This window comes from Alphaproteobacteria bacterium, assembly GCA_016722515.1.
In the GTDB taxonomy this organism is placed as follows: domain Bacteria; phylum Pseudomonadota; class Alphaproteobacteria; order Rickettsiales; family JADKJE01; genus JADKJE01.
Map to the genome: position 1 here is coordinate 346,028 of JADKJE010000003.1, position 57,089 is coordinate 403,116.

Consider the following 57,089-nt stretch of genomic DNA (forward strand, 5'->3'; position numbering starts at 1 on the left):
GTTGATTCACTTGAAGATGGATCATGCTTTAAAGAGTTATACCAGAAGGTAATAGTCATGCGTAAAGCTTGGCTTGAAAAAATGAACTCAACACCGGCAACACAATGAAATCAATATCCTTATTTGAAATAATGGGCATTGCTTTTGTTATAGCAGTTATGATAATTGTAGTGATATTATTTGTCTTATTTTTTGCTATTGCGACGATTATTGAAATAATATCATATATACTTTCTCCACTAACAAAATGTGGCAGTTGTCGCCGTAAAGAGGCATACGTTATGTGTAAAGTTTGTTCTTATGAAAACTGTCATTTTCTTGATCGAAAAGACCAAGCAGCCTATTATATAAGTTAGGGGGCGTGGGTTACAGTCATTTTGGAGACTGTATGCCTAATACTGATATTACATATACACAAGATTCAACTGAAAAGATGAATATTAAAAAGGGTGGACGCTTTGATTTTACCAATGCGGCGGGGATTGTCCAAGTTATTCAAGACAAAACTACCCTTCCCTTACCGAATATTGATCAATCCATAGGGCAAATAACTTATTCTTTTACCATTGAAGCAGACGGGCAAATTACTGGCTCTGGTGCAAACGCAATATCACGTGGATGGTGGTATGGATTGTTAGTGGATGTGCTTAAAAGTGGGAATGGGTCTGCTCATGCATTCACGGCCAATATCCAAATTGATCAATGCACAAACTATAATGAAGGTGGTGCATTTCAGGGACGTGTCACAAACATTGGCAGCCAGAATGCCTACGCATCTTTTTCAGAAGGTATTGTTGATGATGGCGGGTTTATTACGCGATTAACTGGCTTTGCATCCAGGATTATTAAACGTGCAGCATCATCCTTGGCATACAACTTCTTTGCAAGCGCGGAAGGTACGCAGGTGATTGATGCAGTCCTTGCAGTGCAGAATCCAAGTGGGTTAGGCTGGCGGCGCGGGATTGACTTTTCAAAGGGACAATTCAGTGATGCGGCTATTGTCCTTAAGCAAGGTCAAAAGATCAATTGGGTTAATGCCAATGGGCAAGTCATAAAAACACTTTCTTATTGACCAACACATACAATATGTGGTATGTCTTTGGCTCGCTTTATGAGTGTGGATTGAAACAAAAATCACCGGCTTAAAGAGGGTATGAGCAAGGTAGCTCCTTGCAGAAATCCGGACTTAGCATAGACTACAGCATACCACTGTTTAAGTTTAGAAAAGGTTTAGGCTAAAGGAAATCGCTATCCCTTTAGCCGCTCTCTTTAAGCCGGTTAATATAGCTTGCCAAATAATGAAATTAATAAATTGTCCTCACTGCTCAAAAAGGATAAACAGGTGGTTGAAATCTTAAATGAAAAAAGCATGAAGCTTTCAGAAAAGTATGCTAATCAACAAGTTGAAATACCAATACAACCGGTTAATGAATGTATAGAAACAATTCGGTATTGTTATTTGGTTTTCTGTAGAAAGTGTGGTTGGGCAAAGCACATAATTCCAGCTAGAACGGAAGCATCTATTGGAGTGGCGATAATGAAGAAAGAAAGATGTGGCAATGGTTGTAGGGGGAAATTATATATACAGAATGCCAATGAAAAGAACACCTATGATCCAATTATGAAGGAAAAATAACTTCCAAGTTGACCATTTTGCCGATATCAACAAAATGGTCAAAATTGATGACAAAAACATTAGGCACAACTGAAAATTTCACAGATAACATAACCTCCCTTCTCCGGCAACCATCGTTGGGTATTGCTCATAATCTTTGAATCATCTTCAATAATGCCCATATCAACCAGGAAATCACTAATGCACTTTTCATAGTTGGCGCAATCACGTTTTCTATTAGCCTCCGGCGGGGCATATGAATAGACAACGTTCACATGGCCTTTGATATTAGCCCGTTTCTGCGTCCATAAGGAATCACTGGCCGCTTTATACCATTTTTTATTTACTTCCGTCTTCACGCGCCCAACCTTGGCATTATTGAACGCTGAATTTACGGATGGAGGCATGGGTATTTTTAATGTTACATCCGGCTTTCGCTCATACCAACCAAAGACATTTTCACGCACACACTTACCACACATTATTTTGATTTTCGTTCCCACGCGGCAATCAACGCTTCCTGGCGGTGCTTGCACTGGTTATATTCCCCAATCGTATACCCAATGTATTCCAATAAATCATTGGGATATGCCGGTTCCTGGATATAATCCAGGTTAGGGCATGGTGTACAGTATTCCGGTGGACAACTACTTGGTTGAGTCGTTAAATTCGTTGAGCGCACGCACCCCATCAACAGGTGCGGCACAATCAGTACCAATAGCCATTTTCTTTGCATCGTTAAGCCTCTTTTGAAGTTTCCTGTTTTGTTCCTGGTATACCTGCAAGTGTTGCTGGTATATTTCATTTGCCTTTAAATCCATTTCCCTATCTTTGGCATTCTTATCCATTATGGCTTTGATCTGTGCATTCACCTGGTCAACCTGTTCGGCCTTATCAGATTTACCACGATGATACCATCCGGCAGAATATGACAGTGCCAGAACAAGCATCACCCCACCTGTTATCATTACCCACTTCTGCGTCAAGAATTCCCACAAACGCGCAAAGCCCTTAGCAATCATTATCAGCATCAACATGTTTACGCCCTCTCTTATTGGTAGAAATAAATTTTGATGCCATGGCCGTTAAACCACCCGCACCCCCATATGCAGCAAGCTTGGTGTCTGTCGTACCACCATTTTTGTATGCGTCCCACACGAATACGGCAGTTGTCACCAGGCTGGTAATAAAAAACCATATTTTGCTTGTTGATAACGTCCCATCCCCACTGTCAGTGAATAGATCACGGACGTGCCACCGCTGGCTTGATATTTCCTTTTTCATCTAACCCCACAACTAAACGATAATTAAACACAGGACATGTCTTGTTTGATACTTCACAGTGGCCATGGAAGGTCACCGGCAACTTGCGTTGTTTATAGGCGGTGTCAATTGCCATACACATTGCCTTCAAAGATTTGAACTGTTCGTCTGAAAACTGATTAAGGCCACCAACACAGATAGCAATGCTTCCGGCATTATATCCTTCCTGGGCGGCTGGCGTTAATTCAAGGTCGCGGCCAATCCAAATTTCACCACGTTTATTGATAAAATAATGATACCCGATCTTATGGAACCCCCTTTCAAGATGCCATTGGGTTATGGTTGCAATATTGTCATGTTCTGGCCTGTCACTGGCAGAACAATGAATAAACACTTTAATCACCCCGCGTTTAGGTGGCCTGAAATCTATTGGTTGCACTCTCATCATTAAAACCCCTTTGCGTAATTCAACATCATAATAATGAAGGTCAAGAACGTGCTACATGCCACAACCTTAATTCCACCAATTATCCGGTTGTTGGAAAGGGTCAATTCAGCAACAGCCGTGGAAACCTTCTGTGAGTTTTCACGCACACAATCAAGGATAGCCGTGTGCTGCGTAAGCAATTGAGCATGATTATCCCTGGTTTCACGCAGCATATGGATTTCATGTGTCTGTGAATCAATTCTCTGACATAGAACGGCTGTTAATTCCTTGGTTTTAGCCACTTGCTGCCAAATTTTACTTAATTCTTCCTCTACCATTCTACGCCCCTAATAAAGCAACCAGTTCTTCAAATGTGTTCATTTGTTCAACCATGGCTTCTATATCAACTGCATCAATTGCTTTGTATGCATTTGATGCAGTTTTCCCATCTCTTCATCTTCAAGTCCTATTGCGACAAGCAAGTCGGAGCGACATTGTTTAAGGTCGTGCGCTTTTTTCTCATTTAACATTGCTTTGGTGATTGTCTTTGCTTTATAAATGTCAATCTCAATCGCCTGGGCTGCCTCATTCCACACCCATGCATCACGGAATCTGTGATCATCCGGCAATACTGGATCATAACCAATAAGCACCCAGTCTTTGCCTATTGCGCCCATGTCTATCAATTCATTGCGGTGATATTCTGCCGTATATAAGGGAGTTTCAATTTCAAATACCTTACTTTGAAGTGGTTTTTGCCACAGAACAATGCTCTTCTCTTTATCTACATGGAACCCAACCAGCATATGATTTTCTGGCACTTGTGGGTTTTCTCCTTCTTTCATATCCTTAGCTACCGCTGCAATATCAAACGCAGGATCAACTTCACCATCAATAAGAGGGGTTTGCATTTGAATACTTAAAACAGAAAGAGGAGATTGAAATATAAATCGTGATATTGGTAAAGCTATATCAATCTTTGCTATTATATAATCTTCCGTAATTTGTTGATTTTCATAGAATTTATCCACAAAATCTTGTTGATTGAATTTTGGATGAATTTGTCCATCAACAAAGAAAATAAAATCCAAGCTCCCGTCAGGCTTCTTGTGAACGATATTAACCATGTTTTACTCCTTTTAAATTACCACACATAAACAATAACTTGACCATTTGCACCCGCACCAGAATTTCCAGTTTCAGAGCCGCCGCCCCCGCCGCCTGGGATAGTTCCAGCCGTTGCATTATTTGCATCAAAGCCACCTGCACCACCATTTCCACCGGCATTACTAACCCCACCAGCAGCACCACCAGTTGCTTCCGCACCGCCACCGCCACCGCCGCCTCCATTCATAGCTTTTCCACCGACACCAACAGTATTTTGCCCTAAAGTGTCACCACCACCACCACCACCACCGGCATTAATACCACCATCACCACCGGCAGTTGGCGGGTTGCCTCCATTACCTCCACCAGTACTACCCCCTGAAACAGCCGCGCCGCCTGTAGCAGAAGTAGAACTTGTGCCGACAAGAAAAGCACTCCCACCAGCTCCACCACCGCCACCGGATGCATTAGTACCGCCGCCACCACCACCATAGGCCGTTAACCAACTTCCAAAAGTTGTATTTCCGCCCGCATCGCCATTAGTTGATGCGCCGGTTTTAGCTGCACCACCAGTTCCAACTGTTACCGTTTCAGTTGATCCCAAACTACTTAATAATATGAATCTCTCATTATAACCACCACCACCACCACCGCCTCCAGGCTGTGATGTAGTGCCCCTACCACCACTTCCTCCGGCTCCCCATACTTGAATAAGTGCAAAAGTTCCGAAAGCTGGCTTTGTCCATGTGCCACTAGATGTAAATGCTTGTCTATCCACAAAAGATGCAACTGCACCGCTTTTGCGTAATGTTCCCGTGAAATTGATATCACCTGTTACATCAAGATGATAGCCAGGCGAAGTATTATTTATACCCACATATCCACTGCTATTGACCGTTATTTTAACAGCATTATTAACATAAATTTCATGTTTGCTGGAATCGGCAAGTGGGCCTATTGTTACCCATGCGCTATTTGCACTATTACGGATTTTTAGAAGGCCAAGCGTTGTGTCATACCACAACATGTAAGCATAAGTGGTTGATGGTGCTGTTAAGCCACTATTGTGAGTCACCACAGCCGTTAACACAGTATTTAAGTCACTTCTAAACGATGCCCCCTGTTGATTGGCAATATCATAATCATGCTGTGACATATTTTAGGCTCCCAAAATAGATAATGCAAGATTGGTAATTGATGAATTTAATGAACTAGTTCCATTCTGTAATACAATTTCTATGTAGCTAGTTGTTAAGCTGTTTATTAATACAATTGGAGCTTTAGAGCTAACATATGATATCATTGCTGATGGACAATATTTATTGTCATTCATTGCATTGGTAAAATATATTCTATAAGTATTTGAGCTTGGATTTGTAACAGAAGAAACATTAAAACTATCGTTTATAACTAATCCACCAAATGCGAAACCGTCTGAAAAATTAACCCACGCCTTTGGCACATTCTTGGCAACAGGGTATTTGCCGCTGGCAAATGTCAGTGTTCCATCACTGTTCTTTAATCGGCAAGTTTCAACTGCTCCCGTTCCAAGGACTATATCCACGCCATTTGATGTATAAATAAAGGCTGTGCCATTAATCGCAGCCTGATAATCGGATCCACTATCATTTGAGCCAAGTTTTAAATAGGTTCCAGTATTGCCTATGGCAAGCATATTTAATGCTGTAGAACTTTTCGTTATCGTGGCTATCGCATTGGTAACAGGACTTGTGGTGTTCAACAGAAACTCACCTGCATTTGAAACACGCATCCGTTCTGTTCCATCAACGGTAACAGTCATAACCCCATTGCTTCCGCTATCGCTTACTTCAACGCTGGTGTTGCCCTCTGTTATACTGTCAGGGGCAGCGGTAAATGCTGTGCCATTTTGGCGTAAAGTTCCCGTAAAGTTTATGTCACCATTTACATCAAGGTGATAGCTTGGCGTGGTATCGTTGATACCCATATAACCACTGCTATTAACGGTTACCTTAACGGCATTACTTACGTATATTTCATGTTTGCTTGAATCGGCAAGTGGGCCTATTGTCACCCATGCGTTATTCGCACCGTTACGGATTTTTAACAAGCCAAGTGTTGTGTCATACCACAACATATAAGCAACTGTAGTAGTTGGAGCGGTAGTACCACTATTATTGGATACAGCGGCTGCCAATGCATCGTTCAGATCACTTCTAAACGGCGCACCAGCCTGGTTAGATAAAACATAATCATGTTGAGCCAAGACACCATCCCCCTAGTGCTTGTACCCATACCCCTTGGCTATATAATCGAAACTCCTACTTACCAGTGTACCCGCACTGTTTTTAAACGCAATATCAAAACCTGTCTCATCGGCACTTGTTATATCAAAATAATCACCTGTAGCCATATTTCGCGTTAATATTGCAATGGCTGGGCTTTCCCAGAATGCATTCGTGTAATTAACCGAATATGTCCCTGCACCAGAGGTAATGTTATTACCACTCTCAACGCGATCAGGCATATCTATGGTGACACTTAATTCTTTCACAACAATATTGTGTGTTACATCGCCGGATGTTAGTGATAATTGGAATTGAAAGGCACGTGCAACGTACTGTCCTGTAAAGAATGGTCGCCAACTACTCCATGTTGGTGTACCGCCTGGATCATCTTCTGTCGTTCTAACATATAATAGAGCATTCACATCATCGATATCATCACCATCAAATGAACCCCAATCATCAATGCTATCAAGCCGACTATCGATTAAATCACCCGCATTATAAGCTTCTGCCAGGATGTGAGCGGTTAATTGGCATGTGTATGTGTCCCCAAGGTCTGTTGTTTCAGGGAAAGTATACGTAGCACTGGCCGCTATCCCTCCGTTGCTTTCCACATAGTCCCAATCATCAACAAAGCCCATTTCATCAATGGTCAACTCTGAATCGATAACAAGCCCCCCTAAATCCGCTTGCACTGCGCAATTGGTTTTAGTACCGGTGAAACCTGGATGTTCTGTGATTGTCTCAACGACATTCATAACCAATAATTGAGCAATCGTTGTTGTCACACTGCTAGCTGTAACACTCACATTACCGCTACTATCAACAAATTTAGCCAGGTAAGTACCAGGTACGTGTGGTAAACTCACATTGGTAGTTATCCCTGGCAGGGCTGGCCCAATATCAATGGCATTTGTCCATGTAGCATCAACGTCAATATCAGGTGTATGTCTGATTCTCACATACCCACCAATCAACACATCCAGATCAACTGATTGTGCCCAAGTTAAATGAGCCGTTCCATTATCTATTGAAACCAATGAGAAATTTTCTACATTCCCTGGCGGGGCAAGCTTACCGTAAATGGTTTCAACTTCGGTTGCTGCTATTGACCTTTTTTCAATTATCGATAATGCAAAGACCTTGAAGGTATATTCACCTGGTTGCGCATCAAAAATATCAATGGTGGTACTGGTTGTGCGTGGCAATATTACATAGTTTCCATTATCACGCTTATACCATACTTCATATGCCGTAGCCCTGCTTACAGAATTCCATGAGGCAGTAACCACCACCACAACACCATTCTGTGAATCATAAAGATATTCCGTTATTTCCAAGCCTGTTGGTGTATCCGGTGCATTCGTTAAGGTACTGATATTAGGCGCGACTAATGCAATGTCCTGCTCGATTAAATCAAACTTGCCTTCATTGTGGGCAACTGCGGTTATCTCATAAAGCCCGTCACCAGTTTCAACCATGGCAAGTACACGGAAGGTTTGAACCTCGATGTTAGGACTTGATAAAACCCATATAGCATTATTGGCTGGCTCGCTGGTGAAATCTTCGGTTACTGTGATGACTCTATCCGTGATATCACTTACAGTACGGGTATCCATTGTGCCATCTTCCAACATCACATATAGAGTGTATGTATCCCCACCGGCCAGGGCAACATCATCATCCGCGGTTATGGTGGTGGCAGTACTTGCCATAACACGCCCACCAAGCCTTTCACCTGATCTATCCCTATCCTGCACCTTAATGATTTGACCTGGTCGTACAAGTGCGGCCTCAATACCACAGGAAAATGATACGGTTTCAGTTTCAAGCCTTTCTGTGTATAGTAACCATTTACCTACACGGTGAGCCTGGCCCTGGCTGTTACATCCAATTGCAATAATGGATGTCTCAACAATCCCATAACGGGCAATTCCTTCTGGGTCTTCCACATAGGTTGGTACAAGTTTTGAAAAGTTATTTGGGTCGTTATACGACACAATCGCAACGGTGTGCCTGGTCTTGCGGCTGCTCCCTGAATAGGTAAACATGCCCTCTTTAACGTTGGTCACATTGAAGATTTTAACTGCATCTTGCGGTGAATCTTGTACAGCCGTTAATACACCAGCAGACCAATACAGCAATCCCCTAAAGATGGATGCCATGTCTTGAAGGATTTTATAGGCCTCTTCTTGCGTTTGGATGTAAAGGTTACATGTAAAGCGCGGTTCAGTCCCCCCAAAACCATCATCAACCATTTCATCACAATAGCGGCCAATGGTGTAAAGTGTCCATTTATCAATCTGTGCATCATTGATAAAATTTCCAAGACCATAACGGGTATTTGTTAACAGGTCAAAGAAGCACCAGGCTGGATTATTTGAATAGGCAATGTCAAATTCACCGTCCCATTCGCCGGTATATTCCCTTGTCTCTGGATCATAATTGGATGGAATTTGAATGCGCATCATTTTAACGTGATAGCTGCGTTGTGGTACTTGATTAAACTGTTGAGAATCAATCACAGTGGCAACGATTGCGCTATTGGGATACCGCAATTTAGCGTCAATAATTTCGGTGTATGTATCCCAATATGTTTTATTATTTAAAACAACCTCTTCACTGTCATCCGTGATACGGCGTACCCGTACATCCCAAGGTGCATCGCCACCAAGGGGAATGAGGTAAGAACGTTGATATTTAGTTGTTGTCTTACCGCTTATGGTATCCGTGAGCATTTCGACATAGCCGCCACCATCGGCTTGCACATCTATGGCAATATCCACGGTCGTTCCATTTATATCACCATTGGAACTATCCTGGATCGTTAATTGCGGCACACTGATAGTGACTCGAACATTGTTAACATCTACATTGCTAATTGATCGTACCACTGGTGAAGCTTGCGTCACCTCAACAAAGACACTCTCTTCACTCTCAACACCTGGAAAGCCTGGTATATAACTTTGTCCCTGTGTCCCATCCCTGGTTGCAACTGTCACACCAGTAAAGTTGAATGTACCATCATCATTTTGCAGGGGTGTTTCATTAAGGTAGATTGACTTCATACCGTTAACAAGACCCTCAATTTCACCTTCACAAAGTAAGTCTATTACCCGCGCAAAGGCGCGTGAACGCAAAGAGTCAGGAGCTTCTACAGGCGTATGTGAGCTTCCGCCACCGCCTTTTCCGCCACCACCCCCGTATCCAATAATGCGTTTTGATTTATCTATCATGCAAAATCACTCATTGCTGTATAATCATCCGCCGTAATACCGGCACTAACCACCGCGCTACCAATAAATAGTTCGCCATACCCAAGTGGTACAGGATGGCCTTGTGCTGTGGTATTAACGGGGCCATTGAAATAATAGGATGGTTTGTTTTCTGGTGCTTCGGAAGGGCTACCAGCCTTGGGTTGTGGTGCTAGCAATGAGGTAACACCACCTAGCAACAGTGAGGTTCCAAAGCTGAATAACACACTCCCAATGGTTGGAGACCAGGAACCAAGCGTAAACAAAGCCGTTGTTCCTAAGCCTGGCACAAATATGGCTGTGGCAATCAATGCAGCTCCAAGCACTATTCCAAGGAACCCGCTTTTTGCTCCCCCAATCACCGGCACAATATCAATACGGCCACGCTCCCCTACGGGGTGATGCATCGTTTCGGGATTAGGTATGATCATTTCATCATTAATCAATACCTTATACCCAACTTGCTGTTGTTCTGATTCGATTAAATGCCGTTCGAATCTTGGGAAATTGGCGCACAATGCCTTTACCGCTTCCCCCGCACTGCGTACAATATAATGATGCACTTCCCCAAATTCACGGGCAAGGTCACCGTGTAACCGTATTGTCCTTTTCATCGATTCCCCCGAATCTTAAAATGTCAGTTGTATGTTTTTTATAGTAGCCGCCGTAAACTTCGCGTGTAGATAGGCGGTTGAATAAATGGTGTAATATCTGGTCATTGCCCAAATAGATTGCCCCGTGATTAGGCACATTTGATTTAACCTGCATGAGGATCACATCACCTACCTGTAGCCGTTCTGATTCCATTTTATAGAATCCGGCCAGGCCAAAGTTTTGGCGGTATAAATCTTCTCCTTTTTTCCACCATTCATCCTGGCGTTCAAAATCGGGTAATTCAATTCCCCTTTCCTGGATATACCAATCGCGGATTATGCTGTAACAATCCAGTACGCCATGTGTCCATTCACGCCCTACAAGCGGCGCACGGTATCCGGTTGGTTCAAGCGTATACCATGCTTGGTTTGGATACCCAACGATATACCAAGGAAGTTTTGTTTTCTCACATGCAACCATATCTGCTTGACTTGGTTTTGGGCTGGCGTTGGGATGTGAATGCACAACAGCTTTAATGTTACCCATGCAACTTGCCATTAGGTAATCTTTCGGATCGAGAATGAATTGATGGTCATTATCAGCATTATTCCGGCACGCATAATATTTAAACACACCGGCATTTTCGACAATTAGGCCGCAACATTCACTTGGGTATACATTCTTTGCGTGTTCAATTATTTTGGCTTTCAATTCTTCATTTAACATTATTATCCCTCAATTAACCCCGCGCCTGGGAAACCGCCAAATGGCAATTCACTGGTTGCCCCAAACCTCAATTTACATGAGTTAAGACGCTTACCACACACATCAAGACTTGAATCTGTTGTTGATGAATCATCCACTTTAAAATAATCAGTACCCACATACCCACATTCCCCACCTCGATAAAGGAACGGACAAAGTCCTTGAATAATCTGGCGGCGCGGCAATTTTATACCCGTCACATCAAATGCACTGGTTAATTCGAATTCGCAGACCAGCTTGTTTTCAGTTACCTTCCGATCAATGTAAAAAATGTCGTCTGGAAATTCTGCCGTATCGTCTGCATCTGGATTTACTCCGCCATCAAAATTTACAGCGTCAAGGTATCTTGCCAACGTACGTTTCCTGGTTACCTTACCTCCCACCATGTCATCATGAGCCAATATTAAGGCGGTGATGGTTCCCATGGCGTTAGCTAGGCTGATCTTTGGGCGCGGCAATTGTCCATTGGTACTATAGTCAAAGCCGCTTGCAGTACAAGGCCAAGCTGAATAAGTTTCACCTTGCCACACAAGGGCTTCACTCAATCCATTTGATCCGGCATGAAATCGGTAAATCGTTCCGCCAAGCTCGGTTAAATCCACCTCAAACATTTCCATTACGGCGGACGGCGCAAGCTTTTGAATTTCACTGGTGATTAATGTGCTGGTCATGCTTCAAACACCTGCTCAAAGGTTGCTGAAATACTGATTAGGTTGCCTATGACATAACTTTTTGACCAGTTACGGCATACAAACTTACCAGCACTGCCACCTGGTGGTGTCCAGTCAAAACTTTCAATACTGCCCCGCGCCGCTAGGAAGTCATCAATGGCATTTCCATCCGTTTCACTCCAATTAGTAAAATTCAAATCCCATATTTCAGGGTTGGTATTGATACCATCCGATTGTCGCTGTTCGTATCCATCCCCAAACCTAACGGATTTTGTACGAGGTTCACGGCGTGCTGTTGCACCATAATCCGGTGCATAAGTAAACGTTGGCATTTATTCCCCCTTATGCCTGTGAAGTTGAACGATTCAACAATCCCCCTGGTAACATTTCTTTCAGGATCATTGATTTAACAAGGGCTGCCAGAGATTTTCCCAATTCCGCGCCATCCTTATTGTTTCCTCGTGTTGATTCCTGACCTTGGCCGGTATTATTAATCGTTAGATTAACCATCACATCACCTGTTTGGCCTTGGCCTTTTAAGGTAACGGGTATGGTGCGGCCATCCGGTAATGGTACATAGGCTTCTGGCGTGCTTCCTTCACCAAAGATTGCCATTTGCGGATTGTTTGCTACGCCGCCACGCGAATATGCACGCAACGGGATTGAGCCGGCGGATGTCATCACACCACCATTAGCATGTAGCCATGGCATGGCTGAACCAAGGTCATGCTGTGGGCTAAATATGCTACTAAATGCACTTCTAAAACCGCCAATAGCACTCACAAGAGATTGTTGCACTTGTATCCTGATTAAATCCGCAATGATACTTCGCGCCATATCCTTGAAGTTCAGCTTTCCAGTCATGGCAAAGTTAACAAGCGCATCTTCCATGCCCTTAAAGGCGGTGGTGAACAAATTCTTTGCTCCCAACGCAGCATTCTTAGCACTTTCCATATAATCATTAAAGGCTTGGGCTGCTCCGGCTTGAAAAGTGCGTTGCTGTTCGTAATTCAACTGCATTAAGGCCAGACGTTGATTTTTAATCTGTTCTGTGGCCGCCTTCAATTCTGCCGCCCCTTCCTTAGTCATATCTTTACTTTTCGTTTGATACTCCAAGTCTATACGACGTGCTTCTTTGAGTTTATCCACTTCGATGGTCGACATTCCAATATAGGTAATTTCATCCTGCATTAACTGGATGGATTGATTTTCTTTCATCAAATAGTCGTCAAGGTCTTTACTTTCTTTGGCACGCGCCCTTTTGGTCAATGCCGCTGTAAGTGCGCTAGATAATTCATTGTATGCCTTCGTGCCTTTATTAATACCTGACGCTTCCAGGTCGGCAAGATTCACTGATATTTCACGCTCCAGATTAGAAAGCTTCATGGCAGCGGCTTCCGCGTTGATCTTCGCTATTTTATCGCGCCATTTATCTACCCCGTCATTTTCTCCAATTCCGCCACCACTTCCCCCTGTCTTTTTTGGCTCAACCTCATTAAATTTAGGGTCAGTCATGCCAAATAATCGTCCTGTCATGCTTCCTGACTCTTTCGAAAATAGGGAAGTTGCCCCAGAAACAAAATCATTCCCAACACCAGCAAGGCGTTTTCCACCCCTCTTCAAGGCGGCAGCTACAGTATCTTTAGTAAAGATGGCCGTACCAGCTTCAATCAGTGTATTTATGCCTGTGGTCAATGCCCTTACAGACTGAACAATGCCCATGACACCCAAAGCAACATAACGTGCTACTTCTCCAACAGCCACCAATCCATCGCGGAATAATTCTGTTAACCCATAACCATCACCAGTGGATTTACCCAATTCCTTAAATCCAATCATCATGGCGTTAAAACTTGGTAGGATTCCTTCCAGAATTTGGGAAGTCACCTGCATAAAGCTCCCTTTTAATACCGTCATGGAATCACCGGCTTGATCTGCGAGCTTGATGAAATTTCCACTAAAGGCATAATTCATTTTCTCAATGGCTTCCGGCCCCTGGTTTAGGAAGGGGATCATATCCGCGCCATTTTTACCAAACAGCTTTACAGCAATGGCGGTTTTATATGCGCCATCTTCCATATTGTGAAATTTCTTTGCTACCTCAAGGATTAATTTATCACTGTCACGCAACGCACCATTTGCATCATAAATATTGATGCCTAATGCGCCAAATGCTTTTGCTGCACCACTCCTGACATTTGATTCCGCATCAACCAGGTTAATATTAAATTTCTTAATGGATTGAGCAAGTGTATCAACAGTAACTCCAGCCGTACCGGCTGAGGTTGACCATGCACTTAAGGTAGTAGCGGATACACCAACTTTTTGGGCAAGGTCATTAAATTCATCGGCAAGGGCAATGGTTTCAAAGGCAAGGTCTTTGACCATTTCAATACCTTTGAAGGCAACGAAACCAGTTAGAAATACTTTTGAAGCCTTGCCAAGCAATGCAAAACCACGGCTCGCATTTTCGCTTTGCGTAGATATGGATTTGATTTCTTTCTGTAATTCCTTAACGGAATCCATGCCTGTAACACTGGCAATGATCTTAAAACTGGATTCTAAATTAACAGCCATTAAGTGTCCCCTGCGCTTTTGTTAAGCACACTTAATGCGGCCTGCTCCATTATGAGCAAATCTTCAAACACACCCCTTTTATCATTTATATCATAAAGCTTCATGGTTTCAAAGACCGCTGTATAATCCAAACCTATAAAACCACCAAAAGATGTTCTCCATTGTGTTTGGATGCGCAAAAACATTTTCACGGCTTCTTCATTTTCTGGCAGAATTTCAAATTCATTTTGGACTAATTTTAATCTGGCCGCTTCGATTACATCAGCGGGTGCACCAAATGCTTGAAGGTCACTGATTGTTGTATCAATCGTTTGACCTTCACCCGCCCACCGTTTAGCGGCCTCTATCAGTTTTTTCTTTTTGCACCATTCAGGCTTTCTAAAAAAGCAAGGACAATTGCGCTTGCACAGCCGGTTACATCAAGCAATTTTTCAAGGTTTTCATCACTAAATGGTATTTCACTTGTACCATCGAATACACCATTCCAACCGACAAGTGCTAACCTAGCTATATCCAAATCATTGACTTGACCGGCTTCAATCTTGCCTGTTATATCAATGATTTCTGTTTGGCTGATCCGGCGAAACACTGCATTAAATGATTGTTCTTCATATTTTCCACCGTCAATTGCACTTTTAATTATCACTGGCCATGTATACGTGCCAGAATTATTCAACTTAAACATTTAACCCCCCATTATATTATTGTAATCTTAAAGTCATCATTTCCAGTATTTGGTATAGGTTGGAATGGAATTGACAACATATTTACCCCGTTACTGTCTTGATATTCAGGGTTTCCAATATCAACAATTGAACAATCAACCTTGACTTTATATCCACTCGTTACACCATGGGTGATTGTTAATGCACCTGTCGTACCTGCCTGGGAAATTGCAAAGAAATCTTTGGTTCCAATTGCTGGTGATTCAATCAGTAACTGACCACTCGGTTTTCTATCCGTCAATTGCACATACTCATTACCACCAATGCGTGATATGAAATCCAATTGATTATTTAGGTTAAGATTAAACGATTGAAGTACACCAGAGTATGAATAGAAGCTAAATGCTGTGGTGTTGGTATTGTTCGCCACAATAGGGTCTTTAAAGCCTGTATAAGTACATGACGGTGCGGAAGCAGCAATAGGGGCTACATATATGCCAACAAAACGGAATTTAAATTTAGGTATCTGGTTAGCCTCAATCATTAACTCAACGTTGCCACGACAACCATTCAGTTCATGAAGCGTTCCATCCATATTATGATAAATAGTTACGCTTTCAAAACTTGAACTTATAGGGTCATACTCAACTTTTGTACTTGCTGTAATTGTTTCAGCAAGGCCACATGCACGCAGTAATGGCCCATATCCTGGTGCAGTTCCTAGTGCACCAGAGCCTTGCATTTCAACTTCAAACTCTATTTCAACGTGAGTATTCGCATTTAGTTGTGAATAGTTTGCAAGATAACCCATTATTAATTCACGACTAACCTGCTCTGCCATCAATGGCCTAATGGTCATATTACTTACCAAAATGGCATTAGAACCGCCGGTTGGCGTAGGATCAGTACCATATGACGATTCAATTTTAGCGAGTATAGTTTGCTTTCTGGTTAGCTGTACCATGGTATTTATCTCCCTCAATTTTTTCTTGCTTCTCCGGCAATCCCTTTGCAGTTAATTCCCGTTTATCTTTCTTGGCCTTATTCAGAAAATCAGCTACATCTTGTGGCGATCTTGTGCGCTCCACTAACACCCTAACACCATCTTGTATGATGTAACTGCCCCCATGCCCTAAATTCTCATCATTGACTAAGGTCATTTAGTACCGTCCTATACTTGATGTTATAATCACACATCACCAATCCCATAGGCTGGTCACCATCAAGGAAATCGTACTGTACCGTCATTGCTTGTACGTCCTGGCATAGACCACCTAACGTTAAATCAGCGGATATCTTGCTATGCAAACTCAATATTGTTGCATCGGCTTGCTGGTCTGGTATGTCTCCACGTGCAATCACTGTTATTCGCACAAGTAATGCCCACTCATAATTGTTAAGGGTTATTTGCTGTGCAATATCTTGCACTGGTTCAATTAAAATTGCAGGGGTTTCGGCACGAGTGAAGGCTTCTGTGCGACTGCGATAAATACGAGCTGATACGCCGGTTGTGCCAGCCAACACCGTTGCTATTGCAGCCAATATTGATTCCCTCTTAGTCGTCATCCCTATACCTTCGACAACATAGCCATACTGATATAGCCGTCATCTTCTTTAATCACCTGCCGTACAACGTATGATTCACCATTTACCGTAATGCTGCTATTGTATACCAGACCAGGGAATAGGGCAGTTTTGAACCTAATCATATATTCAGTGCTCAAAACTGTATCACCCATCCTAACTTGATCTGGCGTATCCAATATTACCTTGCCTGTATACGCGCCAAACGTTGCGTCAACTCCGAAATCTATAAAATAATTTGAGATATCTTCGTTGAAACTCATGGCTTACCTATGCAGGATATTTTTGTGTGGCCGTAGCAATAATACTCAAATCATATTCTGGTGAATTAGTGCCACCAATATCACCATCAACCCTTATGTATTCTTTCAAATTATCCTTATTCAAGGATATGCTTTGAGTACTAGAACCAGTGGTTAATCCGGTAAATGCACCACCAGTAATATCCGTCCACGTTGAATTGTCGCTACTCTCTTGCAGCTTCAATGCTAAAGTTGGGTTTGTTCCAGCGCGGTTGATCGCATCTAAAGTAATGGTCATTTCACCTTCAAGATATTTGGTTTGAAGGTTCACACCAGTACTATCAAAATCTGCTGTTTTGGTTGCAAGGGCTAAAATCGCAAAGATCGTTCTAGAATCCCCCATGTTGACTGCGTATGGCATAGCTATTCCCCTTTATTTTTCTGTGATTTCTGTGATTTCTGTGATTTCTCAACCATCGATTTGTCTTCAGGTTCTTCTTCGATCGTCTCAACCACTGATACGCTCTCGTATTTCTTTGCCTTATTATAGCAAATCAATACCCTGGCTTCTGATTCCGGCAATTCTAGGATTTCACCTGGTTTAACAAGTCTGCCTTTTGCCATGGTTTGTTTGATTATCTCAACAATCATGGTTTTGTTTTTTGGCTGTTCATACATTTCTATTGGCATATATTTCCCTGTTTTATGTAGGTGGGCGTATTTAAACGCCCACCACATAGTCCCCCACGATTAGAGCGTGTTATTTCCGCGACAGAAGCTAACTGGATGTCTTACTGCGATATCCACATCTTGGAATGCAGTTACCCGCACGTTACCAGTAGATGATGCGCTATATGGATCAACCAGAAGATCTAACCCACTCCAGAATCCAAGTATCAAGTCCGCCCAATTACCAAACCAAAAATCACCACTTGCAACCTGGTTTGAGGCCTCGGCACGATATCCGTTTACGGTGTTACCTGGCTCCCAAATGAACTGGCCGGTGCTGCTTGCTTTTTCAGTCGTTTTCAAGCCACCTCTACCGGTTGCATTCAAGGCATAAGCCAAGGTTCCAAGGTCGGCATTATCAGCAGCTACTTCTGTTTCAAGCTGCACGATTTCGGCAAATGTTGGCGCGGCGGCAGCAAAATCAACCGTATTAATACCCGATACGTTTTTGACACCTGTTGGTTGGTTAGATGATCCAGAACCATACAAAGCTGCCGCATCGATAGCCAAACCAAGCACCCTTGCCAAGTCATTTTTAACCATGTTTTCCACGTCAATAGATGACTGTAAAAACAATTTACGGCTAAAATCAGTGAATGCGCCCAAAGTTTTAGGCCCCATCGTGACTTGATCAACAGCCTGTTGACTTTCAGTTGGCGCACTTCCCTCAGCTACCCAGTATGCAGTTGCGCCACTTGTTTGTCTTGGTATTGCAATATTGCCTACCAGATCATTCAAAGTAGTTGCACCCAAACGTTGGATTAACATACGATTACGCAAAAGCTCAATAAAGCTTCCAGAAATCAAATTTGTTGCCACCAAGTGGCCACCAGCAGTTGATGTACCAACCGTTAAATCACGTTTACCACCTTCTGGTGTATAGTCATGGCGCAATACGTCTACGGGGATGAATACACCCTTTGGACTCTTGCCGCTTCTTTCGGCGGCATAATTACATACTTCCATTTCATAAGCTGCCTTTCTGAATGCAGCCATATCACCCGTTGCACGGCCAGCAAGACCACCCATTAAACGCAACAATGAGAAGCGTTGAACGTCTTTTTTATCTAAATCCAATGCCCCACTTGGAACGGGTTTAAAACCTTCACCCATTTTGGCAACCAGTGCGCGGCTGAAATCATCCGCACTTTTACCATTATTGATGAATTCACGGGCTAGTTCTAATCCGCCATGGTCTTTAAGATTCTGCCCCATTTGTGTAATTTCATTTACACGCTTCCTTTCCATTTCAACACCACGCTGTTCAAAAACGCTTTCATCTTGCGCATATGCACTACGTTCAACATTCTGTACTACTTGTTCTTTGCTCATTTGATCCCCCAAATTGATCTTATTTTCGTTATTGATTTGCTCTTCTTTGATTTCGAGTTGTCGGCCAACTCCAACCGTGTTATCTGCCGGAATAGCCACAATGCTTATCTCGTACGGTTCCCAATCCGTGACGCGATAAACTGGTTTATCATCCTGCACCCCCGTTTTTTCGGCGGAATGAATTTGATAGCCAACCGATACCTTACGGCGGATACCATCCATTACATCTTGAAAGATTTCATTTGCCCGCTGGCTATTGCCAAAACGCACAACTACACTTCCGACACGATCCGTACGAATTTCAACGCTTTCCACAACGCCTATCTGGTCGCACGCATCATGATCCATAAGCAAGGGCGCACCATCACGTAAACGCCCAAGTCTGATTGATTCTGGTGAATGATCTAGGATTTCATATCCAAACCATTGCAATGCCATTTCCTCACTTGAAAAGGCAAGCTGAACTGTACGTTCATCCTGGTTGATTGCTTCCCTGGTAACGGTAAAGCTTCGATATTGCTTTTTATCTTTCATCGTTAGTCCCTAGCGTCATTAAATAACGTTAGGTTAGGAGACAGAAGGGGTGGGTTACATTAAGTTAATAACAAAAGGAATCTCGTTATGAATCATCTGCCCCCTAACCTAATGTTATCCTTCCCGATTTTTATTAAAGTTGAAAAAACAGTATCTTGCAACAACTTTTTAAACATTATATTGAGGTATCTTGATTAACAGATTGATTATTAAGCATATTAAGCATATTTTGATCGCTTAAGATTTCTGAAATTCCTAGTTCTTCTGCACGTTTTTTCTCTTCGGCAAGTTGGAAAAATACATCTTCAATATCACCGCCTTGTTCTGCGATTGCATCCGCACGTGATTTTAAACCTCTACTTATTTGCTGAATATTTGCATCCGTATCAGCACGCGGATCAACCCATTGCCATCTACGGCCTTGCCATTTACCTACATTGAATTTTTCAAATTTTGTTAGAGGCAAGGCACTACCATTAGGCAAGGTTATAGCTCCATGCAACAATGCCATTTTTAACCACTCTGAAAAAATAGGTTCTAAAAAGTGGGTAATAACCCAATCCTGCCAGACCATCCAGTTATCACGTTCAGATAGCGCACCAGAACGCATACTTGAAAAATTCACTCCTTCCAAATCATTTGCCAGGGCATTATATGAAACGCCAATACCGCTTGCGATTGCACGAAGGCATGATTTAACGAATGTACCAAACATGGCATGTGGGTAATCAGGATCAAAAGCCGTGAAGCTCACACCATCCGGCAATACATCAAATTGCCCTGGCTCTGCTTCCGTGCGCAATTCTCCATTTGATTCTGTACTGTCGGCTAACATGCTACCGTCACCATCCGGTGTCGTATAAAAGCCCATTTTTGCCGCACCAATACGTGAGGCAATAATTGCCGCCTCCTCATACGCCCCCAAATTTTGCATTCTAAACATCGCCGCATGAAGGGCTGGTATACCGCGCACTTGTTCCGGTCGATCCATGACAAACTTATGAATGATTTCATTCGCTGGTATGCGCAAATATCCTTTACCACGATAGCTATAATAGGCATTATCCCCAGGGTGCTTTGCTAGGATATGGTAGGCTACAGGCTTGCCAAAGCTGGTAAGTTCAACCCCCATTCGTATTTCATTACCATTTTCAAGGTTGGTGTTATAATCCACATCCAGCCTATCAATATCAAGCACCTGAATCCCGAAACCATAGCTATTGGCATTTTTCCCATATACCTTCCTCATTAATACTTCGCCTTCGCGCAACAATCCGGCCATGAATAGATTCTGAATATCCCAAAATGAGCATTGGCCTGTTACCTCACATACCCCAGGCTTTGACCATTTATCAAAGTGGCTTTCAATCGCGTCACTGGCAAGTTTATCAAGTTTAATTGGCTGGCCTTTGGCCTGGTCATCTTTCACCTTGATTTGCAGGGTAAATCCAGACGGCCCCACCACGTTAGTTTTTGCCATACGCAAAAAATTGCACGCAAAAGGGTCATTTTGGAAAAGATCACGTGATCTTGCCTGTAAGGTTTTAAGTGAGCGTTGAAGGTCGTAATTAATAGAGGTTGATTGCGTTGTCCAATTATTGGTTAACCTAGTCAATTGAGCCGCATTAAAGGTACGCTTAACATGCTTCAAAACCTCTTTCTTTGGGTAATAACCCGCGCGTGCGGCGATTTTATTAATCAACCCCATAATCAGAACCTCACCTTTATTCTATTTTTCAATGGTATGCCGTTTGCCATCTTGTCCAAATTAATCAAGCGGTTATATTCTGCAAGGTAAACATCACGCAGTTTTTTTAGTTCGAGTATGGGAATTTTTTTCATTGACCGATTGCCAATCGTATATTCTTGTGTATCCCCTTCCGCACGGCCTTCCAAAACATCTTCTATTAAATCTACCATTTTCTTGGCGTGAATCCGCGCATCATAGGTTGTTTCTGCTGCAAAGTTTGGGATAACAGTAATAGTACCGCTATCAACTAAGAATCGTTGGGATGATTTGGTTACATAGGCTTGCCACTGATACACACCGGCAGTATAGGCGGCTGTGGTGGCGGCTGACAAACTCACAAGATGGTCACTGCCACTTGCAGTTGCGGTAATTGTTATTTTATGAGCGGAATTAATCAGGGCGTATGTTAAAACCCAACTATCGTTTGCCGGATAGTCAGTTAAAGATTTAGTCCAAGATACTGTATCACCTGATATAAATTCCAACGGCTCGTTGGTTGCGATTTCTGGCACTTTTCCCCCATATCCAGAAACCCATCCCCACTTTCCATTATATTTTTATTTCGTTAAATCACAAGTGGGGTTTATCAACCACCTTGCATAAATCAATCTTTAAAACGGCGAATTCGCTTAGATGTTAGGCGAATTCGCCTAACTATATTGCTATTGCGAAAGCTTGTGTTATAAGGATAAATGGGCGGCATAATGTCGTTCATGTCCTGCTTAGCAAGGACACTATAGGTATAAGGTTACTGCCTTACACCTTGCCTGTTAACAGGATGGTTTTTAACTCTAATTCAGGTAAATCTGATGAAGAAAGAATCTATCTTGAAGAAACTGGCAAGGTTGTTACAAGCAACCTTGCCGGTCTTAAAGGTCATTTTAGAGATTATAAAAGCTCTAAAATCCTTCTAATTCCAGAGGGTGTCTAGTTTACTAGACATCCTCACCTATAGTGGATATCCTAACATAAAATTGTTAAGTTTCAATGAAAAGGCTAACTTATATGTCTAATTTCCAACTTATTGCCTCTGGATTAGCTATTATTAGCCAATTATCCCTTTGACATAAGTTCACTAAGTTCTTTCCAACTTTTATGTTTTCCATTCTTTTTGGTTGTTCTTCCTTCACACCAAGTGATACCAGTTTTTCCAAGATATAAATCACCAAGATGTTTTCCTCCTTTAGGCTCATTGATTTGAAATTCTATGCCATTTTTAGGAATATCAAAGATACCTATAAATTTCTTAATTTTAACATCCATAAAACCTCCCTTTGTTATTCTCTGAGTATCCCCCTTGATGGTTAACAAACAGACGGTAATTTAGGGTGTTTTTTGAATCTCCTTTATTCTATAAACAATGATTTTGATGGTGCACACCGCTTTATCGAAGGTTTTAACTGACTTTACCAATTATTTGCGAATCCGCGCTTTCTCTTTATGGGTTTTTTATGCTGTTTTAAAGGCAAAATCGTCTTTTCTTCTTTCTCTTTTTCAGTTGGTGCAGTTTTTTCACCAATTCCCCATTTCTTTTCAAATTGATCCCATACTGAGTTGCGGTTAACACGGGTATAAACAAACTGTAAGGCGGCGTAGGCATATACCTCACAGTCTAAAGCCTCATTCCTGGCATTGTCTTTCTTAATCCAAACCCTAGTAGGGTATCCATTTTTATATTTCGTTACCTGTTTTTCTGCCGTTAACTGCTTATAATATTCCAATTCCAGACCAAGCGGCCAGTGATAAATGCCAGGGCCGGCCTGTTCTTCCATTTTCAGGCGTGAATATATTACCGCTTTTATGGTGTCCGTTCCTATAGGGTACAATTCCGCGCCTTTCTTGATCGTTTGATTTTTAAAATTTATATCCTGCTTAGAAGGCTTACCTAGTGGTGGTTTACCCGATCGCGATTGTCCTTTTACTGCTATGATATGGTGTTTACGCCGCTCTCGGCAATAAATATAGACCTCGTGTGTATGGTGTCCACCAGTATCCACCGCAGCCGCCGTTACTTTCATCTTAGCACCGGATGCATGGGTGAATTCAGTATTGATCAACATACTATCCAATTGTTGCCATATTTCGCGCTTGGCGGGATCACCGTGAATTTCTGCCCAGTTAACTAACCAGTTTTCTTCATCCCTTCCCCAGGCACGTATAACAACGGCCAGGCGATTATCTTGTACATCCACACCGGCAGTAAGTACGATACCTCCTTGCGGTACGGTATAAAGATCATATTCTTCTGCACGTTGTGCTATTCCCTCAGCTCCCACTTTAGCACTGTATGCTTCTTCCCAGGTTTCCCCCAGGATTGTGTTTGTCCATTTCTTTAATTTTGGTGGATCATTCTTGGATTCCAGGAAATCCCGTACTATATCCCCCCATGAAAACCACCCTAAAGGGCTGTATAATGATGACACGTGAAATCCAACAGTCTTATCATCCCCTGGTGCGGTAGACCTCCACTCCCCCTTTAATAGCATTTCCGTTTTATGATATTCAGAAATCAACGCCCCACATGCTTCACATAATAGCTTAGCCGTTTCTGGTATGTCTTTTTCCCATTGTATATTTTTCCAACGCATCCAATCCATGTTGCCACAATGTGGGCATGGCACGAAATACCGGCGTTTGTCGCTCTTCTCATATTCGCTTTCAATCTTGCTTGCATCTTTAATAGTGGGCGTAGATACCAGGAAGATTTTACGTCTTGCAAATGTAGTTGTTCTTCTTTCTGCTAAACCGGCGGGGTCACCCTCCCCATCTACATCAAATGGGTAAGCGTCTACTTCATCTAAAAAAAGATACCTGACTGGCATTGACCGTAAACCCACAGCACTATTCGCACCTGTCATTACCAGCACCCCGCCGGTAAAGTCTTTGACCAACTGCGTATTGCCACTATCGCGTTTTCTTGCGGGGCTTATGCGTTCGTTTAATGCTGGCGTTTCCTCAATCATCGGGGCTATACGTTGCTTACTATATTTTTTTGCCGTATCAACTGTGGGCTGCACCATCATCATTGGCCCTGGCGCATGATGAATTACATACCCTAGCCAGTTATTACCACATTCCGTTCCCCCAACCTGGGCGGCTTTCATAAAAATTACACGCTGCACCGGACTATGAGGGCTTAAGCAATCCATTACTTCACGTAGATAGGGTGTTCTATCCGTACGCCATCTACCAGGCTCCGCCGCCGCCTTCTGTGGCAATACCCTAAATTCATCCGCCCATTGTGAAACGGTTAAATCAGGTTCTGGCTGCAATCCAGCAACAAAGGATTGCTTGACGATCAAAGCAGGATCATGCATGTACTACCCTAAATTTATTCCATCGTCGTACATATCCTTGTCAAAGCCAACCAGGGTAAATATGATTTCATCTTTTATTTTCTTATGTATAATTTTTGGGTCAGTAATCCCTACCAATTCAGGCCCTAATCGATCTGCTATATTAAGCAAGGAATCTCTTAATACCCTACCTGTTTTAAACATTTCATCACGCACTTTTTGCGCCTCAACCAGCAATCCCATGCGCTCATTATATTCCAGTTGTGCTATTTTTGCTTTATAGGTTATCAACGCATTCCTGGCGGCCATGGCAACATTTTTTTGATCCCCACCCTGGATTCCTTTAACGAAATCCTCTCCTATGTTATCATGCTTCCTGGATTTCTCCTTATTTGTATTGATCTCATATTCAGCATTGGCCAATTCTTCATCAAGATAAATCAGCTTTCCTTTTTTTATTACAGATTTTGAAAGTCTTCCCGAATTGATGGCCTTTATTATAGCTTGGCGCGTCACTCCCTTACGTGCAGCATAATCCTTCAAAGATATTTCCTTCATAACTATCCCCTAAGCTATATCATTATACTTTTCACCTGTTTCAACTGATACAGCATCTAATCCTGTGTATTCCTGCCAAGCCTCTATCATAGCTTCCAAATCACCGTCAACGCTTTCACCAGCTTTCAATAAATGCTTACCCAATCGCCAACATTCCTCATTTTCTTTTGTTTTATTATCTTCAACCGGCTCTTGTTCCTCAATTTCAATATCAATATCAGGTAATAACTCCTTTAATTCTTCATCACTAAAACCCAATAAATCTCCTTCAAACCCAAAGTCTTGCAGCTTCATAAGCTCCGCTCCCAATAGGTGATTATTCCATGTAGAGTTAAGAGCAATTTTATTATCAGCAATGAGGTAGGCTTGGCGTTCAACGTCATCAAGATGTTCTAAATAAATTGCTGGAATAGCCATTAACTTCAATTTCTTAGCTGCCCAATACCGGCCTTCACCTGCTATTAATTTATTTGCAACATCTATTAATATAGGATTATTAAAACCGAATTTAACAATTGATTCCGCGATCTGGTCTATTTGTTCTGGTGAATGAACCCTTGAATTGTATGGGTTTGTCTCTATTGCTCCCAACGATACATATTCAATTTTTAATGTTTTGTTTGATTTTGATAATTTATTAGTCATTTAATATACCTTTTTGTAAGTTGTAGTTTTTAATTGCTTCACCAATATAATAGGCAATATGGGGAACTATGGCGTTTCCAAGTGCTTTGTTTCTTTCTTCCATACTTTCAGAATAGGCAACAATTCTCTCCATTCCTGGATTGTTAATGCCGTCCATCCAGGTGGGAACCCCATCAATGATTCTACCCAATCGGCATTCAGTATCTTTTGCCGCCCCTCGCAGGAATCCCCACTTAAGAATTCGCCGCATCCATAACCCAAGGTTGGTTCCAGGATATTTGTGCACGGCGTAATTCCAGAATACATCACCTGTTCCAATAGATTCCCTGGTGGAAGCGTTTTTCTTCCTGTTGATAGCCTCCATTTCCTCCTTCTTTCTATCCCTGCACGGCTTCGCTTCCCAATCATCGTAGCTGTTGGAGTGAGCCACAATCCAAAGCCTTTCCCTGTGATGTTGCGCTCCAACGGCGCAAGCTGGAACAACAAACGGCCAGACTGTGTAGTTCTCGTTTTCCATTTGTGTGGCAACGTTTTCAAAGCCCTGTTCAACGTGGCCAAGAACGTTTTCACAAACAACCCATTCTGGTTTGATAACTCGTATAATTCGCAGCATTTCCGGCCAGATATATCTGCTATCCTTTTCACCTCTTCTTTTTCCGGCAAAACTGAATGGCTGGCAGGGGTAGCCCCCGCAAATAAGTTGAATTGCTCCATGGTTCCCCTCTGGTTTGAATTGATAGATATCTGGAATTATGGGAATACCTGGAAAGTTTTTCTTTAATACTGCTTGGCAGTAAGGATCATTTTCACAGAAGGCCACTGTTTCAAAACCAGCGGCTTCAAAACCTAGTGAGAATCCCCCGATTCCTGAAAACAAATCTAATACTCTCACAACACTATCCCCCAATAGCCTTTTCTCATTTTGACAACCAACATACTTTGGGTTGTCAAAGTTAAAATCTTGACAACCTCTACATTTTGGGTTGTCAAAATGCGGTTGTCAGGTTGCCTATCAAGCTATTGATTTCTAATGTTTTTGATTAATGCGCCCCCCCAGGCAACCACTAGTGTAACCCAAAAAAAATTCTGACGCTAGCGTTATGTCGGGGTTCGAATTACCCCGTGAAGCACATTCTTACCAAGTACCTTTTGGGGGTGGGGTGGTGGACACGATGGAAGATCATTACTCTTACAGTGCTACCCTCAGTGTCAGGTCCGCGCGGACAATCGCACACATTACGCTCGCACAGCTCGCCTTTCGGCTCCGTAATGCCTGTGGTTATACACACACCGCACCGTGCCCACCAAAGCCCGTTTCGTATGGCTTTGGAAGAGACGGTCTAGTTGCATGGCTTACTCCTTAATTGTTCGCGTTTATCTCTTAAATAAGAAAATAACTGGCCTCCTGTGAATCCTCCTATGCCATACCACATATTATCGATACCACACCAAAGCCCTAAAGAAAATGGAATTAGCAACATTAGGTAAATCAGCAAACAATTAATTTCTAATTTCATCTTTTTTTATTGTTATTATGATTAATTATTGTCATCCCCAAACTCCTTAAGCTTGTCATACATAAGCCCCATAACCTCTGCATCGTTCAGTTCATCATAATAAACACCGGTTGGTTCACGAATTTGTTCTGCTGTAGGCAATTCCCTGGCCAGGGCTTTGATGGCTGCTTTTGCTTGCTCTCTAAACTCTTTCCTTAGTAAGTAACAGGCTGGCCGATCATATATGCTTTCCTTATAAGTAAAATCGTGTATCGCAATAGCCATAGCCTCTATGATTTTTTCAAAGTCTAGCATCCAAATACATCTTCAATGTTTCATTGTTTTTTTCTGTAGTTCCGTAATATAGTCGCGGATTATTCTGGTGTTTTCTATACGAAGCCGTTCTATTTCTTCTTCTTTGTCCGCCCTTATTTTAGCATCAAGCAAAGAACATGATCCTACTATTAATAATGACATACATATTAGAACTGGATTTAGGCCAAATGTTATTTGCATGATTTTTCCTTTTCATCTACCTTTTCCTTTAATGTACGCTCCCAGTCACGTAGCTTATTCTGTAAATGCCAAGCAACATCGAGGTTTATGTCAGGCAAGTGACGCAATGTGAAGAGCACTAAACCAATAAAGCCTATGACGAATATTAATTGCATGACTTGCTCCTTAGAGTAAATTGTTGACTTTGTGATAAAAATTTAGGCATTTTAAGTTTCCTTATCTGGCATAATAGTGCGGCCAATTTTAGACTTGATCTTAACCAAAAATTAACTTATAGGATATAGCCTCAATAATGAGGGTGTTATATGCGTTTCATTTATCCATTAATCATTACTCTAGCATTATCAGGATGCGTTGACAACATTACCAACAATCCTAATCGCAAGGAAGTTTCCATTGATGGTAGGGCAATCTACGTTGCCGATCTTGGTAATGGAAAGATAGAGATGCGCCGTAAGGGTGTTTATCATTCAAGGGAAGAAATTCTACACTGGGAAGATTTTCTCAAAGCCGGTGAGCAAGCAACTGGGTGTAAAGTTGAAAACCTCGTTCCAATGGGAAGTATCGGCAATCTGTATTATTGGACGCAAGCAACTATAAAATGCTCTAAATCCGGTCATTAGTATCTTAAGCCAGTTTTATGATAGATTTTATTCTTCACGAACAAATATACCGTCTATCATACGCCCCTTACGATCTTTTATTTCTTCATAAGCCGCATTAATACATTCTTCAATCGTTAATCCTGATTGCTTTGCCAAAATGGTTAAGACAACAACACAGTCTCCTATGCTATCTTTCACAACTTGTTCTTTTGCTTTAGCAATGCCTGCGGCTAACTCACCAACTTCTTCCGTAAGCTTAAGCATTTGGGCTTGGCGCGTTGCTCCTTCAATTAGATTTCTATCATGCGCCCATTGGGAAATTAATTCAAATGTATTCATATTATAATTCCATTCTATAGTTGAGTTTCTCTATTGTTTTGAACGCCGTCCTTCTCTCCAAAAGCAAAGCGCTTATGTTTCTTTCCATCACTATGAACAATAACCCCAGGTAAGGCAATTAGACCTCCCAAAGTGTAGTCACATCCTTTACCTTTCATCTTTTTCTTATTGCCATTAAATGCGGATTCTGTTTTCTCTTTAAATCTCCCAATGCATGAAAACCCTAGATAATCTAGAACCTTCTCTTTATTGACTCCCTCACGCATAAGATCATTTGCCGTTTGGTTTGTCTCACACATGGGGCATTTATAAACCCATTCCTTAACATCCTTCCCAAACAGCCTTTCCCCTTCTTGCATGTATGATTCATATGTTGGGTAAACTACTGGGCTCACGCATGATTTATCCTCCAATACTTTCAAACGATCCTGTATAACATTCAATTCGTCATCAAGAGTACATTGACTGACAACCAAACAGAATAATATAAATGATACCACTTCTTTAAAGCTCATTTAGTTGCTTTATCCTTTTCAATATCGACATTGCAATGGGGGTGGGGATAAATAATATCCACCAGGTTGAAGGGCACATCTTCAAAAGGTAATACATAACTGCTTCACCTTTAATTTTTATCAGTACCAATGATCTTTTTGAACAACACTCACACTTCATGATTGCCGTCTTATACTTCTGTGCAGAAACTTCCTTATGCGCTCTTTTTCCGCAATAGGGGCATTCAATAAATCGGACTGTTAATGTTTTGTTGGCTCTATTACCTGACATGTGCAACCCTCATTATTATTTCTAACGATGTCAATCACCTCTTCACCATTTTGTAAGCCCCTCATCAATCGTGAAGTGAAAAGATTCAATCCCCTTTCTGTGGCTAGTAACACATTGAATTTATGAATTATTAATAATAGCTCATCTTGTGGTATAAAAGATTGCCTGAAATTGATTGATTCTAGAATATTATTCTCTGATTTTTCGGAATGCTCTTCATATATTGCTCTAAGAACTGATGACATATTATTGATATATCTAAAAACATATTCTTTATATGTTTCATTCTCAACAGGCGGCCAATATTCAAATTCTGTTTTAATATTATAGATCATTCATCATTCCTAAAAATAATTAATGGCATTTTGGAAATCGGATAGGGATACTTTCGAGGATGACGTTGCTAGAGCACGTTCTGCCGCTTTAACAAGCTCTTCTTGAAGGTATTGTTTAGTTAATTTCTGTGATATGTCAAACATCAAGAAACGCTTGTTATACTTCGGTTGCTTCACAAAGGCAATCACAAGCCTAATATTGCCACCAGTACGCTGATATATCCCCATAGGCAACCGGCCAGATATAGAATGCTCTTTCACAGCAAAGAATTGTCGTTGAGCTACGCGGGGCTTTCTACCCGATTTATCTGTTCTGTTCTGGTATGAATCAGGGCTTGCTTTGAGGTACGACAATATGGCCGTGATAAAACTGCCACTTAAATTACCGGATGAATCCAACTTTGCTCCCTTGCCTGGAACCGCAAAGTAACCGGCTGGCATAATGCCAGAAAGGATCAATGCGCGTTCAAAGCGTTTATGCTTCCTTGATCCACCATGCACTTGTGGCATAAGGTATGTGCTGGCAGGCGTACCCTTTGGGGCAAAGTCCCTTAATCCAACTTCCGCTTCCAATTTCTGTTTGGTAGCTGGTTTGGTCATCAAGCTATTAAGCGTAAAGCGGGTTGGCCGGTCAAGGGACATAGGCATGTTTGCTTTCAAAGCCTCTTTGATCCTACCCGTTGTTTTATTCATTGCCAGCGATACTATGAAAGGAAACTGGCGCGGTTCCAACACCTCAAAACGTTTCAAGGTTTCTGCGATGTCGGTTTTAACACTTAGGGTAATACTCATTTTAGGGGTTCCTGTGCATGTTTCCAGAGATGTTCTTTAACACCTTCTTCAATGATATCCTGGTGATCCTGTTCAAGGCCAGAAAAAGCCCTTATGGCATTTCGCACAAAATGAACACTGCAAGCATATACAAGATGCAAATCATATTCTGTTAGTGGTATCATATGTGCATTATGATCCTTAAGCCCTTCATAATCAATAATCGGCTGTCCTGGTTTTTCAAAATAGCTTAACACATGCTTACTAAATTTACGCTGCTCGGCCTTGAAAGCTTCTGTCTCAATTAATTCTTCTCTAAATTGCATATACCTTTTTCCGTACTAACTTCTTTCAGATTGTTTTTTTAGTGATTGATATAGAACTTTACCATCCAATTTTAGGACAAATTCTATCCATGGTGTTAAGGATTCATTAATCTGATAAGGAATGCCACACATTTCCCCTTTAGAAGGAATTTGTTCTTCCTCTTTAAATTTTGCCTTAAACCAGTTCATTACATCATACTTTTCAACTAATGGAAGGTCTTTTAATTGATCTGGAAAATCAGGCTTTACTGGTGGAATTTCATATGCTTTTTTAAATCTCTCATTCCGAATAGCATTAATTTGCTTTTCATTTAAGATAGGAATCGCATAATCGCCCAATCTAATTTCATCATCTATACCAGCAATCATATCTTTCATTTCAAACTGATTTCTGATAGCTTCTACTGCTTCATTATTTACTGGTTTATACCAATCTTCATTTTTATTAATAGCATCATCTATTGCATCGCTTATGAGCATCCTTAAGCTTTGATGGCCATGATAATCAATAGCAATATCCATTAACCTAAGTATTAATTCAGCACGTATAAATTCTTTCATATATCATCCTTGAATTTCAAAAGCTAAAATTGATAAATCATTTTCCTGCCATTTCTTAAAGCCAGTTTCAGTAGTCCACTTATCTGCAGGATTTTCTACGCCTGGCACGTTGATCATGTGCAGTTCAATATTGTTTTTCCTAGCTTGGCCTTTCAACACATCACCTTGAAAAGATAACCATTCAGCATCAAGCTTAATCGTTAGCCTAATACCTTGTGCACCAATGCGTTCTTTAACCTTACCTGCTAACCATAAGGCCTTTTTAGCCGCCTCAATTTCTGCTTCAAATTGGGTGGCTGGCTCATGCTCAAAAAACTTCCCATGCCACAAAACACCACCATGCCCATCACACACAGCATAGCGATTAAGCGATTTATCTGCATCCGTGATTAAAGTTAATTCATGGGTGCATATTGCTGCCAGTTGATTTGCTCTTTCAGCATGGTAGGCATTCCTAAGAGCGTTATAATCAATCCCATGCTGTAACAAGGCCTTTTTGAACTGGATAAATGAACCCTTGTTATCAAGGCCTTGGCGTTTAGCCCATTCATTCAGTCCTGGTTGATCCAGCCCCTTTAACACATCAAGCCAGCCTTTCACTAAATCATGAATTGATGACATTGGCTATACTCCCTTCAATTCATCGGTTACATGCCCAATAACTTCATACTGGTTGTGGTCAAGCTTAACCTTTGATTGTGGCTTCCTTGGCACTCTCATAACGCCGTAGATTGATGTATCGGTTGTCCCCGTCACCTGTACAAAACATCCATGCCAAGAGTGGCTTTTATCGATAACCTGTATCACATCGTTTTTACTGACCATATCCTATTCCCATATCCAAATATACTGACACATTAACTTTTCATCATGCACCACAAAACCATTTGAGTTTTCAATGAGTGATCCGCGCCTGGTTTTGTACGCATTATCCCTTGCAACCTTTGCCTGTTCATAGCTAATTAAATCAATCTTTGATACCCCATTATGCGGGGTTAACACCCTCCGCACATGCTTTATTTTCTCCACAATCTTCTCTGATTCCAGTACACCATTCTTTGGCAAGTCCTGCCGCCCCGCGCAGCTCAATGTGTTTATTTTCATACTCTTCATCCCCATAAAAAGCTTCTTCCATTTTCTTGGAAATTGAAATCATAATCAAACTCAATCGTTCAAGCCTGGCGGCTACCCTCAATTTCTGATTTACTCTATCTGCTTGGCGCAATTCTCTGGTTGAAAGACGATAAACCATGTCTGGAATCACTTTTTCCCTGGTAATTTCCATTAAATTCCCTCCATTAAAATTTGCCTATCATCCAGCTTAATTTCCATTCCCAATGCTTCCGCGTAGATATCAAACAACGATTGCTCTTCAGCCATTTTGTTCAAATCCTCCTTCCTGGCACGCAGAATTTTACGCAGAATCTTGATATCAAATCCGGTGTTTTTAGCTGATTGAAATACATGCTTCATGTCCTCAATAACCTTTGCCTTTTCTTTTTCCAGAAATTCCAGTCTATCCACAAATCCCTTCAAATCTTCTTTAGTTTGTTTGGTAACTACGTCCATGTTTATCCCTCTTCCTCACTGGTTAATATTTCGACTGCTTGTTTTACCTTTTCAAGCAACACCTTGAATTCTTTGATTTTCTTTTCACACCAATCAAGCTCTTGGATACCATCACGCCTGATTTTAAAACCGAATGTGTTGTTTTCTTCCCATGTTATCATGATGACTAAATTTTCATGAAAAATAAAGATTCTCATTTCTTTTTGCATTTTACGCCCTCCCTAACCCATTTCTTTTTTCAACAAATGAGCGGCAGAATCCTTCAAAGGCCTTAGCTGGATTTAATATTTTTTTCCGGTTATTTGATCCTTTCCACCAAAGAATCCATTGGTCAAAAACCTCATCCGCGTCCCAATTTCCGATAATTCCCTGAATATATATTATGCGGTTATAGGAGAAGATGAAAACCCCATATACACCTCATAAAATAAGGATAAAAAAGGATAAATAGCAACTACTGGCTAGAAAAACGATTTGATGGAAACATGCATATTGGCACTTGGGCACTAGCCGATTCCCATCCATCTTCATTCCAGAAAACCATTATCCTCCTGGAATTTGCACAGACTCGGCTGCGATGAATGCTCAAGCAGCTTGACGGTCAGGACTGCCTCGCCCCGCTGTTTAGCCCAGTTCAAAATGGTCAGACTTTGTATGTTCTAGGTGAATCTAAATGACTCATGGCCCTTATACCAAGGACATCAACGTTATATAAAAATAAGAACTGTAGGCATTAAAGTGTCTTAAAATATATTAATAATTTTTAAATTGAAAATTTAAACAGAACTATCTAAAAGTACCTACTTAAAATTTGTGGGATTTTAGAGTGTATGGGTAAGAGACAGAAGAACAAAAAAAAACAAAAGGCCAACGCCAAGCCGCCCATGATTGAAAATAATAACGCGATCAATCCCAGTTCTCAAGCTGAGGTAGCTCATCATTCAGGCCCCAATCATACCAATGATTCCGACGTAGGCGTTGAAATACAACAAGCATTATCACCTAGCCCCTATGATCTTGAGCTTATTGAGTATTTTGCTCACAGCAAAGAAATCTATCTCACACATAAAAAGAAGCGTGCAGCGCTGTTTTCAGAATTTCAAAAGAAACGGGGCGAAATTACGGCCTATCATGTGGATATGAGATTATTTCAGCAATATGTTTATTACCTAAAAAACTGGGAACAAGAAACGCATGAATCGATTAAAACCATGAAAGCGTGGTTGAAGAAATTGCCGTTATGTAATTTAGAACCAGAGTATTTTATTGAACGCATGAAGGAAGCCCTCTTCCTACAGAAAATTATTCATATCCAGTTGCAACAATGGTTTCTCAATAAAGAAAACCGCCCCTTAATTGAAGTTAATTATCCCGCTTTTATCCCGACTCTCCTTGTCTATAACGAATTATTTACCAATCTCATATCAAAACTTGCTGATTTAAATTTTGATACGTTTGTCGCTGGCATCCATTACATGGCATCGGCAGTTAATCCTGAGCATCAGGCATTAATGGAACCGTTTGTAAGTGAACTACTGGCCCAGATGAACACCCGGCTGTGGAACAATTTTACGGTGGTGAACCACAGCCTTGTTCACCAGCCATGCTGCGTGTATTTTAACCCCTCACAGCAACAAAGTTTTTTAGAACTTTACGCGATGATCCTTAGCTACCGTATTCAATATTATTTTAAACCCATGAATGAGGCTGGGTTAAAAGGCGCTATTGAGGCATCGGATCATTGGGTGGGTTATTTAAAATCCCAAAATATTGATCAGGCTCCTGCCTTTTTATTATGGCGCAGTGTCATGCATCTCCTCACGGTTGAAAGTTTGCTTGCTGCTAGAAACAGTGATGAAGCAGCATCCAGACATCGTGATTTTCTGGCGATGTGTGACCAGGCGGATCAATCTCCACTCGTTGCAAGCCCCCAACATGATCCTTTGGGTCATGACCCGTTGCGGAAGTTTTTAAATCAAAGCTATGTGCTGGTGATTCAGGCTTATCAAAAGATTGACCATTTCTTTTTAGTGCAGGATGCCACTAAACATGATGACATGTTTAAACTGCTGGATTCTATAGCCAGTTCGGGCACATTGCTCCTTAATAGTTTAAAAGCAATAGCTCCTAATAAGATAGGCACAATGTATCAGTTGTCAGCCTTTCAGTGCCTGAGTGAACAAGACTGGAATGAACAGCTCCAGGAGCTCTCCAAAGTGTTTTATTTTCGTTTTGGCGGCAGTACAATCCGTACCTTATTTAAAAGTGGGGCATCAAAAGCTGTGTATATGCTGATATGCAATGGGTTGATAGCGGAGATCCTGGCTATTAAACAAGAGCTTGCGCTTGAGCAACGATTAAAAGTTCAAAATCAGGCCATAGAACTTTTCAAAATGGCACGGGATATTGTTTCAAATGTGCAGCGTTTAGGCGTTCGTGATTTCTTGGCAATGAATTATGATTCTTCAAACGGGAAAGATCCCGGTTTTGAAATCGTACCCATCAGCGATTATATTTATTCCCTTTCTGAAAATATCTCCCGTACACGACATGCTAAGGCGTTGCTTCTTAAGCATATTGACGATGCCGCACAGGCAAAATCAAAAAGCGCTGAGCTTGCTGCGTATGATAAAAACTTTGAAGACTTGCTTAAAAGTTTTGGAAAACACAGTAATCCCAACAGTAATCCCAAACGGCAGTCACATCAGAATAGAGGCCATCATTCAGCAGGTAAGCTGCTGAAACTAAAATTGGCAAAAAAGAAATCTGGTTCTGAGGCACCCAAACCACAAATCCAAACGATCAAAGAGCAATCAACGCCTAAGCGAAAGCAAGAAAAAGTAACGGATGAAAACCTAGATCCCCGTGTTGATGATCTCTGTCATAAGATTCAACCATTATTTCAGTCAAAAAAATATGCGCAGATTGTTGCCATCTATGAACTGGAATATGAAAAAATTATGAAAGAACAGCCTGGTGACCATGAATATCTTGCCTATCTTGCTTTGTCTGCCGCGCAGTTTGTGTATTTAAACGCTACCCAGAAAAACCGGGGAGAATTCTTAAAAAAAATCGAAACTGCTGTAGGGTATTTTGAAGATAGCCTCTATCATATTGATCATATTCAGGCCACAGCTACACAGTCTGTTAACAGGCTACAGCTTGCTATGTTAAAGGACGAAGCGAAGGAAAAAATTATATCCCTAAATGCGTTGATTTCAGAAGAACACTCAGCCGCTCAAACGCGCTTTGAAGAGGCCAAAAAATTGCGCAGATTATTTGTTATCGAATTGGGTGAAACAATCCTAAGTAAAGATGGCAAAGATATATCGAGTCTTTCCGAGCAGGATAAATTTGCTTCAGGCCTGCAACGCTTTCGGGATATCGGTGAAGAAAAACGTTACCATTATTTATTTGAACACTGGCTTGCCCATCATCCCAACCAACCCTGCCTTTTAAATCATGAAGAATTATTCGCATACGGTAAGACGCAAAAAGTCAAAACCCCCGCTAGTGAAGAAACAAAATATTTCAGGCATTGCACGGTAGAACTCCAGAGGCTAAACCGCTTGCAGGATCGATCACAAGCGCTGATGCCAGCATTATCTCTCGCTGTTTAATATTCCCCTCTTGTCCGTTGTTATGAGCTAAGGAGCAATAAAAGGAGAATGGGAGTTTGCTTGGAACCCCATTTATCTCAGTACTGAGGTTGAATTTTGAGAGGAAATTAGCCCTAACCTACAAAACGCGTAAGAGGATAAAGAGATACCTCAGTGGCCAAAAAATAAGTACATTTATTTTGGTCGATGATGAATTATAGATGGATCTATAAATAATATGCGATGAAATGACGTCCTGTAAAACCAGCCGCTGCAGGATAAGACCGGCGAATACATAAATGACGGCACACAGTGAAAATGGCACAATCGCTAATAATCCAGCCATTATCGAAAATATAAAAGCAATCAGACATACCAGATACAGCCCAATGGCTTTGGTCATCGATATGGGTTCTGGAAGCATATTATTCATGGTTTTCTCAGTCTCTAATGAGTTGATATAAAAATGTCATATAATTCTATAATCATCGGAGCGTTTGTCAAGCGGTTTGTCAGTTATAATTCGGTTTTAATTAAGAGGGTTGTATTCACTAACCATCTGATTTGAAATGATTTATTTCGATTTTACCCTTCGTGCAGAGTGCAGTAGTCCGATATGCATTATAGGGCTTGCTGTTACGGGCTTGCAAATCACCCATGTCCTTATGCTGGTAACCCATGAGTCCTGTTTGCTCGATGCCACGAAATCTGTTAAAATAGACCAGCTCTATGAAGATTAGTATTATGAAGTTTTTACCGCATGATTTTATCATTAAACCTAAATTATGGATGAATCCCTTAACCCATGAAATCTGGCGTTTAATGCCTATTCAGAAAGCGAATGGAACCCTCTCTTATCGTGGTGCATGCTACGAGTCGATTGGTACCATCGACCCTATTGAAATTCATTTTATGGAACAGACGGTTCCGCTGACATATACTAAACGTCCCTTCCCTTCAGACGATTTTAAAATAGTTCCTTTGGTTATAGAAGGTATTAGCCGTACCCACCCTAAGGATGCGGTCATGATCAGCCGTTATCAATTTTTCTGTCTTTATGAAGCCGTTGCTTCCAGTGCATCATGGTGGCCTATGTGTGACTTGCAGTGGAATGTTCATAATTTGTTTGAATATCTTGAATTGTATGGTTTATATTATAAGAAAATGCTCGTTGGATTTGGTGCTCTTCAGCGATATCAGCATCCATTTGAAATAAGCAAATTGATGTATCTGGGGATGATCCCCGCTTACCAGAATACTGGATTAGGTGGAATGTTGTTTGAGTCGATTATGCAAAAAGCATGGCAAGCCCATACGCAAAAAGTGATTTTAGATACGGTGCCTCAGTATGATCTCATGAAAGACGGCACTCCAGCAGCTGACTATTATAAGCGCAAAGGGTTTGTCTTGGTTGAAACACATCTCTGTTCTCAGGATGACACCATTCAGCCTAATCAATTGAACCTTCCTAAATTTTATGCCAATCACCCTGCCTACTATGAAAGCTATCTGCTCCAAAGGCTGATCTTGGCTTTTCATTGTTAAAAATAATATATTTCTTTATTTGTGTTTAATATTTATGTGTTTGTTAATATTATATTGTTACATTTAATTTATTTGATATATTAAAAAGGTATATTAAGAATAGTGTTTTGGAGTATGTGGCTATGCCTGTTTCTATAGAAGTAAACTCTTTTTTTGATCAACAAAAGCATGGACTTTCTGGCCTTGCTCCAGCGGAAACCGTGGACGATGTTATCAGTCTTTTAATCAAACGTACGGGCTCTGCAATGCAGACATTCCTTGAACAGGGGCACTCGGAAAGCGTTCAAAATGAAGTCCATAGTTTTTTTAAAGAGTTCAGTACGATGATGCTTACTGAGATTTCTAAACATGGTTCGGATGATTCCCGCGGTAACTCTAAAGAAGATCCCCAAGCCAGGCATGCACTGCACCTTTTGCAAAAGGATTTTAATACATCCTTCTTTAATAATCTGAATAATATGCTTCAAGCTTCCTCGGATACTATAAATGACCAAATAGGCGAGATGTACGACGAACTGAGCGAAATTAAGATGGATAAACTTGAAGAGATTGGCATAAAGATGCAGGCCTATAAAAATGGAGCCTATTGGATTGAACAAGAGTTTAGAGCTCCTTATGTATCCCCTCACAATGAACAACAATCAAATGTGCAAACCCTAAACCAATATCTCTTTTCTCGAATTAAGCGAGGAGACAGTCTCGATGTTGGTGTGGTGGCGAAAAGGAAACCTCTCGCCAATCAGGAACCTAAGCAAAGAGAATATTGTATTAAGTATCCTACGATCAGTAACAATGATTCCCATATAAGTGGTTGCATAAAAGAAAAACTATGCACTGATGTTGTGCGTGCTGTTCTTCATTCACTCGAGGATAATAATATAAATCCTAACGTTGAGCGGGCACCTAAAATCCACGTTGTTCAATCAACTGATGCAACTAAAGCGGTGTTGAGTTCTAGGTTCCTTCGCAATTACCAAGATATGGATGCTTTTTACCTTCAGCAGATCAGGCAAGAAACGCCTGATCTAGATTTTCACGAGGAACGCGCGAAAATGCATGAAATGGCGTTTACTTTGACACCTGGTATTATGGACGTTATTGCTCTTAAATTAGTCGTAGGCGATACAGATATTCACGAACAAAATCTAGGGATAATTAGTCTTAAAGATAACTCATATGTGGCTGCCATGGTTGATTTCGGCAAAGCGGGGAACTTTTTCAGGGGAAAAACGGGCAATTTTAGGCTTTTTGCCAGATTAGGCACTGATCATGGAGTACCTATAGGACCTGAAGATATTATTCGTTCTCTTCATAGTGGCGTTAACGATATTCCATCCGGCCTGTTTTTAAACCATGAATTTGCAGACGCACTAGAACGTGTCGCCAAATGTGTGGAAACAAGCAAAATTCACATACATCATGCGATCCAGTCAAGTGTTACAAATATTACAGATTCACTTTATCGTGTATTGAGTCACGGTGGTCAACGTGAAAGAGATAAGATCAATTTAGATTTAAAACCATTAGCGCAACGACCACCCTTGATTCTCTTGGTAAGGATATGTGCCAACAAGTGAGTGTACAAGGACAAAAGCTTCAGGAATTTGCAAGTCATATCCGTCTCCAAAGGGCATTGGATACAGGATCGGTTAATGATTTGAATGCAATTTTAAAGACAAATCCAGATATTCTGTCAAAAGAAATTAAATGGTTACCTCATGGTATCAAGGAGGAGCTGCCTGCCCCCATGACAGTAGAGCGCTATGTGGAGCTGAAAGAACTTTCTCAAGAGATTAAAAATGTCATTAATCCAGCAATACAAAAATTAGAAATAGAACCTATCGGGTCAGGACAAACTTCAAATGCTTCGTTAGCAAGCATCAATTCCAACGTGACGTTAGATTTAAGCCAGGTGGGGCCTTATACCAAAAAATATGTTACATCTAAGCCATCCCAAGAAAACAGAAACATCACACCTCCAACTCCAGGAGCAGGAGAAGAAAAGAAATGGGTGGATAAGTCAAAGGGAAAATCTGGTGCGAATGAGAAAGGAAGTCCACCTCTACATTGACATGTATTGTCTGTTGCTTGTCTGTGCACCGACCCTGTTTGAAAAGCCGAGCGATCGTTGATCGGCCTCATGATGATTGCGATGCCATTCATCAATGCATCTCAACAACACTTCACCAAATTCTTTCTTCTCCGCCTGTGTTATCGCCCCTTGTGTTTTCTTATTTAAACGGGGATCATGGACCTTAAGCACATCGGTAAGATCGGTGTCTAATACGTTACCATGTAAAGCCCTATGGATCTTTTTAAAATTTTCTCGGATGACAGAGTGCCCTTCCCCTCGATACGTTCCTTCAAGCCGGTGGCTGAACGCTTCGGTATCGGGTTTCTTGAGATGTTTGACTACATTTAAACAAGCCTCTTTGCTGAGGGGAGTAACGGAAGCCTGCCATAAATTATTAAGAAATCGTTCAACGTAAACGCCAAAGCCATCATGGATAATGCTTTGCTGATCTGAATTGAATATGGTATTTTCGCCATCGGGCATAAAGACTCTTAGTGATGTGATTGAATATGGACTATAACCTATTGTAGTATAATCAATAAATAATATTTATCCAGCATTTTAATTCACCGATGGTAGTTCATCCCAACGGGTGGTGTAGCGGGGGCTTTGGCTGTCTTGCCTCGCCCGCCAGTTTTTTTTAAAACCGGTAGCTAGAAAATGGATTGTTTTCTTACCAAACCGGCGATTGAGACCATCCATAACGGGCATGAGCTGGCTGTGCTTTGAATCGGTTGGAGGAGCAAACAGATTATACTGTAAAGAAGCTGCATCCACTAAATCCAGAAGCACAACCCCTGCTTTTTGATAGCGGTATCCTTTGAGGTATAAATGGCGCACCATCTGCTTCGCCATACTGATAAGATCAGGGGTATAGTCGGTAGCAATAGGAAGAGGCCACATCACTCCTTTGGCATAGGATTTATCCGTTGTTTGAAAGTGATTGGTCCGAATATACACATACATGGCACCTGTAATGCTTTGCTGGCTGCGTAGCCGCATAGCAGCGCTGGTGACATAACAGGCGATTGCCTCCTCCAACTCATGGCACTCTGTGACGGGTTTTCCAAACGAGCGGCTGGCCATAATTTGCTTTTTAGGCTCAATTTCTTCCAGCCCCAGGCAGCTGATGCCGCGTAATTCATCGACAATCCGCAAACCAACGACAGACAGGCAGCTCCGGATAATGTTACGGTTGGCATCACGTAAATCTTTGGCGGTATAAATACCCATGGCTTCGAGTTTTTTAGAAAGCTTAGAGCCGATACCCCAAATATCACCTACAGGAAAGCCGCTCAGGATGCGTTCTTGCAGGCTGGGACTGGAGAGATCAAAGACTCCAGAGACCGTATATTTTTTGGCAATCATATTGGCTATTTTGCAAAGAACCTTGGTCGGGGCAATGCCGATACTTACGGGAATGCCTGTCCAGTCCTTCACCTGCTCACGCAAGGTTTGGCAAAAGGTTTCATGATCGCTGGTTGGGATCGTTGCTAAATGAAGGAAAGCCTCATCAATGGAATAGATTTCATGATCGGGTGCTACCTTCCCTATAATCGACATAACCCGCGCTGACATATCGCCGTATAACTCAAAATTACTGGAAAACACTTCAACCTGGTGCTTCTGGCATTGTTCACGCACTTTAAAAAATGGTGCTCCCATCGCAATACCAAGATCTTTTACTTCCTTAGACCGTGAAATCACGCAACCATCATTGTTGGATAGCACCAACACCGGCCTGTTCCACAGGTGTGGAGCAAAGACGCGTTCGCACGAGACGAAAAAATTATTACAGTCGAGTAAGGCAAACATGATCGTGACTCCACGTTTGATTAGTGTACTCTAATCAAATATGGATGTCAAAGCTGTTAAAATTTTATTCCAGCAGGTGCCTGCACTTTTATGCCACGGATCCGTCAACACCATAGCAAATGCGGCAGATGTTTTTTCTTTATGCGTTTTATTAGGATGCAAAGAACCTCCCAGTCTTAAGCCAGAGATCGCATCGTTTAAAACTTGTTATCGCGAGGAAAACCAACTGGAGGCATGCGTCCTTGTGTGCCGCGTTTACCAAACCAGGCGGTAAGGTCGGTTTCTGTACGGGTGCGGTCACCGAGACGCCAGCTTAAGCCATTTTCTACATTAAAGCTAATCATATCACTTAAATGTGCTTGTTTATATTGCTGGAGTTTAACCCCCTGGCCGCGTTTCATTTCTGGTAATTCAGCTGTTTCAAAAATTAGCATTTTACGGTTAGTGCCAATAACCGCAATACGGTTACCTTCTAATGGGCGTGCAACCAATGCGCGGTCGCCTTCGCCCAGAACCAGAATCTGCTTACCATTTTTCGTTTGTGCCAGCAACTCAGTCGCAGGCACTACAAATCCTTTTCCACCTTCTGAGGCTACCATTACTTTCATATCTTCCTGATAAGGGAACATGCTGATAGGCACTTCTGTATCGGGGATATCGACCAATAATCGTAATGGTTCGCCATAGCCCTTGCCTTTTTGAATACGGTCACACTGGATCGTGTGGAACCGCCCATCACTCGAAAAGACTAACAAATAATCAGTGGTATAGGTTTTGACCACAAAACATTCCTGGTCACCTTCCTTATATTTAATATCATTGGTATCTGCAGAATGTCCTTTGATAGCGCGAATCCAACCTTTCTCTGAATAGAGAATGGTAATGGCTTCTTTTTCAACAAAAGCTTCAATGGATAAAACTTTATCTCCTGTTGGAGCTTCGGCAAAAATAGTCCGGCGTTTGCCAAGCTCGGTATTGGAACCAAAGGTATCGCGAAGTTTTTTGGTCTCTTTGGTAATCATCTGCCAGCGCAGGGCTTCGTCACCTAATAATGTGATCAATGAGTCCTTTTCAGCAGAAAGCGCGTCATGCTCGCGGCGGATTTCCATTTCCTCTAATTTTTTCAAGGAACGCAGGCGCATATTCAAAATGGCTTCTACCTGGACATCGGAAAGCCCCCATTTGGCCATCATCACTTGTTTGGGTTCTTCTTCCTCACGGATAATGCGAATAACTTCATCCAGATTAAGATAAGCGATCAGCAATCCACCCAACACTTCCAGGCGGTGGTCAATATGGCGTAGACGGTTATTGGCTTTGCGCACCAGCACATTCATGCGGTGGTCGAGATATTCCTGTAGCACTTCCCTTAAATCCATCACCCGTGGCACACCATCTGAACCCAACACGTTCATGTTGAGGTTAAAGCGGTTTTCAAGTTCCGTTAGTTTGAATACCGATTCCATCAGCATCTGTGGATCAACCGAGCGGCTGCGTGGTTCTAAAATGATACGGATTTTATCGGAGGATTCATCACGGATATTGCCAAGCAAACTTAATCTTTTAGCTTTAAAGAGCGAAGCAAGCTTTTCAATTAAACGGGATTTTTGAACCTGATAGGGGATTTCGGTAATAACAATCTGGTATAGGCCGTGGCTTAATTCTTCTTTTTCCCATTGGGCGCGGACGCGGATAGACCCCCTGCCCGATTCATACACTTTAATCAGTGCATCATGCGATTCGACAATTACGCCACCTGTTGGAAAATCAGGCCCTTTAACAATGCCAACCAATGTTTCAATTGAAGCAGCAGGATGTTTAATTAAATGAATCAGCGCATCTGCCAGCTCGGCTACGTTATGCGGAGGAATCGACGTTGCCATTCCCACGGCAATCCCTTCCGAACCATTTGCCAATAAATTAGGAAAACCAGCAGGCAGCAATACGGGTTCTTGTTCCGAACCATCGTAAGTATCACGGAAATCAACGGTATCTTCTTCAATGCTATCAAGCATAGCCATGGCTACTTCCGTAAGGCGTGCCTCGGTATAACGCATGGCGGCTGCATTGTCACCATCAATTGAGCCAAAGTTGCCCTGGCCTTCAACCAGTGGATAACGAACCGAGAAACTTTGCGCTAACCTAACCATGGTATCGTACACAGCAACGTCACCATGCGGATGGTATTTACCGATGACGTCACCGACCACACGTGCGCATTTCTTAAAGCCGCTATCAGGTTTAAGTTTAAGTTGGAGCATGGCGTAAAGTAGCCTGCGGTGAACTGGTTTTAGTCCATCCCGAACATCTGGTAATGAGCGTGACATAATCGTAGACATGGCATAAGAAAGATAACGCTCACTCAGCGCATCAGTAAAGGCGACGGGCTGAATATTCTCGATAGCTGGTTCGGTCATAATGGCTCAATAGTCTAATAATGGAAATGTAAGGATTGAAACCCCATTATCCACGAATTTCTTACCAAAGACAAGGTTAGAAAACATATTTTCATAAGCCTAAGCACCAGGGTCATAAAATTCAGAGATTTTGTCTGGTATTTAACATTGTTGTTTGAATAAAATTGAATCTATATAAATTCTATAGGAATTGTGTTGACAAGCACGAAGGGGCCTTTTATACTCTATCTATCTGGTATAGATTTAACCATAAGACGAAAGAGGCTTCACGTGACAGACATTATTATTGGTATCACCACACCAAATGTACGCACTGAAAATGCAATCCGTAAATGGGGGGCAACACCTCTTATTATCGATTCTGCATCGCTTATTGCTGGTCAAGCCTTACATGGTATCATTATCCCAGGAAACCGCTATGACGTCCCTCCTCGCTTATATGGTCAGGAAATTCATCCTCAGACCCAATTAGATGTCTCAACTGAGCGCCTCGATTTTGAAATCGCTGTTATCAACCATGCGTATAAGCAGCAGATACCTCTGCTTGCTATTTGTGGGGGAGCTCAATTATTGAATGTGGTCTTAGGTGGAACCCTCATACAGCATATACCTGATATTAAAAACGCTCAGGTTGACCATCGTCAGCCAGCGGGAACGCTTCAAGATCCTAGCCATTCCATATCTGTTTTGGAATCAAGCCGACGTTTGAGAAAGAGCGCTATTAGCAAAGCCTATGTCAATAGTGACCATCATCAAGCCATTGACGAACTAGGCAAAGACCTTGCTGTCATTGCGGTTGCTGAAGATGGTGTGATTGAAGGTGTAGAACATATGCACCATCCATTTATGATGGGACTGCAGTGGCATCCTGAATATTTTTCTTCAGTGCTCGATGAACCTCTTTTTGATGCTTTTGTTGATGCAGCCTTTATTGCTTCACTCTCAAAACGTTTAGCTGCTTAGGTTGAAGTGCTAGCTTCTTAAAACTTTGTAATGGTGCTTTTTGTATATTGTATTGACCTGTTCCGCCAATCGGCTGTTTGCTCAGAATGTTCATTATATCGTTGAGCAGAGCGTTTAATAAGCTCAACCGAAGATTTAGATACAGCCTTCTCTAGGTGAGACCAGTGTGTGTGTCCAGCTGAAGTTGCATTTGATTGGTTATATAACTCTTTTGCGCTAGCATCCTTGTCTTTAGAAGGCGTGTCTTTTTTTAACCAGTCTCCTAGATATGAAATTAATGTAAAATTATCTTGATGAAATTGTTTTTTCTGTTGGCAATAACCAACGGTCGTTCCATAACGTGCATACGAATCATTGATGGAATAGTTTTTAGTAGAAAAATGCTCATAGATTCTGTTAAAGGCTAACGTCCGATTAATGGATAGTTGTCCCTCTAATGACTGATTGTTATTTATTAAATAAACAGTTATGTCATCCGTTTTAACATTTTTTTCCTGAAGAAACATGGTTACCAGCTCTAGGTCATCATAGTTATCACCGTTAAAATGAGCAGCAGCCGTTACATTTTTTAATCTATTTTCAATAACAAACACAGAACAGCAATATTCTAAGTTGGTAGTGAATATCATTGAAAATTGTTCAGATGGTTTATTTTCATTTAAGAATGGATTTCCCATACTAAATTCTATACCCTTTTCATCAATAATACTTATGCCCAAATCACCAAGATGACGTCTACCTAAGCCAGCAATTGAGTTTGAAACCCAACTAAGTATATCGTTTCTTTTCATGCGATCCTCCATATAATGCTATCTATAAAAAAATAAAATATTATTTTTTATATATAAATATATAATTATACATATAATAATTCAACTTATTTTTATAATCATTATTATGGATATTGCGCAGACCTTTGTAAATTGTAAAAACGAGCAAAGCAAAGCAACCCGTTTAGTTCTGATACCAGCAAGATCTCAGAGGCAAAAGAGACTTTTATATATGTAAAATTATATATAATTCTTGTTATAGCCTAAGAAATATACTATAATTGCGCGACCCAGGATGAAAATCACCCAGATGTAAAGATCATACCTACATAAAGATCAACCGGAGATAAAAACTTAATTCTAAATTCAATAGTAATATTTAATAGGAGAGAATGTGTTTAAGAAAAAGCCAAGCAATAGTTCAAACAGTGGTTCAAACCATAATTCGAATCATAACTCAAATCATAACTCAAATAGCCATTCAAGTAACGAATCTGCTGACCAGAGCTCAACCACAACGAACACAGTAACCAGTGCGGACAATTCTGCGACCGGTTATCGTACGGTTAATCTAGATAAACATATTACTATGATTGGTGACAGTGGGCATTTGCCTACATCAAAAGGTTATATTGATGTAAATGATCTAAAAAAACATCCCGAAATTCACCATCTCAGTGACCTTCCTCTTCACAACGGTAATTATACCTGGACGCAAAATGATACGATACGCGGTACAGATGTAACCGATGTCATCAAGGGAGCTACAGGTGACGACTCCCTGACTGGAAATGGTGGCGACGATTCCTTGTATGGCGGAGACGGAAATGACATTCTAAATGGTAATGTTGGAAATGATTATCTATCCGGTGGTAAGGGGAATGATACCCTGATTGGTGGAGCTGGTGCTGATCTACTAAAAGGAGGAGATGGAAATGATGTGTTTGCGTTTTCGTCTGCTGTGGATGCAACAACAAAATCAGAGGATAAGATTAAAGATTTTACCCATGGAGTTGATAAAATAGATTTATCTGAAACGCATATTTCGTCATTTGCTGATCTACATATCGCTGATAAATCGGGTACTGCTGTGATTACCGATAGCGCAAATGATTTTAAACTGACTGTCACTCATACTGGCACATTAGATGCAAGAGACTTCATATTCCATACAACCCCACAACCCAATCCGGATCCTACGGCAACGACTGGTGATGATCATCTTTCAAGTGTCGGTCATACAAGTATCGATCTTCTTGCGGGAAATGATACTTATACCAGTGCAGTTGGTACGGACATGATTACGGGTAATGATGGTAATGATTTTATTACCTCAAGTGCTGGCGGTGATACCATCAATGGCAATAAAGGCGGAGACACGCTTGTTGGTTCTGGAGCTATTGCAGACTTCACGCGTGGCGGTCAAGATAATGACTTAATCAACTATTCACAGTCAACGGCACATAACGTGTTATTCGGCGATATGGGCAGTGACACTATTATGGCTGGATCAGGCAATGATACGGTTTTTGGCGGTGATGGCGAAGATGTGTTGATGGGTGGTAGTGGTCATAACCTTATCCAAGGCGATGCTGGCAATGATTTTATGCTTGGCGGCGCTGGTAATGATACATTATTGGGCCAGACAGGCAATGATACCATCATTGGTGGAGCAGGTGCCGACAATTTAACTGGTGGTGAGGGAAATGATCTATTTATCTTTAATGCAACAACCGACTCAACCACTACAGCTTCAGACATTATTCACTTTGTTCATGGTGAAGATAAAATTGATTTGTCACATTTTAGTGAGCAATTGAGTTTTAGTGATCTTACCTTTGTTACAGAAAATGGTGTAACAACAGTTACGGACACGCATTCAAACTTCTCGTTTAAAGTGGAGCATACAGCAGCAGCGGCTACAACAGCTTCTGTACTGGATAGCTCAGATTTCATTTTCTAGGGCATTCATCAGACGTGTTGAAAAGGGCTCCTTCGGGAGCCTTTTTTTGAGCTCTCTCCCTTACACTTCAAGAATTGCGATTATGGCCAAAAGCCGACGCGCAACATCCCCATTCTTGAAGCGTGTTAGATCAGACAACCCTGTGTTTAATTAGCAATTTACTTGCCAGTCCTATCAAATAGATTATCCTGCTGGTATGAATTTAGTTAAACCTTCCCCCATCCTCAACGAATCTGGCACCTTAACGCTAGGTAGCCTTGATGTTCCTTATCAAATCAAACGTTCTGCTAAACGCAGACGGACAATGGGAATGCGGATTCATAACCAGACAATCCTCCTGCTTGCACCGCTTAAAACGCCAACCAAAACATTATTGGAATTTGCGCAAAGCCGTCAACAGTGGATCATTAAGCAATTAGATCGGCAAGAATCAACCTCAGCCCTGTTTAATCATTTTCACGACGGACAGGTCATTTATGTTCTCGGAGATGCCAAGCGACTCTTCATTGACGACAGCGAAACCCACCCTCCCGGCTGTGAAGTAAATGAAACCCGTCTCCATGTTTTCATTATACCAACCTTGGATGCAGATGAACGCCATTACCGCATTTGGAAAGAAATAACCACGTGGTTTCGGCACCAGGCTCACGACATTTTAAAACAGCGACTTGATCATTGGAGTAAAATTATGAATGTAAAATACTCCTCATTTCAATTATCAAGCGCTAAAAGTTACTGGGGGCTTTGCACGCGCCATAATCAAATTAAACTCAATTGGAAATTAGTGATGACCCCTCTTCCCGTCATGGATTATGTCATTATTCATGAGTTGGCTCATATTTCTCAAAAGAACCATTCCCCTAGATTTTGGGCGATTGTTGCACGTTATGTTCCCGATTATAAAGCAAAACGCAAGGACTTACGTGATGGCCCTTATACCAGAGGAATCAAGGTTATGTAGTGGCTTCCTAAACAACCCTCTTGCCAGTTCCGTTTGCCTCGTGCACAATGGATAAAGTGGGGTATTGAGGAGAGTGAATATGGATGTTTTCAGCGTTAACCAGCAAGTTTTAAGCCGTTCGTTTATCGAGCCACCTTATTCGTTTCCAGAAAATATCGTGTGGATTGATCTCTTGCAGCCTACGCCTGAAGAAATACACGCCGTTGAAAAATTTCTTAATATCGATCTTCCTACCTCCGAAGAAATGGGGCAGATAGAAGTATCTAATCGCTTGTTTCAAGAAGGTAAATCGGTGTATATGACCACGAGTACCTTGATGAAAGCCTATTCCCACGAACCAGAAATTCGCCCAATTTCATTTGTTATTGTCGGCAATACACTGGTAACGATCCGTTACGTAGAATCGACCCCCTTCAAGGATTTCATGTCCCATACATCCCGTTTGTCGCCCAACCAATACCATGCGGTTTATATTTTTATCGCCTTGGTTGGTGCGCTCACAAACCGTCTGGCAGATATTTTAGAACGGATTGGGCACGACGTGGATATGATTAACCGTAAAATGTTCAGGCATTCTACCCTTGAGCATAAGCAGAAAATTGATTTCCAAGAAATCCTCTGGGAAATTGGCCGCAGTGGGGATTTAATTTCTAAAGTACGTGAAACGTTGGTTAGCATCAATCGTATGGCCGTTTATTTTAGCCAGGTTGCCGCGACAATCGGTGGGACATTTGACGACAATACCTTGTTACAGACAGAAATCCATGATCTGCAGTCACTGCTGGATCACGCCAGTTTTTTAACCAGCAAATTGAATTTTATTTTAGACGCCACGTTGGGCAAGATTAATATCGAGCAGAACGTCATCATCAAAATTTTCTCACTTGCTGCCGTTATTTTCCTGCCCCCGACTTTGGTCGCCAGTACGTATGGTATGAATTTTAAATTGATTCCTGAATTGGATTTTAAATTTGGTTACCCTATGGCGTTAGGTTTCATGGTATTATCGGCGGTAATAACCTACCAGTTTTTTAAGCGTAAAGGCTGGCTGTAAAAAGACATGGACGTTTTGATTTATTCTATGGTTGGTTGGCGTTGATTATCAAACGGAGCATCCTTCCTCTAATAATCCCCTCACCTCGTCCTCTAACCGTTCGAGGGCTTCTTTACTTTTGCCTTCTGCACGCCAGACAATCACTGGTTGTGTGTTTGACGCCCGCACCAGCCACCAGCCATCAGGCGTTGTCACGCGGATGCCATCGATATCTAATACAGAATGGCCAGGTCGACCGTGGATCATTTGTTTAATGTTACTGACCAATGCTTCGGCTTTATCGCTTTCGCAGGGAACTCGGTGCTCCAGGGTGCTGAAGGTTTCGGGAATGGCATCGATCATGTCTTTAAAGCTTTTACCGCTATCGGCAATAGCACGCAATAGGCGTACCCCGGCATAAATACCATCGTCATAACCAAAATATTCATCGGCAAAAAAGATATGGCCGCTCATTTCGCCGGCAAAGAGGGCTGATTCTTCTTTCATTTTGTGTTTGATCAGTGAATGGCCCGTTTTATAAATAATGGCACGGCCGCCTGCTTTTTCAATGCCTTCAAAGACAACCTGTGAACATTTAACATCGCCAATAATGGCAGCGCCAGGGTGTTTCTTTAATAAATCCTGGGCAAGCAGTAGCATAATTTGGTCGCCCCATAAAATGCGGCCACTGGCATCTACCGCACCGATACGGTCGCCATCACCATCAAAAGCCAGGCCAATGTCGCATTGGTTAGCTTGTACGGTTTCAATAAGCTGTGCTAAATTTTCAGCAACAGAAGGATCAGGATGATGCGCGGGAAATGTGCCGTCAATCACGGTATTAATAGCCACATGTCCACCGGGCAGCTGCTCGATGAGTGCTTCAACCACCTCACCCGCAGCACCACTGCCTGGATCCCATGCGACCGAAAAAGGCAGATCACGTCCTGCAAGTACCGAAGCCAGTGTTTCTACATACGTTTCCTGAACGTCTTCAAATGACACACTTCCAGACGCCTGCCGCACATCACCCTCTCTCAGGCGCAGTTGAAAATCCTGGATATCCTCCCCGTAAAAAGGAGCGGTCGCACGCGAAAATTTTAAACCATTATGGTGCCCTGGATTATGCGAGCCAGTCACCATCACACCACCATCAGCTTTTAATTCACGAACCGAAAAATATAGCATGGGCGATGGTCCCAGCCCTACCCGAATTACTTCAGCGCCAGATGCCATCAACCCTTTCACCAGCTCTTCTTCCATTCTAGGTGAGGAAAGCCTACCATCTAATCCCACACAGATACGGCAACGCCCGCTTTCTTGATAAATCTTGGTCGCAAATAAACGCCCCAGATGATAGGCATCGATTGGGTTCAGCGTATCGCCAGCGATTCCCCGGACATCATAAGCGCGTAAAATAGAAGGATGGAATTGGTGTTTCATAACTACTAAATACCTTATTAAAGTGAATGTTGTTTATCTTTGGGTGATGCAGTTGTATCCGTATTTTTAGAAGGAAGCGAACGAAATATCCAATCCGTCCAAGCAGGAGGTAAACTACTGAGGAACCATATAATCATATACAGTGGGTACGGAAACGCCAGGCGCGATTTATTACATGCCAGTCCCTTTATAATGGTGGTTGCTGCCTTTTCAACCGGAACAAGAAAGGGCATGGGAAATTCATTCACATCGGTCATGGGAGTCTTGATATAGCCTGGAGTAATCACAGTCACGCCTACGTTGTCTTTGCTTAACCACCCTCTTAACGCTTCGCCATAGACTTTGACTGCGGCTTTGCTGGCAGAATACGCGGGAGCGCTTGGTAAGCCCCTGTATCCGGAAAGGGAGCTGATGATACCTATCTGCCCTCGCTTGCGCTGCTGCATGCGAGGAATAAGCGGGTGAATGGTGTGCATCAGGCCTAAGACGTTGGTGTGAAAGATACGCTTGACCTGGGATTCATCCTCGCCAAATTGTCCGCTGCCAGCAGAAATACCAGCATTGGCAATCACCGTATCAATTGTGAATTGTGTGTCCATCGTGCATATCCAATCTTCGAGGGCAGCTTCGTCGCATACATCAATAATCTTAAACTCAACGTTTGCACCTTGTGCCCGGCATCGATCCATGATAGGCTCTAAACGTTCGATATTTCGGGCTGTCAGCAGTAATGTTACCCCCGGTTTTGCGTATTGTATGGCAAGCTCTGCCCCCAATCCGCTACTGGCTCCGGTGATGAGAATAACCTTAGGATTTTTCATGGATGAATAATTCCGTTATAAGTTCATTTGCTGGTTGACAAACCTAGCGATATCGTTATGATATGCAAGCTCAAATTTTATGAATAGTATAATTCAACATAAGTAAGGAATTCTTGTGGCAGTAACAAAAATTAAACGTAAGCAACGTAAATTCAGGCTTTCTCGCCGTATCGGCCAACCTCTTTGGGGTCAAGCAAAAGATCCATCTAACGACCGTAATTATGGTCCAGGTCAACATGGTGTACGCCGTGGCGTATTATCAGGTTACGGAGAGCAGCTTCGCGCCATGCAGAAATTTAAAATCTATTATGGTTTAAAAGAAAAAGCACTTAGCCGTCTTTATAAAATGGCTGTGCGTCTGAAAGGAGACTCTTCTGAGCATCTAATCGGGCTGTTAGAAACCCGTTTGGCTTCGTTCGTGTATCGTTCTAAACTGGCTCCTACTATTTTCTCGGCAAATCAGTTTGTGGTTCACAAGCATGTTAAAGTGAATGGCCGCATCTGTAACTGCCCTAGCCGTTTGCTTAAAGTAGGCGATAAAGTAGAGCTGGTGACCAAAGCGCATCAGATTCCTGCCGTTATCCAGGCAATTGCTGATAACAGCCGCGATGTACCAGAATATATCCGCGTTGATCATGGCCATTTTGCTGCTGAACTTGTCAGCGTACCTCATCTGGATGATGTTCCTTACCCGGTGGTTATGCAACCGAACCTGGTGGTAGAGTATTATTCTCAGTAGGTTATTTAATTTTACTTTTAAAAAAGCCTGCCTTCGGGTAGGCTTTTTTTTTAGATAAAACTTAGTCAGGTTGAGTCGCCCTATGTTAACCCCCTCTTTGCATCGCCGTGGTTTTATGTGTGTCTTATCTTCGCCATCTGGTGCGGGGAAAACCACGTTATCCAAACTTCTACTTCAGCAGGATGATCATCTGGAAATGTCGGTTTCGGCCACGACTCGTACCATGCGTCCTGGTGAAGAAAACGGCACCGATTATTATTTTATCAGCCAGGAAGAGTTTATTAAAAAACGTGAAGCGGGTGATTTTTTAGAATATGCCGAAGTGTTTGGTCATCATTATGGTACCCCCAAAGATAAAGTAGCGGCGGTGATTAAAGATGGCCGTGATATTTTATTTGATATAGACTGGCAGGGAACATTGCAGCTTGCTACCCAGGCACCGGAGGATGTTGTAAGTATCTTCATCCTGCCCCCGTCTCTTAAAGAATTAGAACGCCGCCTGCACTATCGTGCCCAGGATAATGAAGCGATTATTCAAACACGGATGAGCAAGGCAGCCAGTGAAATAAGCCACTGGAATAGTTATGATTATGTGTTGGTCAATAAGGACCTTGACGAAACCCTGCATTTAATCCAGGTGATTATCCAGGCAGAGCGCGTTAAGCGCAAACGGCAACAGGGGCTTACGGATTTTGTGCAGAAATTGCTGAATTCCTAGAGCGTAAGTATAAGTTTTAAGAAGTGTTGTTAAGCGTGCTGTTGGATCCCCAGCCCAAGTGGACTGAGGATAATGACGGCGTTTGTAGGACATGAATACAGGCGTTATCAGGCTATTTTTATGTCTCAATTTATTTTCTTAGTGTCTAAGTCAGAAGCCTGAAGGGTGGATGTATCCACGCTATCTAAAAACTCTTTTCGTTACCTTAAACTTCTCCCTTCGCATCCTTGCTTTTTTCCTAAAATCATTTAAAATCAGCCTTCATTTATTCATAAGGTTATCCTATTATGCAGGCTTTTACCACCCATTCGGGGATTGCGGCCCCTTTACCGTTGGTTAATATCGACACGGATATGTTAATTTCTAAAGAGCACTTAAAAACCATTAAGCGCACAGGTCTTGGTATTCATTTATTTGGTGAAATGCGCTACCTGGACAATGGTGACGAAAATCCAAATTTTGTGTTGAATCAAGATGCATTCCGTAAAGCCAGCATCCTGGTGGCTGGTGATAATTTTGGATGTGGTTCCAGCCGTGAGCATGCGCCGTGGGCTTTGCTTGACTTTGGCATACGTTCTATTATTGCTCCAAGCTTTGCTGATATTTTTTATAATAATTGCTTCAAAAACGGTATCCTGCCGATTGCTTTGCCAGAAGCAAATGTCAAAGAATTGATGCACGATAGCACCGCCCATCCTGGCAACTATTTTACCATTGATTTGGATAAACAAACGGTGATCAGCCCCAGCGGCAAATCGTTTTCATTCGATATCGATGCGTTTCGTAAACATTGCCTGATTAATGGCCTTGATGATATTGGACTTACCTTGCAGAAAGCAGATGAAATTAATGCGTATGAAGCTAAATACAGCCAGATCAGCCCATGGTTGTTTAACTCTGAATCGAAATAAGGATCTCTCACATGGCTCGTAAATCAATTTTTATCTTAAGCGGCGATGGTATTGGTCCCGAAGTCACAGCTCAGGCAATCAAGATACTCGACTGGTTCAGCAGTCACGGCAATGTCTCTTTTGATATCAGCCACGGCCTGATCGGCGGTGCGGCCATTGATGCCACAGGGACTCCCCTGCCCGATGCCACATTGGAGCAGGCTCTAGCTGCCGATTCTGTGTTGCTCGGTGCTGTTGGTGGTCCTAAATGGGACACGATTGAACGCAGTATCCGCCCTGAGCGAGGCCTACTGGGTATTCGCAAAGGCATGGGATTATTTGCCAATTTGCGCCCTGCTGTGGTATTTGAAGAATTAGCAGATGCTTCAACGTTAAAACATGACGTCGTCGCCGGGTTGGATATCATGATCGTGCGTGAACTTACCGGTGATGTCTATTTTGGCCAGCCACGCGGCATTCAGACCGCACCTGATGGATCAAGAGTTGGTATTAACACGATGATTTATCATGATTATGAAGTGCAACGCATTGCCAAAGTTGCTTTTGAGCTTGCACGTAAACGTAAGAACAACGTGTGCTCTGTAGACAAAGCGAACGTATTGGAATCAACCGAAATGTGGCGACAGGAAGTTCAGAAACTTCATGATTTGGAGTATACCGATATTCATCTATCACACATGTATGTCGATAATGCCGCCATGCAATTAGTGCGCAACCCTAAACAATTTGATGTGATTGTTACCGGCAATATCTTCGGCGATATACTTTCCGACTGCGCAGCAATGCTTACCGGGTCTCTGGGAATGCTGCCTTCGGCATCACTGGGAGCCAGACAGGGCGATAAGCAACCGTCGCTTTACGAACCGGTTCATGGCAGCGCTCCAGATATAGCAGGTAAGGATATGGCCAATCCCATTGCTACCATTTTAAGCCTAAGCATGATGCTGCGTTATTCCTTTGATATGACCAACGAAGCCGATAAACTAGAAGCAGCGGTTAAAAAGGTACTTTCGCAAGGTTTACGCACGGGTGACATTATGCAGCCGGGCATGGAGAAAATTGGTACCAATGCGATGGGTAACGCAATCCTAAAAGCACTTAACGACTAGCTTCTTTTTGCTTTACATTCGGTTGTGTTGGTTTATAACAAATAGAAAGAGGAGTGAATTATGACATACGTAGTAACTGATGCCTGCATCCGCTGCAAATACACTGATTGCGTGTCTGTCTGCCCGGTAGATTGTTTTTATGAGGGCGAAAACATGTTGGTTATTAACCCAGATGAATGTATTGATTGCGGAGTTTGCGAACCTGAATGCCCTATCGATGCCATTAAAACAGATGATGTTGCTGGTATTGAATGGCTGGAGCTTAATCGTGAATATTCACAAAAATGGCCTAATATTTCAACTCAAAAAGAACCAATGGAAGGGGCAGATGAGGCGAGTAAAGAACAAGATAAAAAAGCAAAATATTTTAACCCTCAAGCTGGATCCGGCAATTAATTCGAACATTTTTCATACAATAGCCAAGTAATAGTTAAGCGAAGTTAATAATTGAATTTATTTACTTTTTGTTAATATTATGCTATAATAATGGGCATAAATAAGAAATGTGAGAGGAAATATGCAAAGTTTGGGTTCACTGTATCAAAAATCATTACGCTCGTTAGCGGTTGGGGCTTTTACCTTCATGGTTCCTGCTCAATCCATGGCTACGCCATGTGCTACATCTACCGAAAAAGAAGCCATGGATTTTAGAGCGATGCAGAGCATGCTAATGGTTGCGGCACTTTCTTGTCACCAGCAATCGCATTATAACAACTTTGTTTCTCATAATAAATCAGAACTGGTTGAAAATGCCAACGTCTTAAAATCGTATTTTCACCGTGTCTATGGCAGAGGTGCTAACGATAAAATGAACAGCTTTATTACTACGCTTGCCAATGAAGCTTCTAAACGAAGCCTTTCAAGCTCATCGGAATCCTACTGCATGCAAACAGAGCGTGTGTTTAGCCAAGTGTTAGAAGATCGCTCTGCAAAGCTTTCGAAAGCGAATGATTATGCGACGTTACATGGTGTACAGGCATGCCGCTAAACGATGGTTCATTTATTGTCTTAAATGATCGATCTGTTATA

General features: G+C 41.9%; 69 protein-coding genes (2 of these 69 running past the window's edge). 19 read left to right on the top strand and 50 right to left on the bottom strand.

From position 1 onward, the window contains the following. The 3 genes from IPP74_10105 to IPP74_10115 all read left to right on the top strand — a co-directional run. Positions 1–108 carry the final stretch of a hypothetical protein gene (locus IPP74_10105; protein ID MBL0319620.1) on the top strand. 204 nt of this gene lie to the left of the window's left edge, so only the last 108 of its 312 coding nucleotides appear in the window; the start codon falls outside the window, past its left edge; the stop codon is at positions 106–108. A gap of 280 nt (positions 109–388) precedes the next feature. Then, positions 389–1,072: a hypothetical protein gene (locus tag IPP74_10110; protein ID MBL0319621.1), complete on the top strand. Its 684-nt coding sequence runs from the start codon at positions 389–391 to the stop codon at positions 1,070–1,072. Between the two features lie 216 nt (positions 1,073–1,288). Continuing rightward, complete coding sequence (locus IPP74_10115) at positions 1,289–1,636, top strand: hypothetical protein (GenBank protein MBL0319622.1); 348 nt, start codon at positions 1,289–1,291, stop codon at positions 1,634–1,636. Positions 1,637–1,695: 59 nt separating this feature from the next. Here IPP74_10115 and IPP74_10120 read toward each other — a convergent pair whose 3' ends face one another. The 32 genes from IPP74_10120 to IPP74_10275 all read right to left on the bottom strand — a co-directional run bounded on the left by IPP74_10120 (position 1,696) and on the right by IPP74_10275 (position 28,042). Then, positions 1,696–2,082 carry a RusA family crossover junction endodeoxyribonuclease gene (locus IPP74_10120; protein MBL0319623.1) on the bottom strand — a complete coding sequence of 129 codons (387 nt, stop codon included), beginning with the start codon at positions 2,080–2,082 and terminating at the stop codon, positions 1,696–1,698. Between the two features lie 180 nt (positions 2,083–2,262). Further along, positions 2,263–2,652 (bottom strand): hypothetical protein, encoded by a 390-nt coding sequence (locus tag IPP74_10125; GenBank protein MBL0319624.1) that lies wholly within the window; start codon positions 2,650–2,652, stop codon positions 2,263–2,265. Further along, positions 2,627–2,899 carry a hypothetical protein gene (locus IPP74_10130; protein MBL0319625.1) on the bottom strand — a complete coding sequence of 91 codons (273 nt, stop codon included), beginning with the start codon at positions 2,897–2,899 and terminating at the stop codon, positions 2,627–2,629. Before IPP74_10130 ends, IPP74_10125 begins: the two co-directional genes overlap by 26 nt. Next, positions 2,859–3,308, bottom strand: a complete 450-nt coding sequence (locus tag IPP74_10135; GenBank protein ID MBL0319626.1) for an N-acetylmuramoyl-L-alanine amidase — start codon at positions 3,306–3,308, stop codon at positions 2,859–2,861. The genes IPP74_10130 and IPP74_10135 overlap by 41 nt, the downstream gene beginning before the upstream one ends. 17 nt (positions 3,309–3,325) lie before the next feature. Continuing rightward, a complete protein-coding gene (locus IPP74_10140; GenBank protein MBL0319627.1) occupies positions 3,326–3,643 on the bottom strand; it encodes a hypothetical protein in 318 nt (105 codons plus the stop codon). Positions 3,644–3,703: 60 nt separating this feature from the next. After that, positions 3,704–4,432, bottom strand: a complete 729-nt coding sequence (locus tag IPP74_10145) for a hypothetical protein (protein MBL0319628.1) — start codon at positions 4,430–4,432, stop codon at positions 3,704–3,706. A 17-nt stretch (positions 4,433–4,449) separates the two neighbouring features. After that, positions 4,450–5,568 carry a hypothetical protein gene (locus IPP74_10150; protein MBL0319629.1) on the bottom strand — a complete coding sequence of 373 codons (1,119 nt, stop codon included), beginning with the start codon at positions 5,566–5,568 and terminating at the stop codon, positions 4,450–4,452. Positions 5,569–5,571: 3 nt separating this feature from the next. Next, positions 5,572–6,657 (bottom strand): hypothetical protein, encoded by a 1,086-nt coding sequence (locus IPP74_10155; protein MBL0319630.1) that lies wholly within the window; start codon positions 6,655–6,657, stop codon positions 5,572–5,574. Positions 6,658–6,669: 12 nt separating this feature from the next. Further along, complete coding sequence (locus IPP74_10160) at positions 6,670–9,915, bottom strand: host specificity protein J (protein ID MBL0319631.1); 3,246 nt, start codon at positions 9,913–9,915, stop codon at positions 6,670–6,672. Then, entirely contained in the window at positions 9,912–10,547 is a 636-nt protein-coding gene (locus tag IPP74_10165; protein ID MBL0319632.1) for a tail assembly protein, read from the bottom strand. The genes IPP74_10160 and IPP74_10165 overlap by 4 nt, the downstream gene beginning before the upstream one ends. Next, positions 10,519–11,253: a C40 family peptidase gene (locus IPP74_10170; GenBank protein MBL0319633.1), complete on the bottom strand. Its 735-nt coding sequence runs from the start codon at positions 11,251–11,253 to the stop codon at positions 10,519–10,521. The genes IPP74_10165 and IPP74_10170 overlap by 29 nt, the downstream gene beginning before the upstream one ends. 2 nt (positions 11,254–11,255) lie before the next feature. Then, entirely contained in the window at positions 11,256–11,963 is a 708-nt protein-coding gene (locus IPP74_10175) for a phage minor tail protein L (protein ID MBL0319634.1), read from the bottom strand. Then, a complete protein-coding gene (locus IPP74_10180) occupies positions 11,960–12,295 on the bottom strand; it encodes a phage tail protein (GenBank protein MBL0319635.1) in 336 nt (111 codons plus the stop codon). The genes IPP74_10175 and IPP74_10180 overlap by 4 nt, the downstream gene beginning before the upstream one ends. Before the next feature lie 10 nt (positions 12,296–12,305). Further along, the gene (locus IPP74_10185; GenBank protein ID MBL0319636.1) at positions 12,306–14,540 is read right to left on the bottom strand and encodes a phage tail tape measure protein; all 2,235 of its coding nucleotides are present in this window, start codon (positions 14,538–14,540) and stop codon (positions 12,306–12,308) included. After that, a complete protein-coding gene (locus tag IPP74_10190) occupies positions 14,540–14,725 on the bottom strand; it encodes a DUF1799 domain-containing protein (GenBank protein MBL0319637.1) in 186 nt (61 codons plus the stop codon). The genes IPP74_10185 and IPP74_10190 overlap by 1 nt, the downstream gene beginning before the upstream one ends. A gap of 161 nt (positions 14,726–14,886) precedes the next feature. Continuing rightward, a complete protein-coding gene (locus IPP74_10195; GenBank protein MBL0319638.1) occupies positions 14,887–15,225 on the bottom strand; it encodes a hypothetical protein in 339 nt (112 codons plus the stop codon). A gap of 11 nt (positions 15,226–15,236) precedes the next feature. Next, a complete protein-coding gene (locus IPP74_10200) occupies positions 15,237–16,169 on the bottom strand; it encodes a hypothetical protein (GenBank protein MBL0319639.1) in 933 nt (310 codons plus the stop codon). Continuing rightward, the gene (locus tag IPP74_10205) at positions 16,132–16,365 is read right to left on the bottom strand and encodes a hypothetical protein (GenBank protein ID MBL0319640.1); all 234 of its coding nucleotides are present in this window, start codon (positions 16,363–16,365) and stop codon (positions 16,132–16,134) included. The genes IPP74_10200 and IPP74_10205 overlap by 38 nt, the downstream gene beginning before the upstream one ends. After that, on the bottom strand, positions 16,349–16,771 hold the full coding sequence (locus tag IPP74_10210) for a hypothetical protein (protein ID MBL0319641.1): 423 nt from the start codon (positions 16,769–16,771) through the stop codon (positions 16,349–16,351). The genes IPP74_10205 and IPP74_10210 overlap by 17 nt, the downstream gene beginning before the upstream one ends. A gap of 2 nt (positions 16,772–16,773) precedes the next feature. Further along, positions 16,774–17,052, bottom strand: a complete 279-nt coding sequence (locus IPP74_10215) for a hypothetical protein (GenBank protein MBL0319642.1) — start codon at positions 17,050–17,052, stop codon at positions 16,774–16,776. A gap of 7 nt (positions 17,053–17,059) precedes the next feature. Further along, positions 17,060–17,452 (bottom strand): hypothetical protein, encoded by a 393-nt coding sequence (locus tag IPP74_10220; GenBank protein ID MBL0319643.1) that lies wholly within the window; start codon positions 17,450–17,452, stop codon positions 17,060–17,062. 2 nt (positions 17,453–17,454) lie between these two features. Next, on the bottom strand, positions 17,455–17,721 hold the full coding sequence (locus IPP74_10225) for a hypothetical protein (protein MBL0319644.1): 267 nt from the start codon (positions 17,719–17,721) through the stop codon (positions 17,455–17,457). Between the two features lie 60 nt (positions 17,722–17,781). Beyond that, on the bottom strand, positions 17,782–19,626 hold the full coding sequence (locus IPP74_10230; protein MBL0319645.1) for a phage major capsid protein: 1,845 nt from the start codon (positions 19,624–19,626) through the stop codon (positions 17,782–17,784). Positions 19,627–19,801: 175 nt separating this feature from the next. After that, positions 19,802–21,334, bottom strand: a complete 1,533-nt coding sequence (locus IPP74_10235) for a phage portal protein (GenBank protein MBL0319646.1) — start codon at positions 21,332–21,334, stop codon at positions 19,802–19,804. Positions 21,335–21,336: 2 nt separating this feature from the next. Then, the gene (locus tag IPP74_10240) at positions 21,337–21,888 is read right to left on the bottom strand and encodes a hypothetical protein (protein MBL0319647.1); all 552 of its coding nucleotides are present in this window, start codon (positions 21,886–21,888) and stop codon (positions 21,337–21,339) included. A gap of 541 nt (positions 21,889–22,429) precedes the next feature. Further along, the gene (locus IPP74_10245; protein ID MBL0319648.1) at positions 22,430–22,639 is read right to left on the bottom strand and encodes a hypothetical protein; all 210 of its coding nucleotides are present in this window, start codon (positions 22,637–22,639) and stop codon (positions 22,430–22,432) included. Positions 22,640–22,782: 143 nt separating this feature from the next. After that, positions 22,783–24,693, bottom strand: coding sequence for a phage terminase large subunit family protein (locus tag IPP74_10250; protein ID MBL0319649.1), 1,911 nt, complete (start codon positions 24,691–24,693; stop codon positions 22,783–22,785). Positions 24,694–24,696: 3 nt separating this feature from the next. After that, the gene (locus tag IPP74_10255) at positions 24,697–25,230 is read right to left on the bottom strand and encodes a hypothetical protein (protein ID MBL0319650.1); all 534 of its coding nucleotides are present in this window, start codon (positions 25,228–25,230) and stop codon (positions 24,697–24,699) included. A gap of 9 nt (positions 25,231–25,239) precedes the next feature. Beyond that, a complete protein-coding gene (locus tag IPP74_10260) occupies positions 25,240–25,875 on the bottom strand; it encodes a ParB N-terminal domain-containing protein (GenBank protein ID MBL0319651.1) in 636 nt (211 codons plus the stop codon). Continuing rightward, positions 25,868–26,767 carry a DNA cytosine methyltransferase gene (locus IPP74_10265; protein MBL0319652.1) on the bottom strand — a complete coding sequence of 300 codons (900 nt, stop codon included), beginning with the start codon at positions 26,765–26,767 and terminating at the stop codon, positions 25,868–25,870. The genes IPP74_10260 and IPP74_10265 overlap by 8 nt, the downstream gene beginning before the upstream one ends. Before the next feature lie 646 nt (positions 26,768–27,413). Next, positions 27,414–27,686, bottom strand: coding sequence for a hypothetical protein (locus IPP74_10270; protein MBL0319653.1), 273 nt, complete (start codon positions 27,684–27,686; stop codon positions 27,414–27,416). A 191-nt stretch (positions 27,687–27,877) separates the two neighbouring features. After that, a complete protein-coding gene (locus IPP74_10275; protein MBL0319654.1) occupies positions 27,878–28,042 on the bottom strand; it encodes a hypothetical protein in 165 nt (54 codons plus the stop codon). Positions 28,043–28,192: 150 nt separating this feature from the next. Here IPP74_10275 and IPP74_10280 point away from each other — a divergent pair, with 150 nt between their 5' ends. After that, positions 28,193–28,510 (top strand): hypothetical protein, encoded by a 318-nt coding sequence (locus tag IPP74_10280; protein MBL0319655.1) that lies wholly within the window; start codon positions 28,193–28,195, stop codon positions 28,508–28,510. 27 nt (positions 28,511–28,537) lie between these two features. Here IPP74_10280 and IPP74_10285 read toward each other — a convergent pair whose 3' ends face one another. From IPP74_10285 to IPP74_10335, 11 genes are all read right to left on the bottom strand, one after another. Continuing rightward, positions 28,538–28,831, bottom strand: a complete 294-nt coding sequence (locus IPP74_10285) for a MazG-like family protein (GenBank protein ID MBL0319656.1) — start codon at positions 28,829–28,831, stop codon at positions 28,538–28,540. 14 nt (positions 28,832–28,845) lie between these two features. Then, positions 28,846–29,346 (bottom strand): hypothetical protein, encoded by a 501-nt coding sequence (locus tag IPP74_10290; protein ID MBL0319657.1) that lies wholly within the window; start codon positions 29,344–29,346, stop codon positions 28,846–28,848. Between the two features lie 240 nt (positions 29,347–29,586). Further along, positions 29,587–29,952, bottom strand: coding sequence for a hypothetical protein (locus IPP74_10295; GenBank protein ID MBL0319658.1), 366 nt, complete (start codon positions 29,950–29,952; stop codon positions 29,587–29,589). A 9-nt stretch (positions 29,953–29,961) separates the two neighbouring features. Continuing rightward, a complete protein-coding gene (locus tag IPP74_10300; GenBank protein MBL0319659.1) occupies positions 29,962–30,744 on the bottom strand; it encodes a hypothetical protein in 783 nt (260 codons plus the stop codon). Then, positions 30,741–31,049, bottom strand: coding sequence for a hypothetical protein (locus IPP74_10305; GenBank protein MBL0319660.1), 309 nt, complete (start codon positions 31,047–31,049; stop codon positions 30,741–30,743). Before IPP74_10305 ends, IPP74_10300 begins: the two co-directional genes overlap by 4 nt. A 15-nt stretch (positions 31,050–31,064) precedes the next feature. Beyond that, on the bottom strand, positions 31,065–31,610 hold the full coding sequence (locus IPP74_10310; protein ID MBL0319661.1) for a hypothetical protein: 546 nt from the start codon (positions 31,608–31,610) through the stop codon (positions 31,065–31,067). A 3-nt stretch (positions 31,611–31,613) separates the two neighbouring features. Beyond that, positions 31,614–32,231 (bottom strand): hypothetical protein, encoded by a 618-nt coding sequence (locus IPP74_10315; protein ID MBL0319662.1) that lies wholly within the window; start codon positions 32,229–32,231, stop codon positions 31,614–31,616. A gap of 3 nt (positions 32,232–32,234) precedes the next feature. Beyond that, positions 32,235–32,435, bottom strand: coding sequence for a hypothetical protein (locus IPP74_10320; GenBank protein ID MBL0319663.1), 201 nt, complete (start codon positions 32,433–32,435; stop codon positions 32,235–32,237). 160 nt (positions 32,436–32,595) lie between these two features. Then, positions 32,596–32,895 carry a hypothetical protein gene (locus IPP74_10325; GenBank protein ID MBL0319664.1) on the bottom strand — a complete coding sequence of 100 codons (300 nt, stop codon included), beginning with the start codon at positions 32,893–32,895 and terminating at the stop codon, positions 32,596–32,598. Next, positions 32,895–33,179: a DUF2312 domain-containing protein gene (locus tag IPP74_10330; GenBank protein MBL0319665.1), complete on the bottom strand. Its 285-nt coding sequence runs from the start codon at positions 33,177–33,179 to the stop codon at positions 32,895–32,897. The genes IPP74_10325 and IPP74_10330 overlap by 1 nt, the downstream gene beginning before the upstream one ends. 2 nt (positions 33,180–33,181) lie before the next feature. Continuing rightward, on the bottom strand, positions 33,182–33,388 hold the full coding sequence (locus tag IPP74_10335; protein MBL0319666.1) for a hypothetical protein: 207 nt from the start codon (positions 33,386–33,388) through the stop codon (positions 33,182–33,184). A 621-nt stretch (positions 33,389–34,009) separates the two neighbouring features. On the opposite strand from IPP74_10335, the gene IPP74_10340 reads away from it, so the two are divergent. Further along, positions 34,010–36,799, top strand: a complete 2,790-nt coding sequence (locus IPP74_10340) for a hypothetical protein (GenBank protein MBL0319667.1) — start codon at positions 34,010–34,012, stop codon at positions 36,797–36,799. Between the two features lie 118 nt (positions 36,800–36,917). Here IPP74_10340 and IPP74_10345 read toward each other — a convergent pair whose 3' ends face one another. Continuing rightward, positions 36,918–37,211 (bottom strand): hypothetical protein, encoded by a 294-nt coding sequence (locus tag IPP74_10345; protein MBL0319668.1) that lies wholly within the window; start codon positions 37,209–37,211, stop codon positions 36,918–36,920. A 311-nt stretch (positions 37,212–37,522) separates the two neighbouring features. Here IPP74_10345 and IPP74_10350 point away from each other — a divergent pair, with 311 nt between their 5' ends. The 3 genes from IPP74_10350 (at position 37,523) to IPP74_10360 (ending at position 40,394) form a co-directional block, all read left to right on the top strand. After that, positions 37,523–38,323, top strand: coding sequence for a GNAT family N-acetyltransferase (locus IPP74_10350; protein ID MBL0319669.1), 801 nt, complete (start codon positions 37,523–37,525; stop codon positions 38,321–38,323). Positions 38,324–38,445: 122 nt separating this feature from the next. Further along, positions 38,446–39,900: a hypothetical protein gene (locus IPP74_10355; GenBank protein ID MBL0319670.1), complete on the top strand. Its 1,455-nt coding sequence runs from the start codon at positions 38,446–38,448 to the stop codon at positions 39,898–39,900. Further along, positions 39,885–40,394 (top strand): hypothetical protein, encoded by a 510-nt coding sequence (locus tag IPP74_10360; protein ID MBL0319671.1) that lies wholly within the window; start codon positions 39,885–39,887, stop codon positions 40,392–40,394. Before IPP74_10355 ends, IPP74_10360 begins: the two co-directional genes overlap by 16 nt. Here IPP74_10360 and IPP74_10365 read toward each other — a convergent pair. From IPP74_10365 to parC, 3 genes are all read right to left on the bottom strand, one after another. Next, positions 40,386–40,880 (bottom strand): hypothetical protein, encoded by a 495-nt coding sequence (locus IPP74_10365; protein MBL0319672.1) that lies wholly within the window; start codon positions 40,878–40,880, stop codon positions 40,386–40,388. The genes IPP74_10360 and IPP74_10365 overlap by 9 nt on opposite strands. 78 nt (positions 40,881–40,958) lie before the next feature. Then, positions 40,959–42,212: a Y-family DNA polymerase gene (locus IPP74_10370; GenBank protein ID MBL0319673.1), complete on the bottom strand. Its 1,254-nt coding sequence runs from the start codon at positions 42,210–42,212 to the stop codon at positions 40,959–40,961. 197 nt (positions 42,213–42,409) lie between these two features. After that, positions 42,410–44,629, bottom strand: a complete 2,220-nt coding sequence (gene parC / locus IPP74_10375) for a DNA topoisomerase IV subunit A (protein MBL0319674.1) — start codon at positions 44,627–44,629, stop codon at positions 42,410–42,412. 270 nt (positions 44,630–44,899) lie between these two features. On the opposite strand from parC, the gene IPP74_10380 reads away from it, so the two are divergent. Beyond that, positions 44,900–45,592: a gamma-glutamyl-gamma-aminobutyrate hydrolase family protein gene (locus tag IPP74_10380; GenBank protein ID MBL0319675.1), complete on the top strand. Its 693-nt coding sequence runs from the start codon at positions 44,900–44,902 to the stop codon at positions 45,590–45,592. 17 nt (positions 45,593–45,609) lie between these two features. Here IPP74_10380 and IPP74_10385 read toward each other — a convergent pair whose 3' ends face one another. Further along, positions 45,610–46,383, bottom strand: coding sequence for a hypothetical protein (locus tag IPP74_10385; protein MBL0319676.1), 774 nt, complete (start codon positions 46,381–46,383; stop codon positions 45,610–45,612). A gap of 373 nt (positions 46,384–46,756) precedes the next feature. On the opposite strand from IPP74_10385, the gene IPP74_10390 reads away from it, so the two are divergent. The 3 genes from IPP74_10390 to IPP74_10400 all read left to right on the top strand — a co-directional run bounded on the left by IPP74_10390 (position 46,757) and on the right by IPP74_10400 (position 50,340). Continuing rightward, positions 46,757–48,325 carry a calcium-binding protein gene (locus IPP74_10390; GenBank protein ID MBL0319677.1) on the top strand — a complete coding sequence of 523 codons (1,569 nt, stop codon included), beginning with the start codon at positions 46,757–46,759 and terminating at the stop codon, positions 48,323–48,325. Between the two features lie 196 nt (positions 48,326–48,521). Beyond that, positions 48,522–49,286 carry a M48 family metallopeptidase gene (locus tag IPP74_10395; GenBank protein MBL0319678.1) on the top strand — a complete coding sequence of 255 codons (765 nt, stop codon included), beginning with the start codon at positions 48,522–48,524 and terminating at the stop codon, positions 49,284–49,286. Between the two features lie 79 nt (positions 49,287–49,365). Next, positions 49,366–50,340 (top strand): magnesium transporter CorA family protein, encoded by a 975-nt coding sequence (locus IPP74_10400; protein MBL0319679.1) that lies wholly within the window; start codon positions 49,366–49,368, stop codon positions 50,338–50,340. 48 nt (positions 50,341–50,388) lie between these two features. On the opposite strand, the gene IPP74_10405 is transcribed toward IPP74_10400, so the two are convergent. Next, positions 50,389–51,762, bottom strand: coding sequence for a phosphomannomutase/phosphoglucomutase (locus IPP74_10405; protein MBL0319680.1), 1,374 nt, complete (start codon positions 51,760–51,762; stop codon positions 50,389–50,391). A 17-nt stretch (positions 51,763–51,779) separates the two neighbouring features. Further along, positions 51,780–52,583 carry an SDR family NAD(P)-dependent oxidoreductase gene (locus tag IPP74_10410; protein MBL0319681.1) on the bottom strand — a complete coding sequence of 268 codons (804 nt, stop codon included), beginning with the start codon at positions 52,581–52,583 and terminating at the stop codon, positions 51,780–51,782. A gap of 130 nt (positions 52,584–52,713) precedes the next feature. Between IPP74_10410 and rpsD the strand changes: the two genes are divergently transcribed. From rpsD to IPP74_10445, 7 genes are all read left to right on the top strand, one after another. Beyond that, a complete protein-coding gene (rpsD, locus tag IPP74_10415; GenBank protein MBL0319682.1) occupies positions 52,714–53,322 on the top strand; it encodes a 30S ribosomal protein S4 in 609 nt (202 codons plus the stop codon). Between the two features lie 82 nt (positions 53,323–53,404). Continuing rightward, the gene (gmk, locus tag IPP74_10420) at positions 53,405–54,040 is read left to right on the top strand and encodes a guanylate kinase (protein MBL0319683.1); all 636 of its coding nucleotides are present in this window, start codon (positions 53,405–53,407) and stop codon (positions 54,038–54,040) included. Between the two features lie 287 nt (positions 54,041–54,327). Then, positions 54,328–54,951 carry a 3-isopropylmalate dehydratase small subunit gene (gene leuD, locus IPP74_10425; protein MBL0319684.1) on the top strand — a complete coding sequence of 208 codons (624 nt, stop codon included), beginning with the start codon at positions 54,328–54,330 and terminating at the stop codon, positions 54,949–54,951. Between the two features lie 11 nt (positions 54,952–54,962). Next, the gene (leuB, locus tag IPP74_10430) at positions 54,963–56,060 is read left to right on the top strand and encodes a 3-isopropylmalate dehydrogenase (GenBank protein ID MBL0319685.1); all 1,098 of its coding nucleotides are present in this window, start codon (positions 54,963–54,965) and stop codon (positions 56,058–56,060) included. A gap of 60 nt (positions 56,061–56,120) precedes the next feature. Beyond that, positions 56,121–56,456 (top strand): ferredoxin family protein, encoded by a 336-nt coding sequence (locus IPP74_10435; GenBank protein MBL0319686.1) that lies wholly within the window; start codon positions 56,121–56,123, stop codon positions 56,454–56,456. A 121-nt stretch (positions 56,457–56,577) separates the two neighbouring features. Beyond that, positions 56,578–57,048, top strand: coding sequence for a hypothetical protein (locus IPP74_10440; GenBank protein ID MBL0319687.1), 471 nt, complete (start codon positions 56,578–56,580; stop codon positions 57,046–57,048). After that, positions 57,039–57,089 carry the 5' end (the start) of a folate-binding protein YgfZ gene (locus tag IPP74_10445; protein ID MBL0319688.1) on the top strand. 807 nt of this gene lie beyond the right edge of the window, so the window shows 51 of its 858 coding nt (coding positions 1–51); it begins with the start codon at positions 57,039–57,041; the stop codon falls past the right edge of the window. The genes IPP74_10440 and IPP74_10445 overlap by 10 nt, the downstream gene beginning before the upstream one ends.

Excerpts from the sequence above, each read along its gene's own strand:
- IPP74_10195 (MBL0319638.1), bottom strand. The coding sequence starts at position 15,225 with ATGTTTAAGTTGAATAATTCTGGCACGTATACATGGCCAGTGATAATT.
- gmk (MBL0319683.1), top strand. The coding sequence starts at position 53,405 with ATGTTAACCCCCTCTTTGCATCGCCGTGGTTTTATGTGTGTCTTATCT.
- IPP74_10365 (MBL0319672.1), bottom strand. The coding sequence starts at position 40,880 with ATGCCCGATGGCGAAAATACCATATTCAATTCAGATCAGCAAAGCATT.
- IPP74_10210 (MBL0319641.1), bottom strand. The coding sequence starts at position 16,771 with ATGACGACTAAGAGGGAATCAATATTGGCTGCAATAGCAACGGTGTTG.
- IPP74_10290 (MBL0319657.1), bottom strand. The coding sequence starts at position 29,346 with ATGAGCTTTAAAGAAGTGGTATCATTTATATTATTCTGTTTGGTTGTC.
- IPP74_10215 (MBL0319642.1), bottom strand. The coding sequence starts at position 17,052 with ATGAGTTTCAACGAAGATATCTCAAATTATTTTATAGATTTCGGAGTT.
- IPP74_10160 (MBL0319631.1), bottom strand. The coding sequence starts at position 9,915 with ATGATAGATAAATCAAAACGCATTATTGGATACGGGGGTGGTGGCGGA.
- IPP74_10335 (MBL0319666.1), bottom strand. The coding sequence starts at position 33,388 with ATGCAAAAAGAAATGAGAATCTTTATTTTTCATGAAAATTTAGTCATC.
- IPP74_10220 (MBL0319643.1), bottom strand. The coding sequence starts at position 17,452 with ATGCCATACGCAGTCAACATGGGGGATTCTAGAACGATCTTTGCGATT.
- IPP74_10275 (MBL0319654.1), bottom strand. The coding sequence starts at position 28,042 with ATGCAATTAATATTCGTCATAGGCTTTATTGGTTTAGTGCTCTTCACA.
- IPP74_10170 (MBL0319633.1), bottom strand. The coding sequence starts at position 11,253 with ATGTTAAATGAAGAATTGAAAGCCAAAATAATTGAACACGCAAAGAAT.
- IPP74_10370 (MBL0319673.1), bottom strand. The coding sequence starts at position 42,212 with ATGTTTGCCTTACTCGACTGTAATAATTTTTTCGTCTCGTGCGAACGC.
- IPP74_10315 (MBL0319662.1), bottom strand. The coding sequence starts at position 32,231 with ATGTCATCAATTCATGATTTAGTGAAAGGCTGGCTTGATGTGTTAAAG.
- IPP74_10190 (MBL0319637.1), bottom strand. The coding sequence starts at position 14,725 with ATGTTTTTGCGCATCCAAACACAATGGAGAACATCTTTTGGTGGTTTT.
- IPP74_10280 (MBL0319655.1), top strand. The coding sequence starts at position 28,193 with ATGCGTTTCATTTATCCATTAATCATTACTCTAGCATTATCAGGATGC.
- IPP74_10110 (MBL0319621.1), top strand. The coding sequence starts at position 389 with ATGCCTAATACTGATATTACATATACACAAGATTCAACTGAAAAGATG.
- IPP74_10330 (MBL0319665.1), bottom strand. The coding sequence starts at position 33,179 with ATGGACGTAGTTACCAAACAAACTAAAGAAGATTTGAAGGGATTTGTG.
- leuD (MBL0319684.1), top strand. The coding sequence starts at position 54,328 with ATGCAGGCTTTTACCACCCATTCGGGGATTGCGGCCCCTTTACCGTTG.
- parC (MBL0319674.1), bottom strand. The coding sequence starts at position 44,629 with ATGACCGAACCAGCTATCGAGAATATTCAGCCCGTCGCCTTTACTGAT.
- IPP74_10310 (MBL0319661.1), bottom strand. The coding sequence starts at position 31,610 with ATGAAAGAATTTATACGTGCTGAATTAATACTTAGGTTAATGGATATT.
- IPP74_10345 (MBL0319668.1), bottom strand. The coding sequence starts at position 37,211 with ATGAATAATATGCTTCCAGAACCCATATCGATGACCAAAGCCATTGGG.
- IPP74_10175 (MBL0319634.1), bottom strand. The coding sequence starts at position 11,963 with ATGACCAGCACATTAATCACCAGTGAAATTCAAAAGCTTGCGCCGTCC.
- IPP74_10360 (MBL0319671.1), top strand. The coding sequence starts at position 39,885 with ATGTGCCAACAAGTGAGTGTACAAGGACAAAAGCTTCAGGAATTTGCA.
- IPP74_10260 (MBL0319651.1), bottom strand. The coding sequence starts at position 25,875 with ATGACTAATAAATTATCAAAATCAAACAAAACATTAAAAATTGAATAT.
- IPP74_10255 (MBL0319650.1), bottom strand. The coding sequence starts at position 25,230 with ATGAAGGAAATATCTTTGAAGGATTATGCTGCACGTAAGGGAGTGACG.
- IPP74_10185 (MBL0319636.1), bottom strand. The coding sequence starts at position 14,540 with ATGGCTGTTAATTTAGAATCCAGTTTTAAGATCATTGCCAGTGTTACA.
- IPP74_10285 (MBL0319656.1), bottom strand. The coding sequence starts at position 28,831 with ATGAATACATTTGAATTAATTTCCCAATGGGCGCATGATAGAAATCTA.
- IPP74_10245 (MBL0319648.1), bottom strand. The coding sequence starts at position 22,639 with ATGGATGTTAAAATTAAGAAATTTATAGGTATCTTTGATATTCCTAAA.
- IPP74_10355 (MBL0319670.1), top strand. The coding sequence starts at position 38,446 with ATGCCTGTTTCTATAGAAGTAAACTCTTTTTTTGATCAACAAAAGCAT.
- IPP74_10205 (MBL0319640.1), bottom strand. The coding sequence starts at position 16,365 with ATGACCTTAGTCAATGATGAGAATTTAGGGCATGGGGGCAGTTACATC.
- IPP74_10230 (MBL0319645.1), bottom strand. The coding sequence starts at position 19,626 with ATGAAAGATAAAAAGCAATATCGAAGCTTTACCGTTACCAGGGAAGCA.
- IPP74_10165 (MBL0319632.1), bottom strand. The coding sequence starts at position 10,547 with ATGAAAAGGACAATACGGTTACACGGTGACCTTGCCCGTGAATTTGGG.
- IPP74_10140 (MBL0319627.1), bottom strand. The coding sequence starts at position 3,643 with ATGGTAGAGGAAGAATTAAGTAAAATTTGGCAGCAAGTGGCTAAAACC.
- IPP74_10180 (MBL0319635.1), bottom strand. The coding sequence starts at position 12,295 with ATGCCAACGTTTACTTATGCACCGGATTATGGTGCAACAGCACGCCGT.
- IPP74_10400 (MBL0319679.1), top strand. The coding sequence starts at position 49,366 with ATGGATGTTTTCAGCGTTAACCAGCAAGTTTTAAGCCGTTCGTTTATC.
- IPP74_10385 (MBL0319676.1), bottom strand. The coding sequence starts at position 46,383 with ATGAAAAGAAACGATATACTTAGTTGGGTTTCAAACTCAATTGCTGGC.
- IPP74_10435 (MBL0319686.1), top strand. The coding sequence starts at position 56,121 with ATGACATACGTAGTAACTGATGCCTGCATCCGCTGCAAATACACTGAT.
- IPP74_10235 (MBL0319646.1), bottom strand. The coding sequence starts at position 21,334 with ATGGGGTTGATTAATAAAATCGCCGCACGCGCGGGTTATTACCCAAAG.
- IPP74_10340 (MBL0319667.1), top strand. The coding sequence starts at position 34,010 with ATGGGTAAGAGACAGAAGAACAAAAAAAAACAAAAGGCCAACGCCAAG.
- IPP74_10325 (MBL0319664.1), bottom strand. The coding sequence starts at position 32,895 with ATGGAAATTACCAGGGAAAAAGTGATTCCAGACATGGTTTATCGTCTT.
- IPP74_10225 (MBL0319644.1), bottom strand. The coding sequence starts at position 17,721 with ATGCCAATAGAAATGTATGAACAGCCAAAAAACAAAACCATGATTGTT.
- IPP74_10350 (MBL0319669.1), top strand. The coding sequence starts at position 37,523 with ATGAAGTTTTTACCGCATGATTTTATCATTAAACCTAAATTATGGATG.
- IPP74_10150 (MBL0319629.1), bottom strand. The coding sequence starts at position 5,568 with ATGTCACAGCATGATTATGATATTGCCAATCAACAGGGGGCATCGTTT.
- IPP74_10145 (MBL0319628.1), bottom strand. The coding sequence starts at position 4,432 with ATGGTTAATATCGTTCACAAGAAGCCTGACGGGAGCTTGGATTTTATT.
- IPP74_10125 (MBL0319624.1), bottom strand. The coding sequence starts at position 2,652 with ATGTTGATGCTGATAATGATTGCTAAGGGCTTTGCGCGTTTGTGGGAA.
- IPP74_10305 (MBL0319660.1), bottom strand. The coding sequence starts at position 31,049 with ATGCAATTTAGAGAAGAATTAATTGAGACAGAAGCTTTCAAGGCCGAG.
- IPP74_10395 (MBL0319678.1), top strand. The coding sequence starts at position 48,522 with ATGAATTTAGTTAAACCTTCCCCCATCCTCAACGAATCTGGCACCTTA.
- IPP74_10200 (MBL0319639.1), bottom strand. The coding sequence starts at position 16,169 with ATGGTACAGCTAACCAGAAAGCAAACTATACTCGCTAAAATTGAATCG.
- IPP74_10250 (MBL0319649.1), bottom strand. The coding sequence starts at position 24,693 with ATGCATGATCCTGCTTTGATCGTCAAGCAATCCTTTGTTGCTGGATTG.
- leuB (MBL0319685.1), top strand. The coding sequence starts at position 54,963 with ATGGCTCGTAAATCAATTTTTATCTTAAGCGGCGATGGTATTGGTCCC.
- IPP74_10295 (MBL0319658.1), bottom strand. The coding sequence starts at position 29,952 with ATGATCTATAATATTAAAACAGAATTTGAATATTGGCCGCCTGTTGAG.
- IPP74_10320 (MBL0319663.1), bottom strand. The coding sequence starts at position 32,435 with ATGGTCAGTAAAAACGATGTGATACAGGTTATCGATAAAAGCCACTCT.
- IPP74_10410 (MBL0319681.1), bottom strand. The coding sequence starts at position 52,583 with ATGAAAAATCCTAAGGTTATTCTCATCACCGGAGCCAGTAGCGGATTG.
- IPP74_10130 (MBL0319625.1), bottom strand. The coding sequence starts at position 2,899 with ATGAAAAAGGAAATATCAAGCCAGCGGTGGCACGTCCGTGATCTATTC.
- IPP74_10300 (MBL0319659.1), bottom strand. The coding sequence starts at position 30,744 with ATGAGTATTACCCTAAGTGTTAAAACCGACATCGCAGAAACCTTGAAA.
- IPP74_10270 (MBL0319653.1), bottom strand. The coding sequence starts at position 27,686 with ATGCTAGACTTTGAAAAAATCATAGAGGCTATGGCTATTGCGATACAC.
- IPP74_10440 (MBL0319687.1), top strand. The coding sequence starts at position 56,578 with ATGCAAAGTTTGGGTTCACTGTATCAAAAATCATTACGCTCGTTAGCG.
- IPP74_10405 (MBL0319680.1), bottom strand. The coding sequence starts at position 51,762 with ATGAAACACCAATTCCATCCTTCTATTTTACGCGCTTATGATGTCCGG.